This is a genomic window from Streptomyces sp. NPDC001781 (genome assembly GCF_053596035.1).
Map to the genome: position 1 here is coordinate 1 of NZ_JBSFFI010000006.1, position 55704 is coordinate 55704.

The 55704-nt window shown below is 72.5% G+C and carries 53 protein-coding genes and 1 pseudogene (1 of these 54 only partly in view); 21 read left to right on the forward strand and 33 right to left on the reverse strand.

Annotated elements, in window-relative coordinates; all coding sequences use genetic code 11:
* Window positions 1–422: 422 nt before the first annotated feature.
* The 6 genes from proC to ACWCV3_RS07290 all read right to left on the reverse strand — a co-directional run bounded on the left by proC (window position 423) and on the right by ACWCV3_RS07290 (window position 4715).
* Window positions 423–1235, reverse strand: a complete 813-nt coding sequence (gene proC, locus ACWCV3_RS07265) for a pyrroline-5-carboxylate reductase (protein WP_451219696.1) — start codon at window positions 1233–1235, stop codon at window positions 423–425.
* Between the two features lie 63 nt (window positions 1236–1298).
* Window positions 1299–2072, reverse strand: coding sequence for an ABC transporter permease (locus ACWCV3_RS07270; protein ID WP_451219699.1), 774 nt, complete (start codon window positions 2070–2072; stop codon window positions 1299–1301).
* The gene (locus tag ACWCV3_RS07275) at window positions 2069–2857 is read right to left on the reverse strand and encodes an ABC transporter ATP-binding protein (RefSeq protein WP_451219702.1); all 789 of its coding nucleotides are present in this window, start codon (window positions 2855–2857) and stop codon (window positions 2069–2071) included. The genes ACWCV3_RS07270 and ACWCV3_RS07275 overlap by 4 nt, the downstream gene beginning before the upstream one ends.
* 115 nt (window positions 2858–2972) lie before the next feature.
* Window positions 2973–3770, reverse strand: a complete 798-nt coding sequence (locus ACWCV3_RS07280; RefSeq protein ID WP_451219705.1) for a class I SAM-dependent methyltransferase — start codon at window positions 3768–3770, stop codon at window positions 2973–2975.
* A 75-nt stretch (window positions 3771–3845) separates the two neighbouring features.
* Window positions 3846–4358, reverse strand: a complete 513-nt coding sequence (locus tag ACWCV3_RS07285; protein WP_451219708.1) for an EamA/RhaT family transporter — start codon at window positions 4356–4358, stop codon at window positions 3846–3848.
* A gap of 45 nt (window positions 4359–4403) precedes the next feature.
* Window positions 4404–4715, reverse strand: coding sequence for an SH3 domain-containing protein (locus tag ACWCV3_RS07290; protein WP_451219711.1), 312 nt, complete (start codon window positions 4713–4715; stop codon window positions 4404–4406).
* 205 nt (window positions 4716–4920) lie between these two features.
* On the opposite strand from ACWCV3_RS07290, the gene ACWCV3_RS07295 reads away from it, so the two are divergent.
* Complete coding sequence (locus ACWCV3_RS07295) at window positions 4921–7035, forward strand: serine/threonine-protein kinase (RefSeq protein ID WP_451219714.1); 2115 nt, start codon at window positions 4921–4923, stop codon at window positions 7033–7035.
* Between the two features lie 37 nt (window positions 7036–7072).
* On the opposite strand, the gene ilvD is transcribed toward ACWCV3_RS07295, so the two are convergent.
* The 4 genes from ilvD to ACWCV3_RS07315 all read right to left on the reverse strand — a co-directional run bounded on the left by ilvD (window position 7073) and on the right by ACWCV3_RS07315 (window position 11535).
* Window positions 7073–8926, reverse strand: coding sequence for a dihydroxy-acid dehydratase (gene ilvD / locus ACWCV3_RS07300; protein ID WP_451219717.1), 1854 nt, complete (start codon window positions 8924–8926; stop codon window positions 7073–7075).
* Between the two features lie 176 nt (window positions 8927–9102).
* Window positions 9103–9708: a TetR/AcrR family transcriptional regulator gene (locus tag ACWCV3_RS07305; protein WP_451219720.1), complete on the reverse strand. Its 606-nt coding sequence runs from the start codon at window positions 9706–9708 to the stop codon at window positions 9103–9105.
* Window positions 9705–10517 (reverse strand): sugar phosphate isomerase/epimerase family protein, encoded by an 813-nt coding sequence (locus ACWCV3_RS07310; RefSeq protein WP_451219723.1) that lies wholly within the window; start codon window positions 10515–10517, stop codon window positions 9705–9707. The genes ACWCV3_RS07305 and ACWCV3_RS07310 overlap by 4 nt, the downstream gene beginning before the upstream one ends.
* Window positions 10518–10602: 85 nt before the next feature.
* The gene (locus ACWCV3_RS07315) at window positions 10603–11535 is read right to left on the reverse strand and encodes a Ppx/GppA phosphatase family protein (RefSeq protein WP_451219726.1); all 933 of its coding nucleotides are present in this window, start codon (window positions 11533–11535) and stop codon (window positions 10603–10605) included.
* Between the two features lie 71 nt (window positions 11536–11606).
* Between ACWCV3_RS07315 and ACWCV3_RS07320 the strand changes: the two genes are divergently transcribed.
* Window positions 11607–12431, forward strand: coding sequence for a hypothetical protein (locus ACWCV3_RS07320; protein WP_451219729.1), 825 nt, complete (start codon window positions 11607–11609; stop codon window positions 12429–12431).
* A gap of 46 nt (window positions 12432–12477) precedes the next feature.
* On the opposite strand, the gene ACWCV3_RS07325 is transcribed toward ACWCV3_RS07320, so the two are convergent.
* Window positions 12478–14181, reverse strand: a complete 1704-nt coding sequence (locus ACWCV3_RS07325; protein WP_451219732.1) for a BACON domain-containing protein — start codon at window positions 14179–14181, stop codon at window positions 12478–12480.
* A gap of 241 nt (window positions 14182–14422) precedes the next feature.
* Between ACWCV3_RS07325 and radA the strand changes: the two genes are divergently transcribed.
* Window positions 14423–15832 carry a DNA repair protein RadA gene (radA, locus tag ACWCV3_RS07330; protein WP_451219735.1) on the forward strand — a complete coding sequence of 470 codons (1410 nt, stop codon included), beginning with the start codon at window positions 14423–14425 and terminating at the stop codon, window positions 15830–15832.
* A gap of 80 nt (window positions 15833–15912) precedes the next feature.
* Window positions 15913–17037 (forward strand): DNA integrity scanning diadenylate cyclase DisA, encoded by a 1125-nt coding sequence (gene disA, locus ACWCV3_RS07335; protein WP_451219737.1) that lies wholly within the window; start codon window positions 15913–15915, stop codon window positions 17035–17037.
* Window positions 17038–17230: 193 nt separating this feature from the next.
* Here the strand turns inward: disA and ACWCV3_RS07340 are convergent, their stop codons facing one another.
* Window positions 17231–18070, reverse strand: a complete 840-nt coding sequence (locus tag ACWCV3_RS07340) for a hypothetical protein (RefSeq protein ID WP_451219740.1) — start codon at window positions 18068–18070, stop codon at window positions 17231–17233.
* A gap of 181 nt (window positions 18071–18251) precedes the next feature.
* Between ACWCV3_RS07340 and ACWCV3_RS07345 the strand changes: the two genes are divergently transcribed.
* From ACWCV3_RS07345 to cseC, 5 genes are all read left to right on the forward strand, one after another.
* Window positions 18252–19127 (forward strand): HhH-GPD family protein, encoded by an 876-nt coding sequence (locus ACWCV3_RS07345; protein WP_030811197.1) that lies wholly within the window; start codon window positions 18252–18254, stop codon window positions 19125–19127.
* Window positions 19128–19397: 270 nt separating this feature from the next.
* The gene (locus tag ACWCV3_RS07350) at window positions 19398–19937 is read left to right on the forward strand and encodes a SigE family RNA polymerase sigma factor (RefSeq protein WP_451219743.1); all 540 of its coding nucleotides are present in this window, start codon (window positions 19398–19400) and stop codon (window positions 19935–19937) included.
* Complete coding sequence (locus ACWCV3_RS07355) at window positions 19925–20575, forward strand: hypothetical protein (protein WP_451219746.1); 651 nt, start codon at window positions 19925–19927, stop codon at window positions 20573–20575. Before ACWCV3_RS07350 ends, ACWCV3_RS07355 begins: the two co-directional genes overlap by 13 nt.
* Window positions 20576–20620: 45 nt before the next feature.
* Window positions 20621–21325, forward strand: coding sequence for a two-component system response regulator CseB (gene cseB / locus ACWCV3_RS07360; protein ID WP_451219749.1), 705 nt, complete (start codon window positions 20621–20623; stop codon window positions 21323–21325).
* A gap of 8 nt (window positions 21326–21333) precedes the next feature.
* On the forward strand, window positions 21334–22665 hold the full coding sequence (gene cseC / locus ACWCV3_RS07365) for a two-component system sensor histidine kinase CseC (protein WP_451219752.1): 1332 nt from the start codon (window positions 21334–21336) through the stop codon (window positions 22663–22665).
* Window positions 22666–22714: 49 nt separating this feature from the next.
* Here cseC and ACWCV3_RS07370 read toward each other — a convergent pair whose 3' ends face one another.
* The gene (locus ACWCV3_RS07370) at window positions 22715–24319 is read right to left on the reverse strand and encodes an MDR family MFS transporter (protein ID WP_451219754.1); all 1605 of its coding nucleotides are present in this window, start codon (window positions 24317–24319) and stop codon (window positions 22715–22717) included.
* A 122-nt stretch (window positions 24320–24441) separates the two neighbouring features.
* On the opposite strand from ACWCV3_RS07370, the gene ACWCV3_RS07375 reads away from it, so the two are divergent.
* A complete protein-coding gene (locus ACWCV3_RS07375; protein WP_451219757.1) occupies window positions 24442–25041 on the forward strand; it encodes a TetR/AcrR family transcriptional regulator in 600 nt (199 codons plus the stop codon).
* 65 nt (window positions 25042–25106) lie between these two features.
* On the opposite strand, the gene ACWCV3_RS07380 is transcribed toward ACWCV3_RS07375, so the two are convergent.
* Window positions 25107–25652, reverse strand: coding sequence for a M23 family metallopeptidase (locus tag ACWCV3_RS07380; protein WP_451219760.1), 546 nt, complete (start codon window positions 25650–25652; stop codon window positions 25107–25109).
* Window positions 25653–26092: 440 nt separating this feature from the next.
* Here ACWCV3_RS07380 and ACWCV3_RS07385 point away from each other — a divergent pair, with 440 nt between their 5' ends.
* Window positions 26093–26689 carry an HAD family acid phosphatase gene (locus ACWCV3_RS07385; protein WP_451219763.1) on the forward strand — a complete coding sequence of 199 codons (597 nt, stop codon included), beginning with the start codon at window positions 26093–26095 and terminating at the stop codon, window positions 26687–26689.
* A gap of 327 nt (window positions 26690–27016) precedes the next feature.
* On the opposite strand, the gene ACWCV3_RS07390 is transcribed toward ACWCV3_RS07385, so the two are convergent.
* Window positions 27017–29539 (reverse strand): ATP-dependent Clp protease ATP-binding subunit, encoded by a 2523-nt coding sequence (locus ACWCV3_RS07390; RefSeq protein WP_451219766.1) that lies wholly within the window; start codon window positions 29537–29539, stop codon window positions 27017–27019.
* A 430-nt stretch (window positions 29540–29969) separates the two neighbouring features.
* Between ACWCV3_RS07390 and ACWCV3_RS07395 the strand changes: the two genes are divergently transcribed.
* Window positions 29970–30626, forward strand: a complete 657-nt coding sequence (locus tag ACWCV3_RS07395; protein WP_451219769.1) for an SCO3374 family protein — start codon at window positions 29970–29972, stop codon at window positions 30624–30626.
* Here ACWCV3_RS07395 and ACWCV3_RS07400 read toward each other — a convergent pair.
* The 10 genes from ACWCV3_RS07400 to ACWCV3_RS07445 form a co-directional block, all read right to left on the reverse strand.
* A complete protein-coding gene (locus ACWCV3_RS07400) occupies window positions 30605–30940 on the reverse strand; it encodes a histone-like nucleoid-structuring protein Lsr2 (protein ID WP_451219772.1) in 336 nt (111 codons plus the stop codon). The two genes, ACWCV3_RS07395 and ACWCV3_RS07400, sit on opposite strands and share 22 nt — an antisense overlap.
* Before the next feature lie 204 nt (window positions 30941–31144).
* Complete coding sequence (locus ACWCV3_RS07405) at window positions 31145–31678, reverse strand: amino-acid N-acetyltransferase (RefSeq protein ID WP_451219775.1); 534 nt, start codon at window positions 31676–31678, stop codon at window positions 31145–31147.
* 9 nt (window positions 31679–31687) lie between these two features.
* Window positions 31688–32083, reverse strand: coding sequence for a BlaI/MecI/CopY family transcriptional regulator (locus ACWCV3_RS07410; protein WP_451219778.1), 396 nt, complete (start codon window positions 32081–32083; stop codon window positions 31688–31690).
* Between the two features lie 65 nt (window positions 32084–32148).
* The gene (locus tag ACWCV3_RS07415) at window positions 32149–32325 is read right to left on the reverse strand and encodes a hypothetical protein (protein WP_451219781.1); all 177 of its coding nucleotides are present in this window, start codon (window positions 32323–32325) and stop codon (window positions 32149–32151) included.
* Between the two features lie 77 nt (window positions 32326–32402).
* Window positions 32403–33062 (reverse strand): hypothetical protein, encoded by a 660-nt coding sequence (locus tag ACWCV3_RS07420; protein WP_451220331.1) that lies wholly within the window; start codon window positions 33060–33062, stop codon window positions 32403–32405.
* A 136-nt stretch (window positions 33063–33198) separates the two neighbouring features.
* The gene (locus tag ACWCV3_RS07425) at window positions 33199–33996 is read right to left on the reverse strand and encodes a type III pantothenate kinase (RefSeq protein WP_451219783.1); all 798 of its coding nucleotides are present in this window, start codon (window positions 33994–33996) and stop codon (window positions 33199–33201) included.
* 5 nt (window positions 33997–34001) lie between these two features.
* Entirely contained in the window at window positions 34002–34982 is a 981-nt protein-coding gene (nadC, locus tag ACWCV3_RS07430) for a carboxylating nicotinate-nucleotide diphosphorylase (RefSeq protein WP_451219786.1), read from the reverse strand.
* Window positions 34983–35030: 48 nt separating this feature from the next.
* The gene (locus ACWCV3_RS07435) at window positions 35031–36728 is read right to left on the reverse strand and encodes an L-aspartate oxidase (RefSeq protein WP_451219789.1); all 1698 of its coding nucleotides are present in this window, start codon (window positions 36726–36728) and stop codon (window positions 35031–35033) included.
* Window positions 36725–37726, reverse strand: coding sequence for a pantoate--beta-alanine ligase (gene panC, locus ACWCV3_RS07440; RefSeq protein WP_451219792.1), 1002 nt, complete (start codon window positions 37724–37726; stop codon window positions 36725–36727). The genes ACWCV3_RS07435 and panC overlap by 4 nt, the downstream gene beginning before the upstream one ends.
* Window positions 37723–38721, reverse strand: coding sequence for a Rossmann-like and DUF2520 domain-containing protein (locus ACWCV3_RS07445; protein ID WP_451219795.1), 999 nt, complete (start codon window positions 38719–38721; stop codon window positions 37723–37725). The genes panC and ACWCV3_RS07445 overlap by 4 nt, the downstream gene beginning before the upstream one ends.
* Before the next feature lie 168 nt (window positions 38722–38889).
* Between ACWCV3_RS07445 and ACWCV3_RS07450 the strand changes: the two genes are divergently transcribed.
* Window positions 38890–40041, forward strand: a complete 1152-nt coding sequence (locus tag ACWCV3_RS07450; protein WP_451219798.1) for a threonine aldolase family protein — start codon at window positions 38890–38892, stop codon at window positions 40039–40041.
* Window positions 40042–40157: 116 nt separating this feature from the next.
* Window positions 40158–40339, forward strand: a pseudogene (locus tag ACWCV3_RS07455) (transcriptional regulator); the annotation flags it as partial.
* A 3-nt stretch (window positions 40340–40342) separates the two neighbouring features.
* On the opposite strand, the gene ACWCV3_RS07460 reads toward ACWCV3_RS07455, so the two are convergent.
* The gene (locus ACWCV3_RS07460; protein WP_130338334.1) at window positions 40343–41014 is read right to left on the reverse strand and encodes a response regulator; all 672 of its coding nucleotides are present in this window, start codon (window positions 41012–41014) and stop codon (window positions 40343–40345) included.
* A gap of 54 nt (window positions 41015–41068) precedes the next feature.
* Complete coding sequence (locus tag ACWCV3_RS07465) at window positions 41069–42274, reverse strand: sensor histidine kinase (RefSeq protein ID WP_451219802.1); 1206 nt, start codon at window positions 42272–42274, stop codon at window positions 41069–41071.
* Window positions 42275–42532: 258 nt separating this feature from the next.
* Here ACWCV3_RS07465 and ACWCV3_RS07470 point away from each other — a divergent pair, with 258 nt between their 5' ends.
* On the forward strand, window positions 42533–43528 hold the full coding sequence (locus ACWCV3_RS07470) for an SAM-dependent methyltransferase (protein WP_451219805.1): 996 nt from the start codon (window positions 42533–42535) through the stop codon (window positions 43526–43528).
* Between the two features lie 2 nt (window positions 43529–43530).
* On the opposite strand, the gene ACWCV3_RS07475 is transcribed toward ACWCV3_RS07470, so the two are convergent.
* From ACWCV3_RS07475 to ACWCV3_RS07485, 3 genes are all read right to left on the reverse strand, one after another.
* Window positions 43531–44679 (reverse strand): NADH-quinone oxidoreductase subunit D, encoded by a 1149-nt coding sequence (locus tag ACWCV3_RS07475; protein WP_451219808.1) that lies wholly within the window; start codon window positions 44677–44679, stop codon window positions 43531–43533.
* A gap of 36 nt (window positions 44680–44715) precedes the next feature.
* Window positions 44716–45837, reverse strand: a complete 1122-nt coding sequence (locus tag ACWCV3_RS07480) for a hypothetical protein (protein ID WP_451219810.1) — start codon at window positions 45835–45837, stop codon at window positions 44716–44718.
* 93 nt (window positions 45838–45930) lie between these two features.
* Window positions 45931–47061, reverse strand: coding sequence for an alpha/beta hydrolase (locus ACWCV3_RS07485; RefSeq protein WP_451219813.1), 1131 nt, complete (start codon window positions 47059–47061; stop codon window positions 45931–45933).
* 197 nt (window positions 47062–47258) lie between these two features.
* Here ACWCV3_RS07485 and ACWCV3_RS07490 point away from each other — a divergent pair, with 197 nt between their 5' ends.
* The 6 genes from ACWCV3_RS07490 to ACWCV3_RS07515 all read left to right on the forward strand — a co-directional run bounded on the left by ACWCV3_RS07490 (window position 47259) and on the right by ACWCV3_RS07515 (window position 52377).
* The gene (locus tag ACWCV3_RS07490; protein ID WP_451219816.1) at window positions 47259–49097 is read left to right on the forward strand and encodes a phosphatidylglycerol lysyltransferase domain-containing protein; all 1839 of its coding nucleotides are present in this window, start codon (window positions 47259–47261) and stop codon (window positions 49095–49097) included.
* A 138-nt stretch (window positions 49098–49235) separates the two neighbouring features.
* Window positions 49236–50096, forward strand: a complete 861-nt coding sequence (folP, locus tag ACWCV3_RS07495; protein WP_451219818.1) for a dihydropteroate synthase — start codon at window positions 49236–49238, stop codon at window positions 50094–50096.
* Window positions 50093–50641, forward strand: a complete 549-nt coding sequence (locus tag ACWCV3_RS07500) for a nuclear transport factor 2 family protein (protein WP_451219821.1) — start codon at window positions 50093–50095, stop codon at window positions 50639–50641. Before folP ends, ACWCV3_RS07500 begins: the two co-directional genes overlap by 4 nt.
* 220 nt (window positions 50642–50861) lie before the next feature.
* A complete protein-coding gene (folB, locus tag ACWCV3_RS07505; RefSeq protein ID WP_451219824.1) occupies window positions 50862–51221 on the forward strand; it encodes a dihydroneopterin aldolase in 360 nt (119 codons plus the stop codon).
* A complete protein-coding gene (gene folK / locus ACWCV3_RS07510; protein ID WP_451219827.1) occupies window positions 51218–51829 on the forward strand; it encodes a 2-amino-4-hydroxy-6-hydroxymethyldihydropteridine diphosphokinase in 612 nt (203 codons plus the stop codon). Before folB ends, folK begins: the two co-directional genes overlap by 4 nt.
* A gap of 59 nt (window positions 51830–51888) precedes the next feature.
* Window positions 51889–52377, forward strand: coding sequence for a DUF3180 domain-containing protein (locus ACWCV3_RS07515; RefSeq protein WP_451219830.1), 489 nt, complete (start codon window positions 51889–51891; stop codon window positions 52375–52377).
* A gap of 46 nt (window positions 52378–52423) precedes the next feature.
* On the opposite strand, the gene folE is transcribed toward ACWCV3_RS07515, so the two are convergent.
* The 3 genes from folE to hpt all read right to left on the reverse strand — a co-directional run.
* Window positions 52424–53029: a GTP cyclohydrolase I FolE gene (gene folE / locus ACWCV3_RS07520; RefSeq protein WP_451219833.1), complete on the reverse strand. Its 606-nt coding sequence runs from the start codon at window positions 53027–53029 to the stop codon at window positions 52424–52426.
* Between the two features lie 111 nt (window positions 53030–53140).
* On the reverse strand, window positions 53141–55180 hold the full coding sequence (ftsH, locus tag ACWCV3_RS07525; protein ID WP_451219836.1) for an ATP-dependent zinc metalloprotease FtsH: 2040 nt from the start codon (window positions 55178–55180) through the stop codon (window positions 53141–53143).
* Window positions 55181–55374: 194 nt separating this feature from the next.
* Window positions 55375–55704: the 3' portion of a hypoxanthine phosphoribosyltransferase gene (gene hpt / locus ACWCV3_RS07530; protein ID WP_031182761.1), read on the reverse strand. The gene runs 231 nt beyond the window's last position; the window shows 330 of its 561 coding nt (coding positions 232–561); its start codon lies off the right edge, out of view; it ends in the stop codon at window positions 55375–55377.

Consider the following 55704-nt stretch of genomic DNA (forward strand, 5'->3'; position numbering starts at 1 on the left):
CGGTGTTTCCGACTCTATCAGATCTTTCCGATCCGATTTCCTCGGTGCTTTCCAGTTCCTCACTTCCGCGTTTCCGCTTCCGTGTTTCCCTTTCCGGCGGTTCCGACTCTATCAGATCCTTTCGGCGTCTGATTCCCAGTCAGAGGGGGTTGTCTTCCCGGCCCGCTGGGCCGTTCCGACGAGTGAGACTTTAGCGGATTCCCGGCTCCCGAGCTAATCGGGGGCCGCGTCCTTTCGAACACGGATTCCTCATTTCGCAAATGCGCGCACGGGCATGCGACAGCAAGTGTCGATGAGTAGTGGGCCTTGCGAGATGGCTGTCCGGGGACCGACCGGAGTCGGCTCTCACGTCGGACAGCTCGGAGTACATTACGCATCCAGGCAGAGGGTGTCAACCTTCTGCCTGGATGGTCGTGCCGGGGTCAGTCCTTCTTGCCGGAGGCCAGCTCGCGGCTGCGGTCGCGGGCCGCTTCCAGTGCCGCGATGAGGGCGGCCCGTACGCCGTGGTTCTCCAGCTCGCGGATGGCATTGATGGTCGTACCGGCCGGCGAGGTGACGTTCTCGCGGAGCTTGACCGGGTGCTCGCCGCTGTCGCGGAGCATCGTGGCGGCGCCGATCGCCGACTGCACGATCAGCTCGTGGGCCTTGTCGCGGGGCAGACCGAGCAGGATGCCGGCGTCCGTCATGGCCTCGACCAGGTAGAAGAAGTACGCCGGGCCGGAACCGGAGAGCGCGGTGCAGGCGTCCTGCTGGCCCTCGGGGACACGCAGGGTGTGGCCCACCGCGCCGAAGATCTCCTCGGCGGTGGCGACGTGCTCCTCAGTTGCGTGGCTGCCCGGCGAGATGACGGACATGGCCTCGTCCACCAGGGCCGGGGTGTTCGTCATGACGCGGACGACCGGGGTGCCCTCGGCGAGCCGCTCCTCGAAGAACGAGGTGGGGATGCCCGCGGCGCCGCTGATGATCAGGCGGTCGGCGGGGACATGCGGGGCGAGCTCGTCCAGGAGGGCGCCCATGTCCTGCGGCTTGACCGTGAGGATCAGCGTGTCGGCGCTCTTCGCGGCCTCGGTGTTGCTGACCGGGGTCACGCCATGGCGGGCGCTGAGTTCCTCGGCGCGTTCCGGGCGGCGGGCGGTGACCAGGAGGTCGGCCGGTGCCCAGCCGCCCCGGATCATCCCGCTGAGCAGGGCTTCGCCGATCTTTCCGGTGCCGAGGACTGCGACTTTCTGGCTCATGCCGTTCATCCTCGCACCGGGGACACGGCTGGTGGGGCGTTTGTCCGCTGGGCGGACGGGTCCTCAGTCGGTGCGGCGGCGCAGGGTGGCCGCACCGAGGACGAGGACCAGGAGCGCGCATCCGGCGACGATCAGTGCGTCCCGGACGAAGGCCGAGGTCAGGTCGGTTTGGTGGAGGACCTCGTTCATGCCGTCGACGGCGTAGGACATGGGCAGGACGTCGGAGACGGCCTCCAGCGCCGGGTGCATGTCCGCGCGGGGCGTGAACAGGCCGCACAGGAGGAGCTGGGGGAAGATCACCGCCGGCATGAACTGGACCGCCTGGAACTCCGAGGCGGCGAAGGCCGAGACGAAGAGGCCGAGGGCGGTGCCGAGCAGGGCGTCCAGGAGGGCGACCAGCAGGAGTAGCCAGGGTGATCCGGTGACGTCGAGACCGAGGAGCCAGACGGCCAGGCCGGTGGCGAGGGCGGACTGGACGACGGCCACGGTGCCGAAGGCGAGTGCGTAGCCGGCGATGAGGTCCGCCTTGCCGAGCGGCATCGCGAGGAGGCGTTCCAGGGTGCCGGAGGTGCGCTCGCGCAGGGTGGCGATGGAGGTCACCAGGAACATCGTGATCAGCGGGAAGATGCCGAGCAGTGAGGCACCGATGCCGTCGAAGGTGCGCGGGCTGGCGTCGAAGACGTAGCGCAGCAGGACCAGCATGAGGCACGGCACGAGGAGCATCAGCGCGATGGTCCTGGGGTCATGGCGGAGCTGACGCAGGACGCGTGCCGCGGTGGCGGTGGTGCGGGCGGTGCTGAAGACGGCGGTGCGGGCGGCCGGGATCGTCGTGCTCATCGGGTCGGCTCCTTGGTGTGGTCGTCGGCCTCGTCGACGAGGCGCAGGAAGGCGTCCTCCACGGTGTCGGTGGCGGTGCGGGCGCGCAGGTTCTCGGGGGTGTCCTCGGCGAGGACGTGTCCTTCGCGCATGAGGAGGAGGCGGTGGCAGCGCTCTGCCTCGTCCATGACGTGGGAGGAGACGAGGAGGGTGGTCCCGCGGTCGGCGAGTTCGTGGAAGAGGTTCCAGAGGTCGCGGCGGAGTACGGGGTCGAGGCCGACGGTCGGTTCGTCCAGGACGAGCAGATCGGGGGTGCCGAGGAGCGCGACGGCGAGGGAGACGCGGCTGCGCTGGCCGCCGGAGAGGTTGCCGGCCAGGGCGCCGGTGTGGGTGGTGAGGTCGACGTCGGCGATGGCGCGGGTGACGTGTTCGCGGCGGCGGTCGGCGGCGGACCGGCCGGGGTCGAGGATCGCGGCGAAGTAGTCGAGGTTCTGCTCGACGGTGAGGTCGTCGTACACCGAGGGGGCCTGGGTGACGTAGCCGACGCGGCTGCGCAGGGTGGCGTGGCCGGCGGGGCGGCCGAGGACGTCGAGGGTGCCGGTGACCTTGGCCTGGGTGCCGGTGATGGCGCGGATCAGCGTGGACTTGCCGCAGCCGGAGGGGCCGAGCAGGCCGGTGATCCGGCCTCGGGGGACGGTGAAGTGGAGGCCGTTCAGGACGGTGCGGGCGCCGCGTACGACGGTGAGGCCGGCGGCGCGGACGGCATCGGGTGCCGCCGGCTGGGATGGCCCGGGAACATTATTCATCACGTGATGAATAATGTTCCCGGGCCGGGATGCCGTCAAGGGGCGCCGTCAAGGAGCCGTGTCAGGGTCGGGCGGTTTCGGTTCAGGGGCGCCTCCGGGTCGGCTCCGGGTCCGGTCAGGGCCGGGTAGGGGGTTCCGGGGTGGTGGCGACGAGCAGAACCACCTCGTACGTCTCCTCGACCAGGCCGTCGGGGAAGACCTTGATCAGGTGGGCGCGCTCGGCGGCGAAGAACTCGGTGCGGGCGGGCTCGGGGGCGAGGAGGAAAGCGGAATGACTGCCGATGTTGGCCAGGTGGGTGTCGAGCGGCACGTGACGGCTCCAGCGGACCGAGCGCCGGCTGAAGTCGAGCCGGCCGCTGGGATCGGCGGCGGCGACGCGGTCGGTGGCCTTGCGCTGCTCGGTCTGTACGGGCAGACCGAGGAAGCGGGCGGCGCGCGCGGCGGCCGCGGCGATCCAGTCGACGTCCGTGGCGTCGGTGTTCCACCACAGTGCCAGCGTGCCGCCCGGCCGCAGCACGCGCAGCGCTTCCGGCACCGAGCGGGCCGGATCGGTCCAGTGCCAGGCCTGGGCGTACGTGACGAGGTCGGCCCGGGCACCGGCCACGGGAAGGGCGTCGCCGCTGCCCCGGACCAGAGAAAGGTGCGGGTTCCGGCGACGGAACTCGGCGGCCATGCCCGCGCCCGGCTCGACGGCGAGCACTTCGGCGCCCCGCTGGTGCAGCAGCTCGCTGGCGATGCCGGTCCCCGCGCCCACGTCGACGGCCCGGGTTCCGGTCAGGGGGCGTCCGGTGAGTTCCTCGATGGTGTCGAAGAGCGCGGGCGGATAGGAGGGGCGGTTCTCGGCGTACTGCGCGGCGGCCGCGTTGAAGGAGTGGGCGCGGGCGCCGGCGGTGGGGGCCTCTGGTGCGGTCATGCCGCCCATGCTGTCGGCGTGGGGCGGGTCGGGACAGGGGTTTTGTGGCCGGGCGCCCCGGTGCCGCCGCCGGGGTCAGGCGCGGCGCTTCTTGCGGGCCTTCGCGGGGTTGCCCGTGCGCCGGGACCGGGTCCGCTGGTACTCGGCGCGGGCCGTGTCGTACTCGGCGCGGTGCAGTTTCTCGCCGGGCGCCTCGGTGAGGGAGCGGGCGGACCAGGCGAGGAGGGTGCCGACGAAGCCCACGGCGAGCAGTCCGCGCAGCCGGGCCTGGCGCTCGGGGTCGGGGCGGCGGCCGAAGTTGTCCCAGGTGGTGCGGAAGGCGAGCGCGCTGCACACCGCGAACATGGCGATGACCAGGACGGTCACGAACGAACCGGTACCGGCGATCTGGAGGCCCTGGTAGGCCAGGCGCAGGATCACGCAGGAGACGGCGGCCGCGGCGAGGGCTCCGATGGCGACGGCGGCGCGGCGGGCAGCGTAGCCGCCGGTGTGGTCCACCCAGGTCGTGCCGAAGAAGCGGAGGGGTTCGGGGCGGGGGCCGCCCGTGGAGCCCGCCGGGGTGGTGTCGGTGCCGGTCTCGTCGCTCACGCGTCGATTATGGCTCCGCCGCCCCGCGGGCGCCGGGGCGGGGCGTCAGCCGCAGCGGCCGGTGACGTAGCCGTCGCTGCCGGTGTGCACATAGGTGTCGGACACGTACTCGCCGGAGCCGATGTTGTCCCAGATCTTCGAGGTGCCGTACGGGCCGGTCACCGTGGTGCCGGGCGTCTGGCAGTAGATGGTGACGCTGGAGCCGGCGGGCAGCGTACGGACGACGCCGTAGCCGGTGCCGGGGCCGCTGCGCACGTTGAGCGGGGCGCCCGGTGCGATCGGGAAGCGGGGCGCGGTGGCCGTGGCGGTGGCCGTCGCCGGCTCGGCCAGGATCGTGGGCGCGTGGTCGTCGGACATGAGATACCTCCCCCGTGACACCCCGTGACGACCACGGGGTGGTGACACCGCTCGCCGGGCATCGCGTACGGGTGCCGGACGGGCGGGCGGGCCCCGGCCGCGCCGCGACTCGCAGGCGGAGGTTAGCAAGCCGCCTCGGCGTCGTACGGGCAATCGAATAGGCTCCTTTCGTCGCGCGCGCGGCCGATGAGCACGGGGGTGGTCCATGGCGCCACGGCACAGCACCGGAACCGGCGCGGAAGCGGAACTTCCGGAGTACGCCGGCCACTTCCGGCTGGAGTCGCAGCTCGGTTCCGGCGGGATGGGTGTGGTGCATCTGGCCCGCAGCGCCTCCGGGATGCGGGTGGCGGTGAAGGTGGTGCACGCCGAGTTCGCGCGGGACCCCGAGTTCCGGGGGCGGTTCCGGCAGGAGGTGGCGGCCGCGCGGCGGGTGAGCGGTGCGTTCACCGCGCCGGTGGTGGACGCGGACCCGGAGGCGGCGCGGCCGTGGATGGCGACGCTGTTCATCCCCGGGCCGACACTGTCCCAGCAGGTGAAGCGGAACGGCCCGCTGGAGCCCGCGCAGGTACGGCGGCTGATGGCCGGGCTCGCCGAGGCGCTCAGGGACATCCACCGGGTCGGTGTGGTGCACCGGGATCTCAAGCCGGGGAACGTGCTGCTGGCCGAGGACGGGCCGAAGGTGATCGACTTCGGGATCTCCCGGCCGAAGGACAGCGAACTGCGCACGGAGACAGGGAAGTTGATCGGCACGCCGCCGTTCATGGCTCCGGAGCAGTTCCGGCGGCCTCGGGAGGTGGGGCCGGCGGCGGACGTGTTCGCGCTCGGGTCGGTGATCGTGCACGCGGCGACCGGGCGGGGGCCGTTCGACTCGGACAGTCCGTATGTCGTGGCCTACCAGGTGGTGCACGACGAGCCGGAACTGGCCGGGGTTCCGGAGGGGCTCGCGCCGCTGGTGCGGCGGTGCCTGGCGAAGGAGCCGGAGGACCGGCCGACGCCGGACGAGCTGATGCTGGCGCTGCGTTCGGTCGCGGCCTCGTACGACACGCAGGCGTTCATACCGGCACAGCGGGAGGGAACGGCGGACGGGGACGCCTTGCGGGAGGAGGAGCCCGCTGTCCCGCCCGAGCCGGCTCCGCCGAAGCGGCGCCGGTGGCGCGGGCGGGCCGTGCTTGCGGCCACCGCCGCGGTGCTGGCCGTCGGCGGGGTGGTGGCCTCGGTGCAGTGGGCGGGGGCAGGGCAGAGGCACGGCGCCCGCCCGCAGGCGGCTCCGGCGGTGACGGCGGCCGGGTTCGCGGGGTGGCGGTCCGCGGTGGTGGCCGGGGTACCCGGGGCGCCCCGGTGTGTGCTGGGTGCGGGCAAGTTGCTGTGCACGGCGGACGGGGCGGTCTTCGCGCTGGACCCGGTGAAGGGTTCCGTGGTGTGGCGGCGGACGTTCGCTGGGGCGATGTGGAGTGATCCGCCTGTGGTGTCGGGCGGGGCGCTGCGGCTGCGGAACCAGAGCGGGCGGCTGACGGCGCTCGATCCGGGCACGGGGCGTACGCGTGGGGAGCGGGAGCTGACCGGGGACACCGGAACGCGGTACATCGGCGACACGCTGGTGACGACCAGGGCGGACGGGGTGGTCTTCGGGGCGGGGAGCCGTTCGGGGAAGGAGGAGTGGCGGCTGCCGCTGCCGGACGGGACCCGGCCGCGGATCGACGCCTTCGGCGCCGGTTCGGACGGGTACGCGACGGCGACCTCGGCGGACGGGAGGAGTAGCCGGGTCACGGCGTTCGACCCGGCGTCCGGGGCCGTGCGGTGGAGCCGGCGGATGCCGGGGATGGTCGAACCGGTGGGCGCCGGGGGCGGGTTCGTCTACTTCCTCGACGACGACCCCGTGTACGGGGACACCAGGGGGCTGGTGCGCTACGAGGTGAAGTCGGGCGCCACGCGCAGGGTTTCGCTGCTGGGGCCGCGGCCGGACGCCCAGGCCACCGTGCGCCACGGGGTGGTGTACCTGCTCGCGGCGAACGGGGGCCTGGACGCGGTGGACATGGCGGCGGGCAAGCCGTCGTGGCACCTGGAGACGACGGTGAGCCGGGGCTCGGCACCGGTGACGGACGGGCGGCGGGTGTACTTCTCGGCCGCCGACGGGCGGCTGCTCGCGGTGGACGCCCGCCGGGGCACCCTCGCCGGTCAGACCCGCCCCCGGCTCGGTGCGCGGGCGGACCGGGTGACGGCGGGGCTGCCGACGCCGGTGCTCGCGCGGGGACATGTGTACGCGGGGGCGCCGGACGGGTCGGTGTTCGCGGTGAACACGGCTGATCCGGCGGCCTGGTGAGCAAGAAGCGCACCGGCCGCCGGATCGGCCGAGGGGTTCAGCCCAGGAGGGAGACGTCGCGGACGGCGCCCTTGTCGGCGCTGGTGGCCATGGCCGCGTAGGCGCGCAGGGCGGCGGACACCTTGCGGGTGCGGTCGGCGGGGGCGTAGACGCCGTTCAGACCGGCTTCGCGGCGGGCGAGTTCGGCGTCGTCGACGAGGAGTTCGATGGTGCGGTTCGGGATGTCGATGCGGATGCGGTCGCCGTCCTGGACCAGGGCGATGGTGCCGCCGGAGGCCGCTTCGGGGGAGGCGTGGCCGATGGAGAGGCCGGAGGTGCCGCCGGAGAAGCGGCCGTCGGTGATCAGGGCGCAGGTCTTCCCGAGGCCGCGGCCCTTGAGGTACGAGGTCGGGTAGAGCATCTCCTGCATGCCGGGGCCGCCCTTGGGGCCCTCGTAGCGGATGACGACCACGTCGCCGTCCTTGACCTCCTGGGTGAGGATGCGCTGGACGGCCTCCTCCTGGGACTCGCAGACGACGGCGGGCCCCTCGAAGGTCCACACCGACTCGTCGACGCCCGCGGTCTTCACCACACAGCCGTCGACGGCCAGGTTGCCCTTGAGGACGGCGAGGCCGCCGTCCTTGGAGTAGGCGTGCTCGGCGGAGCGGATGCAGCCGCCCTCGGCGTCGTCGTCCAGGGAGTCCCAGCGCTCGGACTGGGAGAAGGCCTCGGCGGAGCGGACGCAGCCGGGGGCCGCGTGCCACAGCTCGACCGCCTCGGCGGACGGGGAGCCGCCGCGCACGTCCCAGGTCTTCAGCCAGTCGGCCAGCGAGGGACTGTGGACGGAGGTCACGTCCTCGTTGAGCAGACCGGCGCGGTGCAGTTCGCCGAGGAGGGCGGGGATGCCGCCGGCGCGGTGCACGTCCTCCATGTAGTACGTGCGGTTCTTCGCGACGTTGGGCGCGACCTTGGCCAGGCACGGGACGCGGCGGGAGACGGCGTCGATCTCCGGGAGGCCGAAGGGGACGCCCGCCTCCTGGGCGGCGGCCAGCAGGTGCAGGATCGTGTTGGTGGAGCCGCCCATGGCGATGTCCAGCGCCATGGCGTTCTCGAAGGCCGCGAAGGTGGCGACGGAGCGGGGGAGGACGGTCTCGTCGTCCTGCTCGTAGTAGCGGCGGGTGATCTCCATGACCGTGCGGGCGGCGTCCTCGTAGAGGGCGCGGCGGGCGGTGTGGGTGGCGAGGACCGAGCCGTTGCCGGGCAGGGAGAGGCCGATGGCCTCGGTGAGGCAGTTCATCGAGTTGGCGGTGAACATGCCGGAACAGCTGCCGCAGGTCGGGCAGGCGTTCTCCTCGATGCGGAGGATGTCCTCGTCGGAGATCTTGTCGTTGACCGCGTCGGAGATCGCGTCGACCAGGTCCAGCGTGCGCACGGTGCCGTCGACCAGGGTGGCGCGGCCGGACTCCATGGGCCCGCCGGAGACGAAGACGGTCGGGATGTTCAGGCGCAGCGCGGCCATCAGCATGCCCGGCGTGATCTTGTCGCAGTTGGAGATGCAGACCAGGGCGTCGGCGCAGTGGGCCTCGACCATGTACTCCACCGAGTCCGCGATCAGGTCGCGGGAGGGCAGGGAGTAGAGCATGCCGCCGTGGCCCATGGCGATGCCGTCGTCCACGGCGATGGTGTTGAACTCGCGCGGGATGCCGCCCGCGGCCGTGATCGCCTCGCTGACGATGCGGCCGACCGGCTGGAGGTGGGTGTGGCCGGGGACGAACTCGGTGAAGGAGTTGGCGACCGCGATGACGGGCTTGCGGCCGATGTCCGCACCGGGTACACCCGAGGCGCGCATAAGGGCGCGGGCGCCCGCCATGTTGCGGCCGTGGGTGACTGTGCGGGACCTCAGCTCGGGCATCGTCGCTCGCTCCTTCGTGAGAAGTCGGGTCAGAGAGACTTCTGACTGCTCCGAGCGTACGCCGGTCATCCACGAGGCGGGACGAAGTGTCCGGAATACGGGACGGACGTCTTGGCGCCCGGGCTCCGCAACGCCCCGTCGACCCGCCCCCGCGGCACCTCGTGCCGCACCCCGGCTCACCGCTCCGTGAGATGCCCCTGCACCACCGGTGCCAGGCGGGCCACGATCCGCTCCAGATCGGCCGAGGCCAGCGGCTCCACCTTGATCACGTAGCGCAGCATGGCCGTGCCGACCAGTTGGGCGGCGGCCAGCTCGACGCGCAGCTCGGCGTCCGGCACCTCCAGGCGCCCGGCGATGCGGCTCAGGAGCTGGGCGGCGATCAGGCGGCGGAAGACGGCGGCGGCGGTGTCGTTGTTGACGGCGGAGCGGACGATGGCGAGCAGCGGGGTGCGGGTGGCGGGGTTCTCCCACACGCCCAGCACGAACCGGGTCAGCCGCTCCCCCACGGAGTCCAGCGGGCCCTCGGCGATCGCGTCCGGAGCCGCGAGGGCGGGTGCGAAGGCGACCGCGACGGCGGCCTCGAAGACCTGCTCCTTGGTGCCGAAGTAGTGGTGGACCAGCGCGGAGTCGACCCCGGCGGCCTTGGCGATGCCGCGTACGGAGGTCTTCTCGTAACCGCGCTCGGAGAACTCCGCGCGGGCGGCGTCGAGGATGCGGTCGCGGGTGTCGCCGGACTCGGCGCGCGGGGGCCGTCCCCGGCGCCGGGCGGTGGGCTCGCTCACGGCCGGGGCACCCCGGCGCCCGCCGCGAGGTGGTGGCGGGTGAAGGCGAGGGCCTCGGCGAGGTCGGCCTCGCGTTCGGCGCCGGACATGGCCCGGCGGGTGTTGACCTCGATGACGACATGGCCGTCGAAACCGGTGCGGGTGAGGCGGTCCAGCAGTTCGGCGCACGGCTGGGTGCCGCGGCCGGGCACCAGGTGCTCGTCCTTGGCGGAGCCCCGGCCGTCGGCGAGATGGACGTGGCCGAGCCGGTCGCCCATGCGGTCGATCATGCCGAGGGCGTCGGTGCGGGCGGTCGCCGTGTGGCTGAGGTCGATCGTGTAGTGCCGGTAGTCGTCCTTGGTGACGTCCCACTCGGGGGCGTAGGCGAGCAGTTCGCGGTCGCGGTAGCGCCAGGGGTACATGTTCTCGACGGCGAACCGCACGTCGGTCTCGTCGGCCATGCGCCAGATGCCGTCGACGAACTCGCGCGCGTACTGCCGCTGCCAGCGGAAGGGCGGGTGGACGACGACGGTGGAGGCGCCCAGCCTCTCGGCGGCGGACCGGGCGCGGCGCAGCTTGGTCCAGGGGTCGGTGGACCAGACCCGCTGGGTGATCAGCAGGCAGGGCGCGTGCACGGCGAGGATCGGCACGCCGTGGTGGTCGGACAGGCGGCGCAGCGCCTCGACGTCCTGGCTGACGGGGTCGGTCCACACCATGACCTCGACGCCGTCGTAGCCGAGGCGCGCGGCGATCTCGAAGGCCGTCGCCGTCGACTCCGGGTAGACCGAGGCCGTCGACAGGGCGACCTTTACGTCCCTTGGTTCAGCCACGGAGACACCTTACGGGGTGGGGTACCGGGGACGAGGGGTGTCTCCGGGCCGGTGTGAGCTTCGCCATCGCCGGCCGGGCCGCGGGTCACGCCGAGCCCATGTGGTCCAGGCGCCGCAGGATGACGCCCTCGCGCAGGGCCCACGGGCAGATCTCCAGGCTCTCCACGCCGAACAGGTCCATCGCGCCCTCGGCCACCAGCGCGCCGGCGAGGATCTGCCCGGCCCGCCCCTCGGAGACACCGGGGAGCTCGGCGCGCTGCGCCGCGGACATCGCGGCGAGCCGGGGCACCCACGCCTCCAGCGACTCCCGCTTCAGCTCTCGCTGTACGTAGAGGCCCTCTGCGTCCCGCGCGGCACCCGCGATCCGGGCGAGCTGCTTGAAGGTCTTGGAGGTGGCGACGACATGATCGGGGGCGCCGAAGCGGCTGAACTCGCCGACGGTCCGGGCGATCTCGGCGCGCGCGTGGCGGCGCAGCGCGCGCACCTCGTCCGGCGTCGGCGGGTCCTGGCGCAGCCAGCCCGCGGTGAGGCGGCCGGCACCGAGCGGGAGGGAGGCGGCCGCGTCGGGCTGCTCGTCGATGCCGTAGGCGATCTCCAGCGAGCCGCCGCCGATGTCCAGCACGAGCAGCTTCCCGGCGGACCAGCCGAACCAGCGGCGGACGGCGAGGAAGGTGAGCCGGGCCTCCTCGGCGCCGCTCAGTACCTGGAGGCGGACGCCGGTCGCGTCGGCGACGCGCGTGAGGACGTCGTCGGCGTTGCGGGCGTCGCGCACGGCGGAGGTGGCGAAGGGCAGCAGGTCCTCGACGCCCTTGTCCTCGGCGGCCTGGAGGGCGTCCCGTACGACGGCGACGAGGCTTTCGATGCCCTCCTCGCCGATCGCGCCGCTGTCGTCGAGGAGTTGGGCGAGCCGCAGATCGGCCTTGTGGGAGTGGGCGGGCAGCGGGCGGGCGCCGGGGTGGGCGTCCACCACCAGCAGATGCACCGTGTTCGAGCCCACGTCCAGGACACCGAGTCTCATGGACGAAACGCTACTGCCAGAAGCCCCGTCCGCGGTGCCCGTACGGCCCTCGTGCGACTTACCCTGGACGGGTGCCAAAGACGAAAAAGGCCAAGGTCGACAAGACCGACAAGCCGACCAGGTCACGCAAAGCCGCCAAGGCCCCCAAGGGTGACGAGAAGGGCCTGGACTTCGCGCGCGCGTGGGTGGAGTTCCCCGACCCCGCCGACGACGAGCAGGTCTTCCGCTGCGACCTGACCTGGCTGACCTCCCGCTGGACGTGCATCTTCGGCCAGGGCTGCCAGGGCATCCAGGCGGGCCGCGCGGCCGACGGCTGCTGCACCCTGGGCGCGCACTTCTCCGACGAGGACGACGAGAAGCGGGTCGCGGATCACGTGGCCCGGCTCACCCCGGACATCTGGCAGCACCATGCCGAGGGGCTGGCGGGCGGCTGGGTCTCGAAGGACGACGAGGGCTCGCGGCAGACTCGGCCCTTCGAGGGCTCCTGCATCTTCCAGAACCGGCCCGGCTTCGAGGGCGGCGCGGGCTGCTCGCTGCACATCCTGGCGCTCAAGGAGGGCCGGGAGCCGCTGGAGACCAAGCCGGACGTGTGCTGGCAGCTGCCGATCCGGCGCACCTACGACTGGATCGACCGCCCCGACGACACCCGCGTCCTCCAGGTGTCCATCGGTGAGTACGACCGGCGAGGCTGGGGTCCCGGCGGCCACGACCTGCACTGGTGGTGCACCTCGGCCACCTCGGCGCACGGCGCGGGCGAGCCGGTCTACGTCTCCTACCGGGCCGAGCTGACCGAACTGATGGGCAAGGCGGGCTACGACCGCCTGGTCGAGCTGTGCGAGCAGCGGCTGGCGTCCCGGTTGCCGCTGGTCGCTCCGCACCCGGCGGACCCCGCCTGAGGACGCTGCCGCTGTCCTCAGGCGGGCGCGGATCACCGCAGGGACCTCAGCCGTCGACCGGACTCGGGGTGTCCTCGTCGTCGCCCGGCGGCGGGGACGACTCCGGCGGGTCGGACGGGAACGGGTCGGACGGGACGGGGTCCGGGCTCGGGGAGGCACTGGACGGCGGCGGGGACTGGCTGGGCGGGGTGGCGGAGGGCGGCGCGGTCGGTGTCGTGGGGCCCGGGCGCGGTGTGCCGGGCCGGGGGCGCGGGGGCACCGGGGCCGGACCGCGGCCGGCGATGGTGACGACGGCGCCGGCCGGGGCGACGGCCACCCGGGCCCGCCAGCGGCCGGCGGGCTCGCGCAGGTGGTCGACGTGCACCTTGACCGTGACCGAATCGCCGGGGTCGAGGGTGCCGGCGGACCGGCTGAGGTAGAGCCAGGGCGCCGAGGTGGTCGCGGACCAGCGCACCGGCGCGTCGCCGGACGCGCTGAGGGTGATCAGCGTGGTGTCGCCGTGGTGGGCGGCGGCGACCGCGAGCCGGCCGGCGCTCCTGTCCCCGGTGCCGTTGACGCTGACGACCTCCACGGAGACGTCCGGCTCCCCCTTCCCGGCGGGCCGGCTGCCCGGTTTCACGCTGGCGTTGCCCGCGTTCTGGTAGCCGCCGGCCGGGTCGCCGCCGAGCACGCCGGGGCCGGCCGCCTCGCGGGCGGCGCCGGGGCTGTCGTCGCCGCCGAGCGCGGGGGCTCCCCGGTAGGCGGCCCACAGTGCGAGCACCGGGGCGGCGACCACCGTGGCGACGACGGTCGTGGTGACGGCACGCGAGCGGAGCTTGTCGCGGCGGGCCGCGCGGTCCTTGGGGTCCATCGGGAAGCCGCGCCGGTCGAAGCGCGGCACGGCGGCGGACCGGGCGCGCGGCGGCTGCGCGAGCGCGCTGCGCAGTGCGGCGCGGGGTGCTGGCAGCAGGGGCAGCTCGGCGGGGGTGACGGCGGCGCCGGGCCAGCGGCCGGGTACGGCGCGTTCGGCGGTGCGGCGACAGCGCGGGCAGTCGTCGACGTGCCGGACCAGTTCGCGGCGCAGGGCCGCGCTCAGCATCAACTGGCTGTCGCCGGTGAGGTGGGCAACGCTCGGGCAGCCCCCGGTCTCCACCACGGCGAGGGCGGCGCGGGTGCGCTCGACCTCGCAGGCGGCGGAGGCCAGCAGTTCACGGGCCGCGGCGGGCTCCAGGCCGAGCACGGCGGCGACCTCGGGAGCGGCGAGCTTGTGCCGGACGGCCAGTTCCAGCGCCTCACGTTGCTCGGGCGTGGTTCCGGCCGCCTCCGGCCAGGCCAGCAGGGCGAGTTCGCGGCGGCGCAGCTCCAGCACCTCGGCGGGCGGAGCGGGTTCGGCCGCCGGGGCGCCGTGGCCGGGGCGGGCGGCGGCGTGGGGGGCCTGGCGGGTGCGACGGGCCTGGGCGAGGCCGCGCAGACAGGCCCAGCGGGCCAGCGCGTACAGCCAGGCCCGGTGGTCGCCGGGGATGTGCGGGTCGCGGCGGCCGCGTCGTTCCGCGATGACGAGGACCTCGCTCAGGGCGGCGGTGGCCGCTTCGTGGTCGCACAGCACGGACAGGCAGTAGGTGAACAGGCCGTCCAGGTAAGCCTCATGGCGCGACGACGCCCGCTGGGCGATGTTCCGCGCCGCGGATCGGTCGCGCGCCTCCCGGTGCGCCCGTTGCGCCCGGTGTGCGCCGGTGGTGCGGGTCGTGGTCTCCGGAGTGCTGCTCGTCACCTGTGCGACCGTAGGCGTCGGCGGAGTGCCCCTTCTCGCACCTTGAGCACTTTTAATCCGTACGGGTGAAACGATCCCTCATAAGGGGACACCGGCCTCGGCGAAGCGGGCGCGAAACCGGCGGACACCGTCCGGAACCGTTCGCTCCGCGTGCGCCCCGACGCCCCGGCGTGCGCCCGGCTCGCGCGCCCTTGGGGGACGGGCTGCGGGCGTTGTCGGTGGTGGGGGCTACGGTTTCCGCATGGCCACCCGTACCAAGTCCGCCAAGGAGCGTCCGTCCTACCGCTGCACCGAGTGCGGCTGGCAGACGGCCAAGTGGCTCGGCCGCTGCCCCGAGTGCCAGGCGTGGGGCACGGTCGAGGAGTACGGCGCGCCCGCGGTCCGTACGACGGCGCCGGGCCGCGTCACCAGCTCCGCCCTGCCCATCGGCCAGGTCGACGGCCGCCAGGCCACCGCCCGCACCACCGGTGTCCCCGAGCTGGACCGGGTGCTCGGCGGCGGACTCGTGCCCGGCGCGGTGGTGCTGCTCGCGGGCGAGCCGGGCGTCGGCAAGTCCACACTGCTGCTCGACGTGGCGGCCAAGTCGGCGAGCGAGGAGCACAGGACCCTCTATGTGACCGGCGAGGAGTCCGCGAGCCAGGTACGGATGCGCGCCGACCGCATCGGCGCCCTGCACGACCACCTCTATCTCGCCGCCGAGACCGATCTGGCCGCCGTGCTCGGCCACTTGGACGCGGTCAAGCCCTCGCTGCTGATCCTGGACTCGGTGCAGACGGTCGCCTCCCCCGAGATCGACGGCGCCCCCGGTGGCATGGCCCAGGTCCGCGAGGTGGCCGGCGCCCTGATCCGCGCCTCCAAGGAGCGCGGCATGTCCACCCTGCTGGTGGGCCATGTCACCAAGGACGGCGCCATCGCGGGCCCCCGCCTGCTGGAGCACCTGGTCGACGTCGTCCTGAGCTTCGAGGGCGACCGGCACGCACGCCTCCGCCTGGTCCGCGGCGTGAAGAACCGGTACGGGGCGACGGACGAGGTCGGCTGCTTCGAGCTGCACGACGAGGGCATCACCGGCCTCGCCGACCCCAGCGGCCTCTTCCTCACCCGGCGCGCCGAGCCGGTGCCCGGCACCTGTCTGACCGTGACCCTGGAAGGGCGCCGCCCGCTGGTGGCCGAGGTGCAGGCGCTCACCGTGGACTCCCAGATCCCCTCGCCCCGCCGCACCACCTCCGGCCTGGAGACCTCGCGCGTCTCGATGATGCTGGCGGTGCTGGAGCAGCGCGGCCGGATCAGCGCGCTCGGCAAGCGGGACATCTACTCCGCGACCGTCGGCGGGGTGAAGCTGTCCGAGCCCGCCGCCGACCTGGCCGTCGCGCTGGCGCTCGCCTCGGCGGCGAGCGACACCCCGCTGCCGAAGAACCTGGTCGCCATCGGTGAGGTGGGTCTCGCCGGCGAGGTCAGACGCGTCACAGGCGTGCAGCGCCGGCTCGCGGAGGCGGCCCGGCTGGGCTTCACGCACGCGCTCGTACCGGGCGATCCGGGCAAGGTCCCGGCCGGGATGAAGGTCGTGGAGGTGGCCGACATCGGCGACGCGCTGCGGGTGCTGCCCCGCTCCCGTCGCCGAGAGGCCCCGCGGGAGACGGAGGACCGCCGGTAGACTTTGCGCAGGTCTCGCCCGTCCGTGCGAAACGCGTGCCGTGACGGAAGCGCGTCAGAACCTGCGACCGGAGGAGTGCAGTGGCAGCCAACGACCGGGCAGCAGCTCCCGGAAAGTCCGGTGGGAGTGCCGGTGCCGATGGCCTGATGCGCGCCTCGCTGAGCGCCGTCGCCCCGGGCACCGCCCTGCGCGACGGTCTGGAGCGGGTCCTGCGCGGCAACACCGGCGGCCTGATCCTGCTGGGCTGGGACAAGACGGTCGAGGCGATGTGCACCGGCGGTTTCGTGCTGGACGTGGAGTTCACCGCGACCCGGCTGCGTGAGCTGTGCAAGCTGGACGGCGGCATCGTCCTCTCCTCGGACCTGTCCAAGATCCTGCGCGCCGGGGTCCAGCTCGTACCGGACCCCACGATCCCCACCGAGGAGACGGGCACCAGGCACCGCACGGCCGACCGGGTGTCCAAGCAGGTCGGCTTCCCCGTGGTCTCGGTGTCCCAGTCGATGCGGCTGATCGCGCTGTACGTCGACGGACAGCGCCGGGTCCTGGAGGACTCGGCGGCGATCCTCTCCCGCGCCAACCAGGCCCTGGCCACCCTGGAGCGGTACAAGCTGCGCCTGGACGAGGTCGCGGGCACGCTGTCCGCGCTGGAGATCGAGGACCTGGTGACGGTCCGGGACGTCTCCGCGGTCGCCCAGCGCCTGGAGATGGTCCGGCGTATCGCCACCGAGATCGCGGAGTACGTGGTCGAGCTCGGCACGGACGGACGTCTGCTGGCGCTGCAGCTGGAGGAGCTGATCGCCGGGGTCGAGCCGGACCGTGAGCTGGTCGTCCGGGACTACGTGCCCGAGCCCACGGCGAAGCGGTCGCGCACGGTGGAGGAGGCGTTGTCCGAGCTGGACGCGCTGAGCCATGCGGAGTTGCTCGAACTGGGCACGGTGGCGCGGGGGATGGGGTACACCGCGTCTCCCGAGTCGCTGGACTCGGCGGTCTCGCCCCGCGGGTTCCGGTTGCTGGCGAAGGTTCCGCGGTTGCCGGGGGCGATCATCGACCGGCTGGTGGAGCACTTCGGAGGCCTGCAGAAGTTGCTCGCTGCCAGCGTGGACGATCTGCAGGCGGTCGACGGTGTGGGAGAGGCGCGGGCTCGCAGCGTGCGGGAAGGTCTCTCGCGGCTGGCCGAGTCCTCCATCCTGGAGCGGTACGTCTAAGGGCTGTGCAGCCGTGTCCGGTCGCGCGGTTTCCCGCGGCCCTGACGGCACGGCCCTCAAGCCCTGCGAAGCACCGGTTGCCTCGGATCAGGCCGGACCCCGCGAGCCCGGCATGATCCGTACGAGAGGCCCCGGGGTCTTTCGTTTGGATCATGCCGGGTCAGGGAGCGGGGTCTGATCCGGACGAGAGACCCTAGTCCGCCGACAGGACGAACGACGTCTGCGTCTTGGCGAAGCCCGACGCCTTCGCCTCCAGCAGGTACGTGCCCGGCTTGGCCTTGCCCGCCGGCGGGGTGGCGCACTTGGCGGCGCTGGGGTGGCGGTCCCACTTGACCGTGTAGGTGATGCTCTCGTCGGCCGGGACGCGGAAGACGAGGCTCCTGGCGCCCTCGGGGCAGTCGTCGGAGGCCCAGTAGGGGTCGTCGCCGTCGGCCGGGCTGATCTCCAGAACCGTGCGCTCGGGACCGAGGTCGACCTTGCAGTCGCCGGACGCGCCGTTGCGCACGGTGAGTTCGAAGGTGGGGGTCTCGTCGGGCGAGAAGGAGTTGTGCTTGCTGCGCAGGCTGACCGTGACCTTGCCGGGGGCGCAGACCGGGAGCGGGGAGGACGCGGCCAGCGCGTCGACCGCGCCGACACTGCCGCCGCCCGTGCCGGAGGCCGAGCCCGAACCGCCCGTGCCCGAGCCGGAGTCGCCACCGGAACCACCGCCGTCACCGGAGCCGGCCGACCCGGACCCGTCGCCCGAGCCGGAGCCGCCCGACCCGCCGTCACCGGAGCCGCCGCCGCCCGACTCGTCGCGTCCGCCGGGGTGTTGGCTGATCGCGGGGCCGGAGGACGTGGGACCCGGCGTGATCGTGGACGCGGGATTCTTGCCGTCGGGGCCGCCCGCGCCGTTCTTGCCTCCCCCGCCGCCGGACACGACGATCCAGGTGACCACGAGCGCCAGCAGGGCGATCACGGACACGATGACGACCCTCCGTCGCCAGTAGATGGAGGAGGGAAGCGGCCCGACCGGATTGCGCAGAGATCCCACGCGGAAACTGTACGAGAGATCATGCCCACGACTCGCGTCCCCCGCCGCCCTCTCATCAACTTTTCCGGATCATCATCCCGGTAACTTCCCTCGCGCACCGGCATCTTGTGCCGAGCGCGACGCTCCGTGCGCGGGCGGTGACCCACATGGTCCGCGTGCGGCGTGGCAGGATCGGAAGGCCATGACTGAGAAGCTTCACGCCCCCGTGATCGACTGGTTCGACTCTCACGCCCGCGACCTCCCCTGGCGCCGCCCGGAAGCGGGGCCGTGGGGCGTGATGGTCAGTGAGTTCATGCTCCAGCAGACCCCGGTCAGCCGAGTGCTGCCGGTCTACGAGCAGTGGCTCGCCCGCTGGCCCCGCCCGGCCGACCTGGCCAAGGAGCCGCCCGGCGAGGCGGTGCGCGCCTGGGGCCGGCTCGGCTACCCGCGCCGCGCGCTCCGGCTGCACGGCGCGGCCGTCGCCATAACGGAGCGGCACGGCGGGGACGTGCCCACCGACCACGCCCAACTGCTGGCCCTGCCCGGCATCGGCGAGTACACGGCCGCCGCCGTGGCCTCCTTCGCCTACGGGCAGCGGCACCCGGTGCTGGACACCAATGTGCGCCGGGTCTTCGCGCGCGCGGTGACCGGTGTGCGCTACCCGCCGAACGCCACCACGGCGGCCGAGCGCAGGCTCGCCCGCGAACTGCTGCCCGACGAGGACGACACGGCCGCGCGCTGGGCCGCCGCCTCCATGGAACTGGGCGCGCTGGTGTGCACGGCGAAGAACGAGGAGTGCCACCGCTGCCCGATCGCCGCGCAGTGCGCCTGGCGGCTCGCGGGCAAGCCGGAGCACGAGGGCCCGCCCCGGCGTGGGCAGACGTACGCCGGCACCGACCGCCAGGTGCGCGGGAAGCTGCTCGCGGTGCTGCGGGACGCGCATGTCCCGGTGCCGCAGACGGCGCTGGACCGGGTGTGGCACGAGCCGGTGCAACGGGCCCGCGCGCTCGACGGCCTCGTCACGGACGGCCTGGTGGAGCCGCTGCCCGGCGGGATGTACCGGCTGCCGCTCGGCTGACCCACAGGAAGGTCACAGCCGCTGGCCGTCCGTCACGACCCGCCCCGGCCAACAAAGCATTTCATAAAGGGGCATGACGGCCACTGTCTTTACCCCCGGCTCACGGCTGTTACACAACCGACGGACAGCCGAGTGCCGGCCGCGGGCTTCCTCGGACAACCCCGTGACAACCGCTCCGTAGCTTCGTTCCGTGCCCGGCGGACCACCGGGCCTGTGAGACAAGGCCCCGGCGCGGACCGGGGCGACGGGGAACACGGAAGGCGGTCGGTCATGGCGCAGGGCGAGGTGCTCGAGTTCGAGGAGTACGTACGGACCCGGCAGGACGCGCTGCTGCGCAGTGCCCGCCGCCTGGTGCCGGACCCGGTGGACGCGCAGGACCTGCTGCAGACCGCGCTGGCCCGCACCTACGGGCGCTGGGACGGCATCGCGGACAAGCGGCTGGCCGACGCCTACCTGCGCCGCGTCATGATCAACACCCGTACGGAGTGGTGGCGGGCGCGCAAGCTGGAGGAGGTGCCGACCGAGCAGCTCCCCGAGAGCCCGGTCGCGGACTCCACCGAGCAGTACGCCGACCGCGCGCTGCTGATGGACATCCTGAAGGTGCTGGCTCCCAAGCAGCGCAGTGTCGTGGTCCTGCGACACTGGGAGCAGATGTCCACGGAAGAGACGGCCGCGGCCCTCGGCATGTCCGCGGGCACGGTCAAGAGCACGCTGCACCGGGCGCTCGCCCGGCTCCGCGAGGAGCTGGAGGCCCGTGATCTGGATGCACGTGCGCTGGAGCATGAGGAGCGGGAGCGTTGCGCGGCCTGACTGAGGGGCCCAGACGTGTCCGAGGCGTACGCGCGGTGGTCCTGGCGGTGGCCGGGATCGCCGCTGTCGGCCTGTCCGCGACCGCCTGTGGCGCGGGAGGCACCGGCGCGCGGGACGAGGGCCCGGCGCACGCCTCCGCCGTGGCCGGCGCGGCGCCCCCCTCCACCGGTCCGGCGGCGGGCTACCACCGCGTGGACGCGGTGAGCCTGCTCAAGCGGGACCCGGCTGTCTCCGCGGCCGTCAAGCACGAGCTGAAGCCGTGCGGCAGCGGCGACGACTACCCCGTGGACGTCTCCTACGGGGACCTCACCGACTCGGACCGCTCCGACGTCGTGGTCAACGTGCTGACCTGCGCCGACGCGGTCGGGATCGGCGCGTATGTGTACCGGGAGAGCGGGGGCTCGTACCGGAACGTGTTCAGGACCGAGGAGTCGCCGGTCTACGCGGAGATCGACCAGGGCGCGCTGACCGTGACCAAGCAGGTCTACAGCCGGGGGGATCCCATCTCCAACCCTTCGGGCGAGGACGTCGTCCCCTATACGTGGAAGGCGGGCCGGTTCGTGCCGGGCAAGCCCGTGCACACGGACTACAGCGGGGCGGTGGGCCACGACCAGCCCACCGCCGTGCCCGGCGACTGACGTGCCGGCACGAACACGAGGACCCACGAGGACTGAGAGCACCGGATGCCAGAGCACACGCACGTCCTGTTCGTCGAGGACGACGACGTCATCCGTGAGGCCACCCAGCTCGCCCTGGAGCGGCACGGCTTCGCGGTGACCGCGATGCCCGACGGGCTGTCGGGCCTGGAGGCGTTCCGCGCGGACCGGCCCGACATCGCGCTGCTGGACGTGATGGTGCCGGGGCTGGACGGGGTCAGTCTGTGCCGCCGCATCCGGGACGAGTCGACGGTGCCGGTGATCATGCTGTCGGCGCGGGCGGACTCCATCGACGTGGTGCTGGGTCTGGAGGCGGGTGCCGACGACTACGTGACCAAGCCGTTCGACGGCGCGGTGCTGGTCGCCCGCATCCGGGCGGTGCTGCGCCGCTTCGGGCACGCCGGGCGCTCGTCCGGAGCCGGGGCGGACGGCCCGGCGGACGGTGACGGGGTGCTGACCTTCGGCGAGCTGGAGGTGGACACCGAGGGCATGGAGGTGCGGCGGGCCGGAGAGCCGGTGGCGCTCACCCCGACCGAGATGCGGCTGCTGCTGGAGTTCTCCGGCGCGCCGGGCACCGTGCTCTCCCGCGACAAGCTGCTGGAGCGGGTCTGGGACTACGGCTGGGGCGGGGACACCCGCGTGGTCGACGTCCACGTGCAGCGGCTGCGGCAGAAGATCGGTCAGGACCGGATCGAGACGGTCCGCGGCTTCGGCTACAAGCTGCGGGGCTGATGGCGGTCATGCGGAGTCTCTTCAGACGTCCGGTGCGGCGGGTGGCGAGCGTGGGCCTGCGCACCAATCTGCGGTGGAAGCTGAGCGCGGCCATCGCCCTGGTCGCGGGACTGGTGGCCATCGCGCTGAGCCTGGTGGTGCACAACGCGGCCCGGGTGTCCATGCTGGACAACGCCCGTGACCTGGCCAACCAGCGGGTGCAGCTCGCCCAGCGCAACTACGAGCTCGCCGGCCGGCCCAACTTCCCCAGCATCAAGATCGACGACCCGGCTCTCCCCCGCGAGCTGCGGGCCAAGGTGGAGGAGGGGCGCCGGGCCAGCTACGTCAGCGACACGGGCAGCGGCGAGCCGGACATCTGGGCCGCGGTGCCGGTCAAGAACGGGCACGTGCTCTCGCTGCACGGCGCCTTCCCGGACAAGTCCGCGGACGTACTGGCCGACCTCGACCAGGCGCTGCTCATCGGCTCCATCGCGGTGGTGCTCGGCGGCAGCGCGCTCGGCGTGGTGATCGGCGGCCAGCTCAGCCGTCGCCTGCGCAAGGCCGCCGTCGCCGCGAACCAGCTGGCGACCGGCGAGACCGACGTACGGGTGCGGGAGGCCATCGGCGGGGTCGTGCGGGACGAGGCCGACGACCTCGCCCGCGCGGTGGACGCCATGGCGGAGGCGCTGCGCCAGCGGCTGGAGGCGGAGCGGCGGGTCACGGCCGACATCGCGCACGAGCTGCGTACCCCGGTGACGGGACTGCTCACGGCCGCCGAGCTGCTCCCGCCGGGCCGGCCGACCGAGCTGGTGCTGGACCGGGCCAAGGCGATGCGCACGCTGGTGGAGGACGTGCTGGAGGTGGCCCGGCTGGACGGGGCCTCCGAGCGGGCCGAGCTGCAGGACATCCTGCTGGGCGAGTTCGTCTCCCGGCGCGTGGCTGCTAAGGACCCGGACATCGCCGTACGGGTGGTCCACGAGTCCGAGGTCACCACCGATCCGCGCCGGCTGGAGCGGGTGCTGTTCAACCTGCTGACCAACGCCGCACGGCACGGCGAGCCGCCCATCGAGGTGACCGTCGAGGGCCGGGTGATCCGGATACGCGACCACGGCCCCGGCTTCCCCGAGGCGCTGCTCGCCGAGGGCCCGCTGCGTTTCCGTACCGGCAGCGAGGACCGCGCCGGGCAGGGCCACGGCCTCGGCCTCACCATCGCCGCCGGGCAGGCCCGCGTCCTCGGCGCCCGCCTCACCTTCCGCAACATCCAGCCCCGCGGCGAGGGCGCGGTGGCCGTCCTGTGGCTCCCCGAGCACGCGCCCACGGCGACGGGCAGCTACACGGTCCCGCCCACCCTGCGGGGCTGACCACGTAAAGGCCCCCCCGGCCGGGGGGCCTTTACGTGGTCGGAGCGGGTCAGACCGCCTCGATCACCGGGGCCGGGATCGCGTCCGTGGACTCGGCGGACGGCTTCTGGGGGCCGCCGCGCAGCGGGACCTCCTTGACGAAGACGGCCGCGACGAGGACCACGACGGCGATGACGGAGCCGAGGAGGAAGGCGGAGTGCGTGCCCGCGGACACCGCGTGCTGGTACGCCTCCCGCGCCGCGGCCGGCAGCTTCGCCAGGCTGGCGGCGTCGAGCTGGGCGGACTTCTCGGTGATGCCCTTGCCCAGCGCACCGGCGCGCTCGGTCATCACGTCCTGGACCCGGTTGTTGAACAGGGCGCCCATGACGGCCACACCGAACGAGGAGCCGAGGGTGCGGAACAGGGTGGCGGAGGAGGACGCGACGCCCATGTCCTTCATCTCCACGCTGTTCTGCGCGACCAGCATGGTCACCTGCATCAGGCAGCCCATGCCCGCGCCGACCACGGCCATGTAGACCCCGGAGGTCAGCCGGGTGGTGTCTGTGTCCATCGTGGACATCAGGTACAGGCCGATGATCATCAGCACTCCGCCGGTGACCGGGAAGACCTTGTAGCGGCCACTGTTCGTGGTGACGCGGCCCGCGATCATCGAGGTGACCAGCATCGCGCCGAGCATCGGCAGGAGCAGCAGCCCGGAGTTGGTGGCGGAGGCGCCCTGCACGGCCTGCTGGTACAGCGGCAGGAAGAGCGTCGCGCCGAACATCACGAAGCCGGTGACGAAGCCGATGACGGACATCAGGATGAAGTTCAGGCTCTGGAAGATGTGCAGCGGCAGCACCGGCTCGGCGGCCTTGGTCTGCCAGAACACGAACCCGACCAGCGAGACCACGCCGAGAGCGGTCAGCTCCATGATCCGCGCGGAGGTCCAGGCGTACTCGGTCCCGCCCCACGTGGTGACCAGCACGATCGCGGTGATGCCGACGGTCAGCAGGACCACGCCGAGGTAGTCGATACCCGCCTTGGCCCGCTTCTTCGGCAGGTGCAGCACGGCCGAGACCAGCGCCAGCGCGACCGCGCCGAGCGGCAGGTTGATGTAGAAGGTCCAGCGCCAGCCCCAGTTGTCGGTGATGGTGCCACCGACCAGCGGGCCGCCGATCATGGCCAGCGCCATGACGCCGGCCATCATGCCCTGGTACTTGCCCCGCTCACGCGGCGGGATCAGGTCGCCGATGATCGCCATGACGCCGACCATCAGACCGCCCGCGCCCAGGCCCTGGACGGCCCGGAAGGCGATCAGCTCACCCATGCCCTGGGCCATGCCGCTCAGCGCGGAGCCGATCAGGAAGATCACGATCGAGCCGAGGAAGGCGCCCTTGCGCCCGTACATGTCACCGATCTTGCCCCAGACCGGGGTCGAGGCCGCGGTGGCGAGGGTGTACCCCGTCACGACCCAGGACAGGTGCTCGAGCCCGCCCAGGTCGCCCACGATGGTGGGCATCGCGGTGCCCACGATCATGTTGTCCAGCATCGCCAGCATCATGGCGATCATGAGCGCGAGCAGGACCACCCGTACGCTCTTCGGCTGCTTCTCCGGCTTCTTCTCCGGCTGCTCGGGCCCCGCCTGGCCCGCCTTGGCCGTCTGCGTGTCCGCCATCTCTCCCACTCCCCCTGGCGGCTACTACTTACTTGCCGCCCGGCTAGTTCACTACGCTGGAAGGTAGCCTGCTACTAGCCGGGCGTCAAGTAAGTTTCCGCGTGAGCGGGAGGAGTACGAGGATGGGCGACACCATGGACGGCACCAAGCAGCAGCGCCGCGGGAACACCCGCCAGCGCATCCAGGACGTCGCGCTCGAGCTCTTCGCGGAACAGGGCTACGAGAAGACCTCTCTACGCGAGATCGCGGAGCACCTAGATGTCACCAAGGCGGCTCTCTACTACCACTTCAAGACCAAGGAGGAGATCATCGTCAGCCTCTTCGAGGATCTGACGCAGCCGATCGAGGACCTGATCGAGTGGGGCCGCAGCCAGCCGCACACGCTGGAGACCAAGCAGGAGATCGTACGGCGCTACAGCGCGGCGCTGGCCGGGGCGCAGCCGCTCTTCCGGTTCATGCAGGAGAACCAGGCGACGGTGCGGGAGCTGCGCATCGGGGACACGTTCAAGGAACGCATGAAGGGCCTCAGGGAGATCATCATCGATCCGGAGGCCGAGCTGGTGGACCAGGTCCGCTCGATCAGCGCGCTGTTCACCCTGCACGCCGGCATGTTCGTGATGGCGGACCTGGAAGGCGACCCCGAGAAGAAGCGCGAAGCGGTTCTCGAAGTCGCCGTGGATCTGGTGACGCAGGCGCACGAGGGCGCCCGCGGCGATCAGTAGTCCGGACATCCGCGGTCCGGACTACCGGCGGTGGCCGGTGAGGGCCGGGGGCGGTGGCCCAGGGCTCAGACGTGGACGCCGTGGGACCGCAGGAAGTTGAGCGGGTTGACGGCCGAGCCGTAGTTCGGCGTCTTGCGGATCTCGAAGTGCAGGTGCGGGCCGGTGGAGTTACCGGTGCTGCCCGACTTGGCTATGTGCTGACCGGTCTTGACGACCTGACCGATCTTGACGTCGACCCGGGACAGGTGGGCGTACTGCGAGTACAGGCCGTTGCCGTGCTTGATGACGACGGCGTTGCCGTACGCGGGGCCGTCGCCGGCGCCGTTCGGACCGGCCTTGACCACGGTGCCGCCGTGGGCCGCGAGGACCTCGGTACCGGTGGGCACCGCGAAGTCCTGACCGCTGTGCTTGTGCGCCCAGTGGCTGCCGCCCTGGTCGAAGCTGGCGGAGAGGGTGTACTTCTTCACCGGGTCGACCCAGGAGGTCGCGGAGGCGGAGGCGGCGCTGGCAACCCCGCCACCCAGTACGGCCGCGGCGCCGGCACCGGCGGCAAGGACAGCCACGCGGGTGCGGAGCGCGGACGTACGGACGGACGTGGAACGCTTGAACATCGATACCTCGTGAACTCGGAGACAGAGCGCCACCCGGCGTACGGATGTTTCGCCGTGTGCCGGGCGGGACTCCACATTGGTAACCCCTCGCCCCATCCGGGTTCAAAGGGCCCATCTACGGCACGAGTTAGTAGAAGCGTCCCAAATCGGTCATCTCTTGACAGGCCGGGCGCTCCGGCGGGACCAGGCGCTACGGCCTGCCGATATCACTGAGGGTTTCAACGCGTACGTCCAGGTTTGCCGTGTTTTGGAATACCACTATCCCGGCTAGTACCGGACATATCGCCTGTGCGGCATGTCACCGGCGGACCGACTCGGGGACCCGATAAATGTGATGCGCGCCTCTAGCAACCTACCGTCCGGTAACCCTACGGTTCCCCTCGCGCCACCCGCTCCGCAGACCATGCACTGCACCGTACGGACGCGAGAGGACCCCCTTCATGACCAGACGCCCCCTGGCTCGCCGGATCGCCGCCATCGCCGTCTCCACCGCAGCGCTCGCCGCCCTCGCCGCCCCCGCCGAGGCCGCCACCGCCACCGCCACCGCCGTGGACTACGGCACCTGGCAGCAGGACTGCGGACGGGTGATGAGCGAGGCCCTCCCCTACATCCAGAGCCGCGCGGCCTCCGGCGCCGGTGAGAAGCAGGCCATCGTCCTGGACGTGGACAACACCACCCTGGAGACGGACTTCGGCTTCCAGTTCCCCCAGCCGGCCAACCGCCCGGTACTGAAGGTCGCCCAGTACGCCCAGGACCACGGTGTCGCCCTGATCTTCGTCACCGCCCGCCCCGGACTGCTGCACTGGCCCACGTCCTACAACCTCGAACACGACGGCTACCGCGTCACCGACCTCCGGGTCCGCGGCCTCTTCGACCTCTTCAAGGACATCGCCGCCTACAAGACCGCCCAGCGGGCCGACATCGAGCGCCAGGGCTACACGATCATCGCGAACATCGGCAACAGCGCGTCCGACCTGAGCGGCGGGCACGCGGAAAGGACATTCAAACTCCCGGACTACGACGGGCAGTTGTCCTGAACTGACCCGAGTTCCCCGGAGCCGCAGGCCATCGGCGGGAAGACGACCTCGGGGGAATCCGCGAAGCCCGGAGGTATTTCGATTCGTCCGTACGCCGGCGAAGTGCCGGCCCGTGTGGAATCCGAGTACTTCCGCGCCCCCGTTTTCCTCTCAAGACCTCGGACGCGCTGCCACAGGGCCTGCGAAAGGGTCGATTCGCCGAGCGCCGAAGACCGGTCCGCACGGCCCGACCCGTGATCCGTCCGCCCAAGGGTGCTCCGGAGAAACGCCGAAGGGGCCGGTGCCCACAGGCACCGGCCCCTTCGGGCCACGCGAACCCCCGGAGGGTTACGCGTCCTTGTTCAGGTTCGGACCGCCGCCCGCCGCCTGCTCGATCGGCGGGGCGTCCGGAAGAGCGGCCTTTTCCTCGCCCCGGAAGGTGAAGGTCTGGTTGTCGCCCTCGCCCTCCGTGTCGACGACCACGATGTGGCCGGGGCGCAGCTCGCCGAACAGGATCTTCTCCGAGAGGGTGTCCTCGACCTCGCGCTGGATCGTGCGACGCAGCGGACGCGCGCCCAGCACCGGGTCGTAGCCCTTCTTGGAGAGCAGCTCCTTCGCGGACTGGGAGAGCTCGATGCCCATGTCCCGGTCCTTCAGGCGCTCGTCCACCTTGCTGATCATCAGGTCGACGATCCGGAGGATGTCCGCCTGAGTGAGCTGCGGGAAGACGACCACGTCGTCGACGCGGTTGAGGAACTCGGGACGGAAGTGCTGCTTCAGCTCGTCCGACACCTTGTTCTTCATGCGCTCGTAGTTGGTCTTCGTGTCGCCGGAGGCGGCGAAGCCCAGGTTGAAGCCCTTGGAGATGTCCCGCGTGCCGAGGTTGGTCGTCATGATGATGACCGTGTTCTTGAAGTCCACGACCCGGCCCTGGGAGTCGGTCAGACGACCGTCCTCCAGGATCTGCAGCAGCGAGTTGAAGATGTCCGGGTGGGCCTTCTCGACCTCGTCGAAGAGGACCACGGAGAACGGCTTGCGGCGCACCTTCTCGGTGAGCTGGCCGCCCTCCTCGTAGCCCACGTAACCGGGGGGCGAACCGAAGAGCCGGGAGACCGTGTGCTTCTCGCTGAACTCCGACATGTCGAGGGAGATCAGCGCGTCCTCGTCACCGAAGAGGAACTCGGCGAGCGCCTTGGACAGCTCGGTCTTACCGACACCGGACGGACCGGCGAAGATGAACGAGCCACCGGGACGCTTCGGGTCCTTCAGACCGGCACGGGTGCGGCGGATCGCCTTGGACAGCGCCTTGACGGCGTCGACCTGGCCGATGACCCGCTTGTGCAGCTCCTCCTCCATGCGGAGCAGGCGGCTGGACTCCTCCTCGGTCAGCTTGAAGACCGGGATGCCCGTGGCGGTGGCGAGGACCTCGGCGATCAGCTCGCCGTCGACCTCGGCGACGACGTCCATGTCGCCGGCCTTCCACTCCTTCTCCCGCTTGGCCTTGGCAGCCAGGAGCTGCTTCTCCTTGTCGCGCAGGGAGGCGGCCTTCTCGAAGTCCTGCGAGTCGATCGCGGACTCCTTGTCCCGGCGGACACCGGCGATCTTCTCGTCGAACTCGCGGAGGTCCGGCGGCGCGGTCATCCGGCGGATGCGCATCCGGGAGCCGGCCTCGTCGATCAGGTCGATCGCCTTGTCCGGCAGGAAGCGGTCCGAGATGTACCGGTCGGCCAGGGTGGCGGCCTGGACCAGCGCCTCGTCGGTGATGGAGACGCGGTGGTGCGCCTCGTACCGGTCGCGCAGGCCCTTGAGGATCTCGATCGTGTGCGGCAGCGACGGCTCCGCGACCTGGATGGGCTGGAAGCGGCGCTCGAGGGCGGCGTCCTTCTCCAGGTGCTTGCGGTACTCGTCCAGCGTGGTAGCACCGATGGTCTGGAGCTCACCGCGGGCCAGCATCGGCTTGAGGATGGAGGCGGCGTCGATCGCGCCCTCGGCGGCGCCCGCACCGACCAGCGTGTGCAGCTCGTCGATGAACAGGATGATGTCGCCGCGGGTGCGGATCTCCTTGAGCACCTTCTTCAGGCGCTCCTCGAAGTCACCGCGGTAGCGGGAGCCGGCCACCAGGGCACCGAGGTCCAGGGTGTAGAGGTGCTTGTCCTTGAGGGTCTCGGGCACCTCGCCCTTGACGATGGCCTGGGCGAGACCCTCGACGACGGCGGTCTTGCCGACGCCGGGCTCACCGATCAGCACCGGGTTGTTCTTCGTGCGGCGGGACAGCACCTGCATGACCCGCTCGATCTCCTTCTCGCGCCCGATGACCGGGTCGAGCTTGGTCTCACGAGCGGCCTGGGTGAGGTTCCGGCCGAACTGGTCGAGGACCAGGGAGGTCGAGGGGGTGCCCTCGGCCGGGCCGCCGGCGGCCGCCGTCTCCTTGCCCTGGTAACCGGAGAGCAACTGGATGACCTGCTGGCGCACCCGGTTGAGGTCTGCGCCCAGCTTGACCAGGACCTGGGCGGCGACGCCCTCGCCCTCACGGATCAGGCCGAGCAGGATGTGCTCGGTGCCGATGTAGTTGTGGCCGAGCTGAAGGGCCTCGCGGAGCGACAGCTCCAGGACCTTCTTGGCACGGGGGGTGAAGGGGATGTGGCCGGACGGGGCCTGCTGGCCCTGACCGATGATCTCCTCCACCTGCTGACGGACCGCCTCAAGCGAAATGCCGAGGCTCTCCAGGGCCTTAGCGGCGACACCTTCACCCTCGTGGATGAGACCCAGGAGGATGTGCTCGGTGCCGATGTAGTTGTGGTTGAGCATCCGGGCTTCTTCCTGAGCCAGGACGACAACCCGCCGCGCGCGGTCGGTGAACCTCTCGAACATCGTTAATCGCTCCTCAGAGCGGTCAGGCAGTGGGGGGAACTTCCCCTCCCTGTCCTTCCGCAGCTTAGTCCCGCAAGCGGGGACCGCTCATTCCAACTGCCGACACCGTCGATGGCCTCCTGACCCCGAACGCCGACATCTGCTCCAACTCGATGGTGCGAGACGATGTTCCCGCAGGCCAGGCAGTTACCCCACTCGCCGTTCCGCCGATGGCGAACGTGAGACGGCCTTTCCTGCGTGTCGTCCCCTCCCACTAGGCATGTCTTACCCGCGGTGACGGGCGGTCCATGCCGCGCGCACCGTTTCCCTCCGCTACGGGCGAACAACCTCACGACCCCGGTTGCGCCTGTGCGCGCCCCTCGCTCGCACACAGCGTGACCAGGTGGAGGCCCAGCGTGACTCCCGGGCGCCTTCGCCTGTTGCACCTGGCATGGCTGGCTCAACGCGCCCGGCGTCCCCGGAGCCCTTCCCCCCGTCGTCGGCGCCGCCCTTCCCACGCCCGAGGTGCCCGTTCGGCCCGGCCCCCGAGGAGGCGGGCCGGCACTGGTACGAACACGTGCTGGGCTGGGCGACGGCGCCGGGGGCGCCACTGCGGCTCGTGACGGGGGTGCGCTTCGACGTGCTGGACGTGCCGGCCGAGGCGGGGGCTCCGGCCCTGCGGCATCTGGCGCCCGGCTCCCCGGTGGCCCTCGTGGGCGGCCGGATGCGGCTGCTGGTGGCCGCGGGCAGCGCGGAGGAGCTGCCGGGGCTGCTCGACTGGCTGGAGTGGGGGGCGCTGACGCTGGACCTGCGGGCGCTGGGCGCCGGGGGCGTGACGGAGGCGCCGGCGCCGCCCGCGGGTGGCACGACGGTGCCCCGGCCGGGCGCCCGTGCCGTTCAGGGGGCCGCCGTGTGGCTGCGGCCCCCCGGGCCGGGGCGCGATCTGGAGGCGGCGCTGCCCGCGCTGCCGTCCTTCGAGGGCGTCACGGGCGCCCCCGATCTCGTACGGCTGGTGGACACCGTTGCGGCGCAGTGCCACCGGGTCCGGCTGCGGCGGGGCGCCGGGCCCCGTTCGCGGGGGCGTGATCAGCCGTTGGCCTTCTCGTAGGCCTCGCGGATGGACGCGGGAACGCGGCCGCGGTCGTTCACGTCGTAGCCGTTCTCCTTGGCCCAGGCGCGGATGGCCGCGGTGTCCTGGCTGCCGCCGGAAGCGGCGCGGGCCTTGCCGCGGCCACCGGAGGAACGGCCACCGGTACGACGGCCGCCCTTCACATAGGCGTCGAGAAGGCCGCGCAGCTTGTCCGCATTGGCGGTCGTGAGGTCGATCTCGTAGGTCTTGCCGTCCAACGCGAACGTCACGGTCTCGTCAGCCTCGCCGCCGTCGAGGTCGTCGACAAGAAGGACCTGAACCTTCTGTGCCACCGGATTTCCTTTCATCGAAAACGTGAGGGCGGGGAGGTCCCGCGGCGTACGCCGTTTAGCCGCCCCTGTTATATGCAGTGCAGCAGTACGCCGGAAAGCAAACCGCTTTTGCCGGAAAAACACAAACCCTCGGGGAGAGACCCCGGGCCCTCTCACGTCCGGAAACGTGCGCGTTTCGGACATAGGGAACCGGGGCATTGGCGATCACAGATGCAGAAGCATCCGGCTGTTGCCCAAGGTGTTGGGTTTCACTCGTTCGAGACCGAGGAACTCCGCGACGCCCTCGTCATAGGAGCGCAAGAGCTCCGCGTACACATCGGTGTCGACCGGTGTCTCGCCGATCTCCACGAAGCCGTGCTTGCTGAAGAAGTCGACTTCGAAGGTCAGGCAGAAAACGCGGCGAACGCCGAGCCGGCGCGCGGTGTCGAGCAACTTCCCCAGCAGCCGGTGGCCCACTCCGGCGCCCTTGAGGGCCGGGTTCACGGCGAGAGTGCGGACTTCCGCGAGGTCTTCCCACATGACGTGCAAGGCGCCGCAGCCGACGACCTCGGCGTTGTCGTCGCGTTCCGCGACCCAGAACTCCTGGATGTCCTCGTAAAGGGTGACCGTGGCTTTGTCGAGCAGGATGCGGTCACGCGAGTAGGCGTCGAGGAGTCGGCGTACAGCGGGAACATCGCTGGTCCGGGCGCGCCGGACGGTGATGGCATTCGCGGGGACTTCGGGGCTCTTCGCTGACATGGGCGGACGCTATCGCCCGCCGGTCTCCTCCGCCGAACCGGGGTTCTCGCGCGTTTGCGGCCCCTGGACGATACGGATGGCGTCGCTGAGGGCCTGGCGCTGTTCCTCGCTCATCATCCCGAAGAACGCGACGAGTGCGGCGGCCGGGTTGTCGCTCTGCGACCAGGCGTCGTTCATGAGCGCGGCCGCGTAGGCGGCTCTGGTGGAGACGGCCTCATATCGATAGGCGCGCCCTTCCGCCTCACGGCGGACCCAGCCCTTCTGATGGAGGTTGTCCAAAACCGTCATGACGGTGGTGTACGCGATCGAGCGTTCCCGCTGGATGTCCTCCAGGACTTCCCGGACGGTCACCGGGCGGTTCCACTTCCACACCCGTGACATGACGGCGTCTTCGAGATCTCCCAAGGGGCGAGGCACAAAGCAGATATTAGTGGGAGATCCGGTCGAACCGGCGCCGACGTGCGGGGCGCTCAGGCGTCGCCGCGGGCCGCCTGGCGGGCGCTCTCCGCGCGCGCGAGGGCGGCGTCGACGGCCGCGTCCTCCTTGCCCTTGGCCGCGCCGCCCTGGGTCTTCACGATCACCCGGACCACGCCGATGAAGAGGGCGGCCATGACGAAGGGGGGCACCAGCGCGGAGACGTAGTCCATGGCTCCAGGGTAGCCACGCGGGGCGCCCGGGCAGGGGCGGGGTGGGCGTTGTGTCCTCCCCGCCCCGAAGGGCCAGGTCAGCCCGCGGCGAGATGGTGGGCGCGGTCGTGCCCGGCGGGCGGCGACTGCGGTTTGCGGCGCGGGAAGACCTCGCCCGGGGTGGGGACGGGGCGCTTCGGGGCCGGCGGCGCGGCGGGGCGCTCGCCGGGGCGCGGCGAAGAGGGCCGGGAGGGCTCCTCCGCCGGCTTCCGGGCGGCTTCCCCGGGCTCGTCGGCCCCGGTGGGCCCGGAGTCCTCGGCACCGCCCGGCAGGGCGAGCAGGCGGGCACGCGAGGGCGGTGCGGCGGGAGCGGGGACGGTGGGCGCGCCGGTGGCGAAGCGGGTGCGCACGCTCCGCTGGACGACGCCCTGGCAGTGGGCCAGCAGGGCGGCCGCCACCGGGTTGCCGCGCAGCGCGCGCAGTGCGGTGAGGTCGTCCGGGGCCGGCCGGTGCCCGGCGCCGAGCGCCTCTTGGAGCAGGGCGAGGTAGCCGGCCGCGGTGCCGGGCAGGGCGGCTCGGTAGCGGCCCAGGTCGGCCAGGAGGAAGGCGTGCAGGCGAGCCGCTTCGTCCAGTGCCTCGTCGACCGACTCGGCGAGGCGGAAGCAGTCCTGCACGTCCTCGGCGGAGGCCGTGCCGGGGTGGAGGGCGAGGGCGAGGGCGCGGCGGAGCACACGCAGCTCCTCCGCACCGAACGCCATGGCGCCGCGAGTTCCGTAGGGCGTGGGCATGCGGCGACGCTACCGCTAATCGGACAAAAGTTACGGAATGGGACGCATTGTCACGCGTGTCGGACCCAGGGTTCCCCCGCCCGGCCCTGGGTCCCGCGCGGGCCGGCTACCTGCGCGGCACGTTGCGCTCGTAGACCAGGCGCAGGCCGATCAGGGTCAGCCAGGGCTGGTGCTCGTCGATCACGGAGGACTCACCCAGCACCATGGGCGCCAGCCCACCGGTGGCGATCACGGTGACGTCGTCGGGGTCGTCCGCCAGCTCGCGCGCCATCCGGCCGACCACCCCGTCCACCTGGCCGGCGAAGCCGTAGACGATGCCGGACTGCATGGCCTCGACGGTGCTCTTGCCGATCACGTTGCGCGGGCGGGCCACCTCGATCTTGCGGAGCTGCGCGGCCTTGACGCCGAGCGCCTCCACCGAGATCTCGATGCCGGGGGCGATCACCCCGCCGACGTACTCCCCGCGCGCGGAGATCGCGTCGAAGGTGGTCGCGGTGCCGAAGTCGACCACGATCGCCGGGCCGCCGTACAGCTCGTTGGCGGCGACCGTGTTGATGATGCGGTCGGCGCCGACCTCCTTGGGGTTGTCGAACTGGACCGGCACCCCCGTCTTGACGCCGGGCTCGACCAGCACGGCCGGCACGTCGCCGTAGTAGCGGCGGGTGACCTCGCGCAGCTCGTGGAGCACCGAGGGCACCGTGGCGCAGACGGCGATGCCGTGGATGCCGTCGCCCAGTTCCTCGCCGAGCAGCGGGTGCGTGCCCATCAGGCCCTGGAGCAGCACCGCCAGCTCGTCGGCCGTGCGGCGCGGGTCGGTGGACACGCGCCAGTGCTCGACGATGTCCTCGCCGTCGAAGAGACCGAGGACGGTGTGGGTGTTGCCGACGTCGATCGTGAGCAGCATCCGTCTCACTCCGCCGGGCGCAGGTCCAGGCCGATGTCGAGCACCGGCGAGGAGTGGGTGAGGGCGCCGACGGCCAGGAAGTCCACGCCGGTGTCGGCGTAGGCGCGGGCGTTCTCCAGGGTGAGCCGCCCGGACGCCTCCAGCTCGGCGCGGCCTGCCGTGAGGGTGACGGCCTCGGCGCACTCGCCGGGGGTGAAGTTGTCCAGCAGGATCAGGTCGGCGCCCGCCTCGACGGCCTCGTGGAGCTGGTGCAGGGTGTCGACCTCGACCTCGACGGGGAGGTCCGGGAAGGCCTCCCGTACGGCCTTGAACGCCTCGGCCACGCCGCCTGCGGCGAGCACGTGGTTGTCCTTGACCAGGGCGGCGTCGGACAGGGACATGCGGTGGTTGACACCGCCGCCGCAGCGCACCGCGTACTTCTCCAGCGAGCGCAGGCCGGGGGTGGTCTTGCGGGTGTCGCGCACGCGCGTGCGGCTGCCCTCCAGGACGTCGGCCCACGCGCGCGTGGCGGACGCGATGCCGGACATGCGGCCCAGGATGTTCAGGGCGCTGCGCTCGGCGGTGAGCAGGTCGCGGGTGCGGGTGGTGACCGACAGCAGGCACTGGCCGGCCTCGACCAGGTCGCCGTCCTCGACGTGCCGCTCGACCTCGAACTCGTCCTCGCAGACGACGGAGAGCACGGCCTCGGCGACCCGGAGGCCCGCCACCACGCCGGCCTCGCGGGCGACGAAGTCGGCGGTGGCCACCGCGTCCTCGGGGATGGTCGCCACGGTGGTCACGTCGACGCCACCGGCCAGGTCCTCCTGGACGGCGACGTTGGCGATGTCCTCGATCTCGACGGGGTCGAGCCCGGAATCGGCCAGCAGCGCGGCCAGCGCGGGGTCGAGGCCGCACTCCAGTTGCTCTTCGCCCTCCTCGTCCGCGCCGCAGGCGCAGCCGTCGCCGCAGCCGCCGGTCGGGGCGAGGGGAAGGTCGTCGGTGCTCACGTTCGTCACTGCTCCTGGGGACGCGGGTTCACCCGGTGGACCGAGATGTCACCGGGTAGGGGGGAAGTCTGCGCTCTCGGTGGTGCGTACGGCCAGCGAACGGTCCGCGCGGAGGGTCACCACGAGGTGGCGGCGCCAGTGCGGGTCGTCGCGGTCGGCGTGGTCCTCGCGCCAGTGGCAGCCGCGGGTCTCCTCGCGCAGCGCGGCGGCGGCGACCAGGACGCGGGCCACGTCCAGGAGGTTGGTGGCCTCCCAGGTGTCGACGCCGGGCTCGGCGGTCTTGCCCTCGCCGTCCAGGGTGTCGCTGGCGCGGGAGTGCAGCTCAGCGAGGCGCTGCGCGGCGCGTTCGAGGGAGGCGGCCGAGCGCAGCACGCCCGCGCCCTCGGTCATGATCCGCTGCACCGCGAGCCGGTCCTCGGGGGCCAGCAGGGGATGCGCGGGTGTGCCGTGGCGCGGGACGGGGGCCGGCACGCGCGTGTGCGGGCCGTTCGCGGCGTGCTCGGCCGCGATGTCTGCGGCCAGGCGCTCGGCGTAGACGAGTCCTTCGAGCAGGGAGTTGGAGGCGAGCCGGTTGGCGCCGTGCACGCCGGTGCAGGCGACCTCCCCGCACGCGTACAGGCCGGGCACGGTCGTACGGCCGCGGTCGTCGGTGCGGACGCCGCCGGAGGCGTAGTGGGCGGCCGGGGCGACCGGGATCGGCTCGGTGACGGGGTCGACGCCGTGGGCGCGGCAGGCGGCCAGGATGGTCGGGAAGCGGTGCTCCCACATGTCGGCGCCGAAGTGCCGGCCGTCGAGGTACATGTGCTCGGCGCCCGTCTCCTGCATCCGCCGCGTGATGCCCTTGGCGACGATGTCGCGCGGGGCCAGCTCGGCCAGCTCGTGCCGGCCGACCATGAAGCGCGTGCCGTCGGCGTCCACCAGGTGGGCGCCCTCCCCGCGCACCGCCTCGGAGACCAGCGGCTGCTGGCCCTCGGCGTCGGGGCCGAGGAACAGCACGGTCGGATGGAACTGCACGAACTCCAGGTCGCTGACCTCGGCGCCCGCGCGCAGCGCCAGCGCCACGCCGTCGCCGGTGGAGACCGGCGGGTTGGTGGTCGCGGAGAACACCTGGCCCATGCCGCCGGTGGCGAGCACCACGGCGGGCGCGTGCACTGCGCCCACTCCGTCGTGCTGGCCCTCGCCCATGACGTGCAGCGTGACCCCGGCGGTGCGGCCCTCGGCGTCCGTGAGCAGGTCGAGGACGAGCGCGTTCTCGATGGTGCGCAGGCCCCGCGCACGGACGGCGTCGACCAGCGCGCGGGAGATCTCCGCCCCGGTGGCGTCCCCGCCCGCGTGCGCGATGCGGCGCCGGTGGTGGCCGCCCTCGCGGGTGAGCTGGATCGAGCCCGTGTCGTCGGTGTCGAACCGCGCGCCGGTGTCGATCAGCCGCCGCACGGCGTCGGGGCCCTCGTTGACCAGGAGGCGTACGGCGTCCTCGTCGCACAGGCCGGCGCCCGCGACCAGGGTGTCGTCCAGGTGCTGTGCGGGGGTGTCGCCCTCGCCCAGGGCGGCCGCGATGCCGCCCTGGGCCCAGCGGGTGGAACCGTCGTCCAGGCGGGCCTTGGTGACGACGACCGTCGTCAGGCCGGCCGCCTCGCAGCGCAGCGCGGCGGTCAGGCCGGCCACGCCGGAGCCCACCACCACCACGTCGGCCGGGATGGACCACCCGGGGGCGGGCGCGTGCAGTCGTATGCCGGTGCTGGTCACAGGGCGGCTCCAGGGCTGCCGAAGGTGAGCGGGATGTTGTCGATCAGCCGGGTGGAGCCGACCCGCGCGGCGACGGCGAGGACCGCCTCGCCGGTGAAGTCGTCGGCGACCTCGGTGAAGTCGGCCGGGTCGACCAGGGCGAGGTAGTCCAGGTCGAGCGGCGGGTCGAAGCGGGCGGCCTCGTCCAGGGCCTGGCGGGCCGCCGCGCGGACGGCCGCCGGGCCGCCGGGCGCGGCGGTGGCCACGGCGTGCGCGTCGGCCGCCGCCCGCGACTCGCCTATGGCGCTCAGCGCCTCCGCACGCGCGTGCGTGGAGGGCACTTCCAGGGCCCGCGCGCGCAGGGCCTCCTGGGCCGCGTGCCGGTCACGGCCGGCGAACAGGGCGCGGGACAGGGTGAGGGCGGTGGCCCGCTCCTCGGGGGCGAGGTAGCGGTTGCGGCTGGACAGGGCGAGCCCGTCCTCCTCGCGGACCGTGGGCACACCGACGATCTCCACGCCGAAGTCGAGGTCCCGCACCATGCGCCGGATGAGCGCGAGCTGCTGGGCGTCCTTCTGCCCGTACAGCGCCACGTCGGGCCGGGTGAGGTGCAGCAGCTTGGCGACGACGGTGAGCATGCCGTCGAAGTGGCCGGGGCGGGTGGCGCCCTCCAGCCGGCCGCCCATGGGGCCTGCGGTGATCCGCACCTGGGGCTCACCGCCGGGGTAGACCTCCTCCACGGACGGCGCGAACACCGCGTCGGCGCCCGCGCGTCCGGCGAGCGCGAGGTCGGCGTCCAGGGTGCGCGGGTAGCGGTCGAGGTCCTCGCCGGCGCCGAACTGGAGCGGGTTGACGAAGACGGTGACGACGACCTCGCCGTCCGGCCCGGCGATCTCGCGGGCGGTGCGGATCAGCGTGGCGTGGCCCTCGTGCAGGGCGCCCATGGTCATCACGACGGCACGGCGGCCGTGGCGCACGCGCGCGTGCAGCTCGTCGGCGGTGCTCAGCAGGGCGGTGGTCATCGGTCGTTCCCCTCGGGGCCGTTCTCGTCGTCGTCCGCGTCGGTGCCGCTGCCCGGGGCGCTGCCGGTGCCGGTCTCCTGGTCGGCGAGCACGCCGAGCAGGTCCTCGGCCAGCTCGGCCTTGAGCAGGCCGTGGGCGAGGGCGCGGTCGGCGGTCGCGCGGGCCATCGCCACGTACCCGGCGACGGTCTGCGGGGAGTGCTCGCGCAGCTCGGCGATGTGCGCGGCGACCGTGCCCGCGTCCCCGCGCGCGACGGGACCGGTCAGGGCCGCGTCGCCGGAGCGCAGGGCGTTGTCCAGGGCGGCGCCGAGCAGTGGGCCCAGCATCCGGTCGGGGGCGCCGACCCCGGCCGTGCGCAGCAGCTCCATGGACTGGGCGACCAGGGTGATCAGGTGGTTGGAACCCAGGGCGAGGGCGGCGTGGTAGAGCGGGCGGCTCTCCTCGCTGATCCACTCCGGCTCGCCGCCCATCTCGATGACCAGGGCCTCGGCCGCGAGCCGCAGCTGCTCGGGCGCGGTGACGCCGAAGGAGCAGCCCGCGAGGCGCTGGACGTCGACGGGGCTGCCGGTGAAGGTCATGGCCGGGTGCAGCGCCAGCGGCAGCGCGCCCGCGCGCAGGGCCGGGTCCAGCACCGAGACGCCGTACCGGCCGGAGGTGTGCACGAGGAGCTGGCCGGGGCGGACGGCGCCGGTCTCGGCGAGGCCGGTGACCAGGCCCGGCAGGGCGTCGTCGGGGACGGTGAGCAGCACCAGGTCGGCGCGCTGGAGCACCTCGGCGGGCGGCACCAGCGGTACGCCGGGCAGCATCCTCTCCGCGCGCCTGCGGGAGGTGTCGGAGACGCCCGAGACGGCCACCGGGCGGTGTCCGGCGAGCTGGAGGGACGCGGCCAGGGCGGGGCCCACGCGTCCGGCGCCGACGACGCCGACGGCGAGCCGCGCGGGGCGGTCCTTGGTGCCTGTGCTGTCTGTGCTCTCAGGGGGATGGACTGTACTCACGCGACCGTGACCTTCCCGTTCCAGTCCGCTCTGGGTACCGGACGATTTCTCGTCATGTTAACGCTATCCGGTGACCGGCCCCGGTTGTCCACAGGCTGTGGGCCCACCGCACCCACCCGCCCGGAAATCAGGTACCCGCGCGGTGAGCGGCGCGGCATGATCGCCCGCATGAGCGACACGAGCGAGGACGAACAGCGACCTTCGATACGGGAGCGGCGCCGCGCCGCGCTGCGCACCGCCCCGCGCGCGCTGTCGCGCGACGGCTGGCGCGGCACCCTCCGCGAGCGCCTCGCCGAGCTGACGCAGGCGGCATCCGAGGTGTACGACCTGGACGAACCCGCCGACGTCTACGGCGACGGCGTGGTGGCCGCCCTGGAGCACCGGGTCGCCGGACTGCTCGGCACCGAGGCCGCCGTGTTCTTCCCCACCGGCACCATGGCCCAGCAGGTCGCCCTGCGCTGCTGGGCCGCCCGCACCGGCGGCCCGGCGGTGGCCCTGCACGCCCTGTCCCACCCCGAGATGCACGAACGCCATGCGTTCAGCCAGGTCAGCGGGTTGCGTCCGGTCACCGTCAGCCATGAGCCGCGGCCGGTGACGGCGGCCGACGTGCACGCCCTGGACGAGCCGGTCGGCGCCCTCATGCTGGAACTGCCGCTGCGCGAGGCCGGGTTCCTGCTGCCCTCCTGGGAGGAGCTGACCGGGGCGGTCGACGCCGCGCGGGAGCGGGAGGCGGTGGTGCACTTCGACGGCGCCCGCCTCTGGGAGGCCACCGAGCACTTCGGCCGCCCTCTGGACGAGATCGCGGCCCTGGCCGACAGCGTCTACGTGTCGTTCTACAAGTCCCTCGGCGGTCTGGGCGGCGCCGCTCTGGCCGGTCCCGCGAGCCTCGTCGAGGAGGCGCGCACGTGGCGGCACCGGTACGGGGGGACGGTCTTCCAGCAGTTCCCCACCGCGCTGTCGGCCCTCGCCGGCCTGGAGCGGGAGCTGCCGAGGCTTCCCGAGTACGTCCGGCACGCGCGCGTGGTCGCCGCCGCGCTGCGCGAGGGGTTCGCCGAGGCCGGGCTGCCCTGGGCGCGGGTCCACCCCGAGGTGCCGCACACCCACGACTTCCAGGTCTGGCTGCCGTTCGATCCCGAGGTGCTCGCGGAGGCGTCCGTGAGCCAGGCCGAGGAGACCGGCACCCTGCTGTTCGCCGGTGCCTGGGGCTCCCGCGGCCCCGGCCTTTCCGTCACGGAGACCGGGGTGCGCGCGGCGGGCCTGGAGTGGACGGCCCGTGACGTACGGGACGCGGTCGTCGACTTCGCCGGACGCCTGGCCTGAGACACCCGCCCCCGCAGGTCCCGTCGACGGACGGTGGCCGTCGGTCCGGGGGCGTTGTCACCGGCGGGGGGGGCACCATGGGCCGGCGCGGGCTGCCGGGCGGCACCCTCGCCGGCACCGCCGGCGAACCGGCCGGCGCGCACGGCATGTCCGCGCCCGAGGTGTCCCGCCACCTTGCCCTGCTCAGGAAGGCCGCCTGATCCCCAGCTGCCGCCGGGGCCGGCAGGTGCGGCACCAGTTGGACCTGGCCGCCGTGTCCCGGCTGGGCAGCGACGCCGTCGGGGGCGTGCTGCGCTGAGCCTCAGGGCTGCCCGCCCGCGCGTACCAGCCCGGTCTCGTAGGCGAGGACGACCACCTGGACGCGGTCGCGCAGCCCCAGCTTGGTGAGGATGCGGCCCACATGGGTCTTCACGGTGGCCTCGGAGAGGACCAGCCGGGCGGCGATCTCTCCGTTGGAGAGCCCCTGGGCGACCAGCACCATGACCTCCCGCTCGCGCTCGGTGAGCCGGGACAGCTCCGCGTGCCGGGGTTCCTCGACGGCCGAGGGCAGCATCGGGGCGAACCGGTCGAGCAGCCGGCGCGTGGTGGAGGGCGCCACGACCGCGTCCCCGCTGTGCACCGCGCGGATCGCGCTGAGCAGCTCGCCCGGCGGCACGTCCTTCAGCATGAAGCCGGAGGCGCCCGCCTTCAGCCCGGAGAACGCGTACTCGTCCAGGTCGAACGTGGTGAGGATGAGCACCTTGGGCGGCTCGGGCTCGGAGCAGATGCGGCGGGTGGTCTCCACCCCGTCCAGCTTGGGCATGCGCACGTCCATCAGGACCACGTCGACGGGGGTGGTGCGCAGTACCTGGAGCGCCTCCACCCCGTCGCCCGCCTCCGCGACGACCTCCATGTCCGGCTGGGCGGCCAGCACCATCCGGAAACCGGTGCGCAGCAGCACCTGGTCGTCGACGAGCATCACGCGGATCGCCATCGGGGTCCTCTTCCGTGTCCTTCTCGGGTGTGCGGGGCGCGTTCGTGACAGGTGTCAGTGCGCCGGTTTCAGCGGGAGCAGCGCGCTGATGCGGAAGCCTCCGCCGGGGCGCGGCCCGGCGTCCAGGGTGCCGCCGACCATGCCGACCCGCTCCCGCATGCCGATCAGGCCGTGCCCCTGGCCGTCCACGCCGCCCTCCTCGTACAGCTCGTGCGGGGCGCCCTTGCCGTCGTCCTCGACCAGCAGGCCGAGCCCGTCGTCGAAGTACACCAGCCGGACGCTGGCGCCCGCCTCGGGCCCGCCGTGCTTGCGGGTGTTGGTGAGCGCCTCCTGCACGATCCGGTAGGCGGTCAGCTCCACCCCGCTGGGCAGCGGGCGCGGGGTGCCCTCGACCTTGAAGTCCACCGGCAGCCCGGAGTCGCGGCACTGCTCGATCAGGTCGTCGATCTGATCCACGTCGGGCTGCGGGACGTACTCCCCGCTCTCCTGGTGCTCGCCGGTGCGCAGCACGCCCAGCAGGCGGCGCATCTCGGCCAGCGCCTGGCGGCCGGTGGAGGAGATCGTCTCCAGCGCCTGGCGGGCCTGGTCGGGGGCGGCGTCCAGGACGTAGGCGGCGCCGTCCGCCTGCACCACCATCACCGAGACGTTGTGCGCGACCACGTCGTGCAGCTCGCGGGCGATCCGGGCGCGCTCGGCGGCGACGGCGACCTTCGCCTGCGCCTCGCGCTCCTTCTCCAGCCGGGCGGCGCGCTCCTCGAGCTGGGCGAAGTAGGCGCGACGGGTGCGCATGGAGTCGCCGAGCACCCAGGCCAGTGCGAACGGCACCGTCTGGAACACCGCCAGTGCGATCTGCCCGAGCCCGCTGACCTGCTCGTTCGGCCAGCGCAGTTGCGTCAGCGAGGCCGCGACCAGGCCGGTGGCGAGCGCCAGCCGGGAGGCCCACAGGGCTCCGCCCGCGGCGACCGTGTAGACGACCACGAGCATGGTGAAGTCGGCGGCGACCGGCTCGACGTCCAGGATGAGCTGCGCCAGCCCGGTGACCAGCACCGCGACCAGCATCAGCTCCGGCAGGCGGCGGCGCAGGGCCAGGATCGCGCACAGCAGGGTGGAGATCGTCCAGGCGGCGGCGAGGGAACCGTGGTGGTGCGGGGCGCCGTCCATGCTCACCACGCCCACGCCGGAGAGCCCGAGCAGGACGACGGCCCAGAAGCAGTCGACCCCCGTGGGGTGGCGGCGGAGGAAGTCGTAGAGGCGCTGCACGTCTTCAGCGTAAGGAAACGCGGTGCGCGCGGGGGTCAGCCGGAGGGGCGATCCGTGTCCGGCACACGTACGCCGCTGGGTGGATACCCCGGTCCTCCGTACGCCTCGGGCCCTCTCGTCCGGGGCGTGCCGGGCTCGTGGGGCCCGATACGGGCGGAGGACCCTGAGGGCTGTCCAGTGATGCCCGACCACGCGGCGCGGCGCCGGGCCGGGTCGCGCGCCCGCCGGGGACCACGGGACAGCCCTTAGGCTGACCCGGTGCGGGAGACACCGGAGCAGGGCTGGCGGGAGGCCACCGAGCGGGCGCTGTACGGCCCTCGGGGCTTCTACCGGCGCCCCGAGGGGCCCGCGGGTCACTTCCGCACCTCCGTGCACGCCTCGCCGCTGTTCGCCGCCGCCGTGGCCCGACTGCTGTGCCGGGTGGACGCGGCGCTGGGGCGGCCCGAGGTGCTGGACTTCGTCGATCTGGGCGCGGGGCGCGGGGAACTCACCCAGGGGGTGCTGGCCGCGCTGCCGGGCGAGGTGGCGGCGCGCACGCGGGCGTACGCCGTGGAGGTCGCGGACCGGCCCGAGGGGCTGGACGGGCGGATCGAGTGGCGGGCCGAGACGCCTGCGGAGGTCACCGGGCTGCTGTTCGCCAACGAGTGGCTGGACAACGTGCCCGTGGACGTGGCCGAGACCGACCGCGCGGGTGTGCCCCGGATGGTGCTGGTCGCCCCGGACGGCACCGAGCGGCTCGGGGACCCGGTGGCGGGCGAGGGGGCGGAGTGGCTGGCCCGATGGTGGCCGACGGCCGCCGAGGAGGGGCTGCGGGCGGAGATCGGACTGCCGAGGGACCGGGCCTGGGCGGCAGCCGTCGGCCGGGTGCGGCAAGGGCTCGCGGTGGCCGTCGACTACGCCCACACCCTCGGCACCCGCCCGCCCTTCGGCACGCTCACCGGGTTCCGGGCCGGCCGGGAGACGGCCCCGGTGCCGGACGGGACCTGCGACATCACCGCGCACGTCGCCCTGGACGCCTGTGCGGCGGCCGGGAACGCCCGCGGCACCCCTCGCCTGCTCACCCAGCGCGAGGCCCTGCGCGCGCTGGACGTCACCGGCGCACGCCCCCCGCTCACCCTGGCCGGCACCGACCCCGCCGCCTACGTACGCGCCCTCGCGGGCGCCGGAGCCGCCGCCGAACTCACCGCACCGGGCGGCCTCGGCGACTTCGGCTGGCTCCTCCAGCCGGCCGGGCTGCCCGAACCGCCCCTGTAGACCTACTTGTCGATGTCGCCCACGACGAAGAAGAGCGACCCCAGGATCGCCACCATGTCGGAGACCAGCGTCCCCGGCAGCAGCTCGCCCAGCACCTGGATGTTGTTGTACGACGCCGACCGCAGCTTCAGCCGGTACGGCGTCTTCTCACCCTTGCTGACGAGGTAGTAGCCGTTGATGCCGAGCGGGTTCTCGGTCCAGGCGTAGGTGTGCCCCTCGGGCGCCTTCAGCACCTTGGGCAGCCGCTGGTTGACCGGGCCGGGCGGCAGCTCCGCGAGCCGGTCCAGACAGGCGTCGGCGAGGTCGAGCGCGTTGTGGGTCTGCTCCAGCAGCACCTCGAAGCGGGCCAGGCAGTCGCCCTCGGTCCGGGTGACGACCCTCAGGGTGTCCTGGAGGTCCCCGTAGGCGAGGTACGGCTCGTCGCGGCGCAGGTCGAAGTCGACACCCGAGGCCCGCGCGATGGGCCCGCTCACTCCGTAAGCGTGCACGGCCTGAGGGGTGAGCGCCCCGACGCCACGGGTGCGCCCCCGGAAGATCTCGTTGCCGAGGACCAGGTCGTCGAAGACGTCCATGCGGGAGCGGACGGCGGCCACCGCGTCCCGCGCGCGCCCGGTCCAGCCGTCGGTGAGGTCCTCCTTGAGGCCGCCGACCCGGTTGAACATGTAGTGCATGCGCCCGCCGGAGACCTCCTCCATCACGTTCTGGAGCACCTCGCGCTCGCGGAACGCGTAGAAGACCGGGGTGATGCCGCCCAGCTCCAGCGGATAGGAGCCGAGGAACATCAGGTGGTTGAGCACCCGGTTCAGCTCGGCGAGCAGGGTGCGGGTCCACACCGCGCGCTCGGGCACCTCCATGCCGAGCATCCGCTCGACGGCGATCACCACGCCCAGCTCGTTGGAGAACGCCGACAGCCAGTCGTGGCGGTTGGCCAGCATGATGATCTGCCGGTAGTCACGGGCCTCGAACAGCTTCTCCGCGCCCCGGTGCATGTAGCCGATCACCGGCTCGGCGCGCTGGACGCGCTCGCCGTCCAGCACCAGCCGCAGCCGGAGCACGCCGTGCGTGGAGGGGTGCTGCGGGCCGATGTTGAGCACCATGTCGGTGCTCTCGGCGGCACCGCCGATCCCGACCGTGGTCTCCGTGGCAGTCATGCGTCCCAGTCTCCCCCACGTCCGGGGGATACGGAGTCAGGAGGCCGCGCTGCGCAGCCCCTCCACGTCGATGTGCTCGGTCTCGTCGTGCGCGGTCAGGTCGATGACCTGGCCCACCTCGTAGACGCCGGCGGCCTTGTACGCGGACCCGGCGTCCGCCTTGTGCAGCGCGAGGGCCTCGTGCCCGACCACGTCGGCCAGGTCCTCGTTGCGCACGTCCAGCTCCGCCGAGGTGTCCTTGTGCGTCCCGAAGAAGTCGAACCCGCCCTCGATCCGCGGATGCCTGGAGGGCGCGGGCTGGACGACGGCGGCGGCGGTCGGCACGGCGAAGTGCCCGGCGGGGCGCTGCGCGGTGGACCGGGCGGGCACCACGGCCGTCTCGGCGGTGTGAGCCTGCGCTTCCTCCGGCGACTCCGCGGAGACGGCGTGCGCGTCGGTCACCTCGCCTTCGGCGTCCACGGGTCCCAGCCCCGCGGTGCCGCCGGCCCCGGTGCCCGCACCGTCCGGTTCTCCTTTGGCGACGGCTTCCACCTCGGACTCCGCCCCGGCCTCGGGCTCCTCGGCCGACCGCTCCAGGCGCGCCAGCGCGGTCGCGGCCTTCAGGTACAGCTCCTTGGCGGAGACGGCCGGGGGCGCCTCGCCGGCGGCCACCGGGGTCTTCGCACTCGGCCCGGCCGGCAGCGCGAGCGCGCCGGACACCGGCACCGTCTCGATCTCCAGCAGCCGCCGCCCCTCCAGGGCGCTGGCGCGCTCGGTCTCCGCGGTGGCGTACCGGCGCAGCAGGGACGCGTGCTCGTTGCGCAGCCCGGCCAGTTCGGCGCGCTTGGCCCGCAGGCGCCGCTCCAGCTTGGCGCGCAGCTCGCGGGACTCCTCCAGGTCGGTCTCCAGTTCGGCGACCCGTTCGTCGTACCGCCATTCGTCGCTCGCCCGGGCACGGGTCAGCTCGGCGACCTGCTTGCCCGCCTGTGCGTCCCACTGGCGCATCACGACCGCGCCGCCGACCGCCGTGAGCGCGGCGATGCCGGCCAGGGCGCGCACCACCCCGAGGGAGGAGAACACCCAGGGCGCCAGCGCGCAGGCGACGGCGACACCGGCGATCGCGGAGGGAGGCAACAGCCGGTGCAGAGGCGGTGAATGGCGGTGGCGTCCACGTGGCATGGCCAGAAACTTACCGCGCGTAGGCGCCCCGTGGGCCCCCGAGACCCAAAAATCCGGCCACGGCAAGGGCTTCACGGGGTTTCAGGCCTCCGCTCAGCGGTCGCTGAGCTGCCCGCTGAGCCACTGGAGGGCGGGCGGGACCTCGCGCCGCCAGGTGTTGAAGTTGTGACCGCCGCTCTCGAGGATGATGGAGGAGATCCTGGTCCGGCCGGTGGCGCGTACCTCGTTCACGAACCTCAGCGTGTCCCGGTAGTTGTGCTCGCCGATCTTGCTGCTGGTGACGAGCAGCGAGGTGTCGGGGGCCGGTTCGTGCGCGAGCAGCCAGTGCAGATCGGCGTGGTCACGCAGGCTGCGGTCACCGTGGAAGAGGTCGCCGGTGGTGGGGTCGACGGGCGCGGTGTAGTACGCCGAGAGGCCGGCGCCGGCCGCGTAGACGCCCGGGTGGCGCATGGCGAGCTTCAGCGAGCAGTAGCCGCCGGTGGAGTCGCCGATGATGCCCCAGCTTCCGGGGCGGGCACCGGCCCGGTAGTGCGCGAGGACGGCCTCGGGGAGGTCCTTGGCGAAGAAGGTCTCGGTCTGCGGACCCTGCGGGATGTCCACGCACTCGGTGTCGCGCGGGGGCGCGACGGTGGGCCGCATCATCACCAGGATCATCGGCTGCGCCCGCCCGTCCTTGGCCAGCCCCCGCGCGACACCCGGGTACTTGAGCTTGGTGACGAGGGCCTGCGCGGTACCGGGGTAGCCGGTCAGCACCACCGCGACCGGGAACGTCCGGGTCCGGAACCGGGGCTGGAAGTACTCCGGGGGCAGATAGACGTAGGCCGGGGTGGCGATGCGGGAGACCCGGCCGACGATGTCGACCTTCTGGACCTGACCCACCGCCGAGGCACGCGACCCGCCGTCACCCGGCGGGGACTTGATGCTGACCACCCTGAGCGGGCCACCCGCGCCGGCGGTCGTCGCCGACTGGTCGACCAGGACACCCTGTGCGGTCTCCCGGCCGAGCAGGTCGTCCCAGCCCGCGTAGAAACCGAAGCTCTGGTTGGCGGCCACCCCGAGGGAGCAGATGAGCGCCAGCTGGGTGGCCATCAGCAGGCCGATCCGGCCGCCGAGGGCCGCCCAGCTCCGCCGGGCCAGGCGCGGCCAGAGCCACAGCGTGGCCCCGAACAGCACCACGGCGACCGCCACCGCCAGCACAAGAAGTGAGTTGCTCGTGAGACCCATGGCTGTTCCTGCCTGCGCTTTCCGCCCGGACACCCGTGCCTTGGCACGGACTTGCCCCAGGCTTTCCTTGACCTTTGACCCGACTTTCCGGAGCGGGAGGAACCTGTCTCCCCAAGACACCGTCCTAGAGGGCGCAATGTCACCGGATGCCCGATCGGCACCGGGTTTCAAGGTCTCTCGCAGAGCTACGGGATGCGATGTCTGTCAGGATAGATGGGGAATTGTCAGGCGGGGTTCCGCGGGGTTCGAACCGGGCGCGGCGCATACTGCGCGGCCCTCGTGCCGAAACCGTTCCCACCCTGATCGGCCGGGCGTGCGCCCTCGTCGGCCTGCTCGACATCGCCGCGGGCGTGTTCCCGCGCTTCCGTCACAGCCGTATGCACGCGATCGCGGAGGCGCTGCCCGGCTCCTTCGGACCGTTCGCCGCGGCCCTCTCGCTCAGCGCGGGCGTGTTGCTGCTCCTGCTCGCGCACGGGCTCCGGCGCCGCAAACGGCGTGCCTGGCGGGCCGCCGTCGTACTGCTGCCGGCCGGCGCGGTCGCCGAGTTCGTGTACCGGCACTCGCTGCTGGGCGTGCTCATCTCGGTCGCGCTGCTCGTGCCGCTGCTGCGCCACCGCGCCGAGTTCGCCGCACTGCCCGACCCGCGCAGCCGCTGGCGGGCCCTGGCCAACTTCGTCCTCATGAGCGCCGGTTCCCTCGTCCTCGGACTGGTCATCGTCAGCGTCCACCCCGACCGGACACTCGGCGACCCGAGCCTGGCCGATCGGCTGACCCACGTCGTCTACGGCCTGTTCGGCTTCGAGGGCCCCGTCGACTACCAGGGCAGCACCTCCTGGACGGTCGCCTGCTCCCTCGGCGCCCTCGGCTGGCTCACCGCCGTCACCACCAGCTACCTCGCCTTCCGGCCCGAACACCCCGCCGCCCGCCTCACCGAGGAGGACGAGGCGCGCCTGCGGGACCTGCTGGACCGGCACGGCCGGCGCGACTCCCTCGGCCACTTCGCGCTGCGCCGGGACAAGGCCGTCGTCTTCTCCCCCAGCGGCAAGGCCGCCGTCACCTACCGGGTCGTCTCCGGCGTGATGCTGGCCAGCGGCGACCCCATCGGGGACGTGGAGGCGTGGCCCGGCGCCATCGAGCGCTTCATGGACGAGGCCAAGGCCCACTCCTGGACCCCCGCCGTCATGGGCTGCTCGGAGACGGGCGGCGAGGTGTGGACCCGGGAGACCGGCCTCGACGCCCTGGAGCTGGGCGACGAGGCGGTGGTCGACGTGGCGGATTTCTCGCTCGCCGGACGTGCGATGCGGAACGTGCGCCAGATGGTCAAGCGCATCGAGCGGGCCGGCTACGAGACCCGCGTCCGGCGCGTCCGTGACCTCTCCGACGGCGAGCTGGAGCGCGTACGGCTGGCCGCCGAGGACTGGCGGGGCACCGACAACGAGCGCGGCTTCTCCATGGCCCTCGGCCGCATCGGCGACCCCGCCGACGGCGACTGCCTGATCGCCACCGCCCACAAGCAGGACGACACGCCCGGCCCGCACGGCGACCTGAAGGCGATCCTGCACTTCGTGCCGTGGGGCCGGGACGGCGTCTCGCTGGACCTGATGCGCCGGGACCGGGCGGCCGATCCCGGCATGAACGAGCTGCTCATCGTCGCCGCCCTCCAGGCCGCGCCCAAGCTCGGCATCGCCCGCGTCTCGCTCAACTTCGCCATGTTCCGCTCCGCCCTCGCCCGCGGCGAGAAGATCGGCGCCGGACCGGTGCTGCGGGCCTGGCGAGGGCTGCTGGTCTTCCTCTCCCGCTGGTTCCAGATCGAGTCCCTGTACAAGTTCAACGCCAAGTTCCAGCCCCGCTGGGAACCCCGCTTCGTCGTCTACCGGGCCTCGGCCGACCTGCCCCGCATCGGCTTCGCCGCGATGCAGGCCGAGGGGTTCGTCGACCTCGCGCTGCCGCTGCCCCGCTTCCTGCGGCGCCGCCGCAACGCCGCCGCGCGGCCCTGCGCGCACCGCTCCCACGAGCACGGCGTACGGCCCGCCTGACCCGGCCGGACCAATCCCGCGCAGCTCGCGCAGAGGGCCGTGAAGGCCCCGGACCGCCTTGCCGAGGCGGTCCGGAAGGGGCCGTTCCGTACCGACCCGCACACCTTCGCCGTGCACCTCGGGGCCTACGCTGAACGTATGAAGAACCTCAGCGGGCGCGGCGAAGTGGCGGGGCTTCCGGCCTGGGACCGCTGCGCGGTCATGGGCGTCGTCAACGTCACCCCCGACTCCTTCTCCGACGGCGGCCGCTGGTTCGACACCACGGCCGCCGTCAAGCACGGCCTCGACCTCGCGGCCGAGGGAGCCGATCTGGTCGACGTCGGCGGCGAGTCCACCCGGCCCGGCGCGACCCGCGTCGACGAGGCCGAGGAGCTGCGCCGCGTGGTCCCCGTGGTGCGGGGACTGGCCGCCGAGGGCGTGACCGTCTCCGTGGACACCATGCGCGCGGCCGTCGCCGAGCAGGCGCTCGCGGCGGGCGCCGCCCTCGTCAACGACGTCAGCGGCGGTCTCGCCGACCCCGCGATGCTGCCCGTGGTCGCCGCCGCCGGCGCCCCCTTCGTGGTCATGCACTGGCGCGGCCTCCTGGAGGGCGGCAACGTCCGAGGCGCCTACGAGGACGTCGTCACCGAGGTCTGCGACGAGCTCCACGCGCGCGTGGAGGCCGTCCTCGCGGCGGGCGTCGCCCCGGAGCGCGTCGTCGTCGACCCCGGCCTCGGCTTCTCCAAGGAGGCCGGGCACGACCTCGCCCTCCTCGCCCACCTGGACCGGATCCGCGCGCTGGGCCACCCTCTCCTGGTGGCCGCCTCCCGTAAACGCTTCCTCGGCCACGTCCTGGCGGGACCCGGGGGCCCCACCCCGCCGGCCCGCGAACGCGACGCCGCCACCGCCGCCGTCTCCGCCCTCGCCGCCCACGCCGGCGCCTGGGCCGTCCGGGTCCACGAGGTGCGCGCCACGGCGGACGCGGTCCGCGTGGCCCGCGCCATGGAGGGCGCCCGGTGAGCGCCGCGGACGTCGACGTCGAAGCGGTGTCCGCCGCTAACACCTCCTACTACGAGGCGATGGAGCGCGGCGACTTCGAGGAGGTGGCCGGGCTCTGGCTGTCCCCCGCCGACCTGGGCGTGGACGAGGAGTACCACGACCCCGCCGACACCGGGGTCGTCTCCTGCGTCCACCCCGGCTGGCCGGTGCTCACCGGGCGCGGCGAGGTGCTGAGGTCGTACGCGCTGATCATGGCGAACACCGACTACATCCAGTTCTTCCTCACCGACGTGCACGTCTCCGTCACCGGGAACACCGCGATCGTGAGCTGCACCGAGAACATCCTCAGCGGCGGCCCCGCGCCCGAGGAGGGCGAGGAGCTGGGGCCGCTGGTCGGGCAGCTCGTCGTCGCCACCAACGTGTTCCGGCGCACCCCCGAGGGCTGGAAGATGTGGTCCCACCACGCCTCCCCGGTGCTCGCCACCTCCGAGGACGACGAGGAGGACGACGAGGACGGGCCGGGCGGGGACCAGGGCGTCGGACCGGACGACGGCACGCTCGCCTGAGCGTGGTGGGAATCACCTTGGCCGGGGCGAGCGCGGCTACGGCCGACGGCCGGACCGGCTCCCCCGGGCGAACGCCCGGTGAACTCTTCCGGTGACGGCGCCGGGCCGCACCCCCGTGGCCCGGCCCTGTCCGTGCGCGCGGGTAGATTCGTCCAGGGCCGGTGTGCCGACCGAGCGTGGCAGCGACCGGCCGTTCCCGACGATTGCAGGAGTGATTCGCGTGGATCGTGTCGCGCTGCGGGGCCTGAAGGCCCGTGGGCACCACGGGGTGTTCCCCAAGGAACGCGAGGAGGGCCAGACCTTCATCGTGGATCTCGTCCTGGGCCTGGACACCCGCGCGGCCGCGGCCGACGACGACCTCACCAGGACCGTGCACTACGGCATCGTGGCCGAGGAGGCCGTCGCCGTGGTCGAGGGCGAGCCGGTCAACCTGATCGAGACCCTCGCCGAGCGGATCGCGCAGACCTGTCTGAAGCACGAGGGGGTGCAGGAGATCGAGGTCTGCGTCCACAAGCCGGACGCCCCGATCACCGTCCCCTTCGACGACGTGACCGTCACCATCCTCCGGAGCCGAGCATGACCCGCCCCTTCACCAAGGGTCACAGCGACCCGACCGTCCAGCCGGTGCCCGCGTCCGTCGTCCAGCAGGTCGACGACGCCGACTCCACCCTGCACAACCCCCAGCGGGCCGTGCTCTCCCTCGGATCCAACCTCGGCAACCGCCTGGAGACCCTCCAGGGGGCCGTGGACGCGCTGGAGGACACCCCCGGCGTCCGCGTCAAGGCCGTCTCCCCGGTGTACGAGACCGAGCCGTGGGGCGTGGAGCCCGGCAGCCAGCCCTCCTACCTGAACGCGGTCGTGGTGCTGAAGACGACCTTGCCGCCGTCCTCGCTGCTGGAGCGGGCGCAGGCCGTCGAGGAGGCGTTCCACCGGGTCCGTGACGAGCAGTGGGGCCCGCGCACCCTGGACGTCGACATCGTGTCCTACGCCGACGTCACCTCGGCCGACCCCCGGCTCACCCTCCCCCACCCGCGCGCCCACCAGCGGGCCTTCGTCCTCGCCCCCTGGCACGACGTCGACCCCGAGGCCGAGCTGCCCGGCCAGGGCCCGGTCGCCGGTCTGCTGTCCGCCGTCACCCGCGAGGGCGTCGCGCCCCGCGCGGATCTGGAACTCCGACTGCCCGAGTAGTCGTTAAGGTCGAGGACGACCACGGGCCCGACAGGTCCGGGGGGACCTGAAGGGACACCGTGAAACAGCTTCGCATCAGGGTGCTGGCAGGCGTGTTCGTCGTCGCCGGAGTCCTGTCCTGGGCCGGCGCCCGCCTCTGGAACTCGCTCGGCGTCCTGCCCGGCGTGCCGGTGGCCGCGCCCATCGTGCTCGCGCTGATCGCCGTGGTCCTGTTCGCCACCGCGCTCTCCCTGCGTGCCCGGCTCAAGGCCCAGCGCGAGCGCCGCCCGGACGCCAAGGGCGTCGACCCGATGATGGCCGCCCGCGCGGTCGTCTTCGCCCACGCCAGCGCGCTGGTCGCCGCCCTGGTCAGCGGCGCCTACGGCGGCACCGGCGTTCTCCTGCTGGAGCTCCTCGACATCCCCGCCCGGCGCGACCAGGCCATCTACGCCGGCTGCTCCGTCCTCGCCGGCTTCGCCGTCATAGCGGCCGCCCTGCTCCTCGAACGCGTCTGCCGCCTCCCCGAGGACGACGACACCCCGCCCACCGGCACGGAACCGGCGGCCTGAGGGGTCCGCCGGCCCGCCGGACCGAGCGGGGTGACCGGGAGCGCGGTCAGCGCGCCATGATGAGGCTCATGGCCTCGTTGCGGGTCGTCGCGTCCCGGAGTTGGCCGCGCACGGCCGAGGTGATGGTCTTCGCACCCGGCTTGCGGATGCCGCGCATGGACATGCACATGTGCTCGCACTCGATCACGACGATCACACCGCGCGGCTCGAGTATCTCCATCAGCGAGTCCGCGATCTGCGTGGTGAGCCGCTCCTGCACCTGGGGGCGACGCGCGTACACGTCCACCAGCCGGGCGAGCTTCGACAGGCCCGTGATCTTCCCCGTGACCGACGGGATGTAGCCCACGTGGGCCACGCCCCGGAAGGGGACCAGATGATGCTCACAGGTGCTGTAGACCTCGATGTCCTTCACCAGGACCATTTCGTCGTGGCCGAGGTCGAACGTCGTCGTGAGCACGTCCTCCGGGCGCTGCCGGAGGCCGGAGAAGATCTCCCGGTACGCCCGCGCCACCCGTGCCGGGGTTTCCTGGAGGCCCTCGCGGTCGGGGTCCTCTCCCACGGCTATCAGGAGCTCGCGGACGGCGTTCTCGGCGCGTTTCTCGTCGAACTCGCCGACGGCGCCGTCTCCGGCCAGCGTCACGGGGTCGGTCATGTGGTGCCTCGTTCCTGTGCGTCCAGCGCGCGGACATGGTGAAATGCCGCGCCCCCCAGGCTAGAGCCCGGGGGGCACGGCATGCATTCCGGCCGGTGGCCGGGGAGAGCGTCAGCTCTCGGGGCGGTCCTCGGGGGACGGCTCCGGGACCGGACCCTGATCGGTCGTCGTGGACTTGACCGTGCTGATAGCGGACGTTGAGCCGTTCGCACCGTTGGTCAGTGCCAGCTCCCGGGGGGAGAGCACCGGCGGGCGGGTGGACGGCGTACGCCGCGAGGAGCCGGTCCAGGCCGGACGCGGCGGGCGCTTGTGGATCGACGCGAAGATCTCGGCGATCTCCTCCTTGCCCAGGGTCTCCTTCTCCAGGAGCGCCAGGACTAGGTTGTCGAGCACGTCCCGGTTCTCGACCAGGATCTCCCACGCCTCGTTGTGCGCGGTCTCGATCAGCTTCTTGACCTCTTCGTCGACCAGCCCGGCGACCTCTTCCGAGTAGTCGCGCTGGTGCGACATCTCACGGCCGAGGAAGGGCTCGGAGTTGTCGCCGCCGAACTTGATGGCGCCGAGCCGCTCGGTCATGCCGTACTGGGTGACCATCGCGCGGGCCACGTTGGTGGCCTTCTCGATGTCGTTCGCGGCGCCGGTGGTCGGGTCGTGGAAGACCAGTTCCTCCGCCGCGCGTCCGCCCAGCATGTAGGCGAGCTGGTCGAGCATCTCGTTGCGCGTGGTCGAGTACTTGTCCTCGTCCGGGAGCACCATCGTGTAGCCCAGGGCGCGGCCCCGCGACAGGATGGTGATCTTGTGGACGGGGTCGGAGTTCGGCGAGGCCGCCGCGACCAGGGCGTGTCCGCCCTCGTGGTACGCGGTGATCTTCTTCTCCTTGTCCGACATGATCCGGGTCCGCTTCTGCGGGCCCGCGACCACACGGTCGATCGCCTCGTCCAGCGCCTTGTTGTCGACCAGCTTCTGGTCGCTGCGCGCGGTGAGCAGCGCGGCCTCGTTGAGCACGTTGGCCAGGTCGGCGCCGGTCATGCCGGGGGTCCGGCGGGCGACGGCGGCCAGGTCGACGTCGGGCGCGACCGGCTTGCCCTTCTGGTGGACCTTGAGGATCTCCAGGCGGCCCTGGAGGTCCGGCGGGTCGACCGCGATCTGCCGGTCGAAACGACCGGGACGCAGCAGGGCCGGGTCCAGGATGTCGGGCCGGTTCGTGGCGGCGATCAGGATGACGCCGCCCTTCACGTCGAAGCCGTCCATCTCGACCAGGAGCTGGTTCAGGGTCTGCTCGCGCTCGTCGTGACCGCCACCGAGCCCGGCACCGCGGTGCCGGCCGACCGCGTCGATCTCGTCGACGAAGACGATCGCCGGGGCGTTCGCCTTGGCCTGCTCGAACAGGTCACGCACCCGGGAGGCACCGACACCGACGAACATCTCGACGAAGTCGGAACCGGAGATCGAGTAGAACGGCACCCCGGCCTCGCCCGCGACGGCGCGGGCCAGCAGGGTCTTGCCGGTACCCGGGCGGCCGTACAGCAGGACGCCCTTGGGGATCTTGGCGCCGACGGCCTGGAACTTGGCCGGCTCCTGGAGGAACTCCTTGATCTCGTGGAGCTCCTCGACGGCCTCGTCGCAGCCGGCGACGTCGGAGAAGGTGGTCTTCGGCGTGTCCTTGGTGATGAGCTTCGCCTTGGACTTGCCGAAGTTCATGACCCGCGAACCACCGCCCTGCATCTGGTTCATCAGGAACAGGAACACGACCACGATCAGGACGAACGGCAGCAGGGTGAGCAGCACGCCGACGAACGGGCTCTGCTTCGAGGGAGAGACGGTGTATCCCTCGGAGATCTGCTTGTCCTGGTACTTGTTCTGCAGGGTCTGCGCCAGTGCCACGCCCTGGTCGCCGATGTAGCTCGCCTGGATCTTCGAGCTGTCCTTGACCTTGACGCCGTCCTTGAGCGTGACCTTGATGGTCTGCTCGTCACCGGTGGTCAGCTTGGCCGACTTGATCTTGTTGTCGTTGATCGCCGCCACGACCTGGCCGGTGTCCACCGTCTTGTAGCCGCCGGAATTGCCGACGACCTGCATCAACACGACCACGGCAAGGACGGCCAGCACGATCCACATGACCGGCCCACGGAAGTATCGCTTCACGTCCATCCACACGGAGCGGTGACGCCCCGTCCCTCCTGCCATAGTGAGTTTGATAAGACAGTTCTTCTGACGGTACCCCAGCCTCGTCGTCCGCAGCCGCACTCGGCGGTCCGGACGGGCCACGGCCCGTCTTCCAATACTCCAACGTCACGGAGCCCGCCGGGGTTCCCGATCTTCCCCGGCGGTCTGCTCCGCTCGGGTCAGCCGCCGTAGACGTGGGGCGCGAGCGTACCGACGAACGGAAGGTTCCGGTACTTCTCGGCGTAGTCCAGGCCGTAGCCGACGACGAACTCGTTCGGGATGTCGAAGCCGGCCCACTCCACGTCGATGGAGACCTTGGCGGCGTCCGGCTTGCGCAGCAGCGTGCACACCTTCAGCGAGGCGGGCTCGCGCGAGCCGAGGTTGTTGATCAGCCAGGACAGGGTCAGCCCGGAGTCGATGATGTCCTCGACGATCAGGACGTGCCGTCCCTTGATGTCGGTGTCGAGGTCCTTGAGGATGCGGACGACACCGGAGGACTGGGTGCCCGC

What these genes read in the sequence shown, in the direction of transcription:
- ACWCV3_RS07350 (WP_451219743.1), top strand. Translation starts at nt 19,398, where the DNA reads ATGGCGCAGGGCGAGGTGCTCGAGTTCGAGGAGTACGTACGGACCCGG.
- ACWCV3_RS07280 (WP_451219705.1), bottom strand. Translation starts at nt 3,770, where the DNA reads ATGACCGCACCAGAGGCCCCCACCGCCGGCGCCCGCGCCCACTCCTTC.
- ACWCV3_RS07295 (WP_451219714.1), top strand. Translation starts at nt 4,921, where the DNA reads ATGGCGCCACGGCACAGCACCGGAACCGGCGCGGAAGCGGAACTTCCG.
- ACWCV3_RS07270 (WP_451219699.1), bottom strand. Translation starts at nt 2,072, where the DNA reads ATGAGCACGACGATCCCGGCCGCCCGCACCGCCGTCTTCAGCACCGCC.
- folK (WP_451219827.1), top strand. Translation starts at nt 51,218, where the DNA reads ATGACCCGCCCCTTCACCAAGGGTCACAGCGACCCGACCGTCCAGCCG.
- ACWCV3_RS07475 (WP_451219808.1), bottom strand. Translation starts at nt 44,679, where the DNA reads ATGACTGCCACGGAGACCACGGTCGGGATCGGCGGTGCCGCCGAGAGC.
- ftsH (WP_451219836.1), bottom strand. Translation starts at nt 55,180, where the DNA reads ATGGACGTGAAGCGATACTTCCGTGGGCCGGTCATGTGGATCGTGCTG.
- cseB (WP_451219749.1), top strand. Translation starts at nt 20,621, where the DNA reads ATGCCAGAGCACACGCACGTCCTGTTCGTCGAGGACGACGACGTCATC.
- ACWCV3_RS07450 (WP_451219798.1), top strand. Translation starts at nt 38,890, where the DNA reads ATGAGCGACACGAGCGAGGACGAACAGCGACCTTCGATACGGGAGCGG.
- ACWCV3_RS07380 (WP_451219760.1), bottom strand. Translation starts at nt 25,652, where the DNA reads ATGTTCAAGCGTTCCACGTCCGTCCGTACGTCCGCGCTCCGCACCCGC.
- ACWCV3_RS07490 (WP_451219816.1), top strand. Translation starts at nt 47,259, where the DNA reads ATGTCTGTCAGGATAGATGGGGAATTGTCAGGCGGGGTTCCGCGGGGT.
- cseC (WP_451219752.1), top strand. Translation starts at nt 21,334, where the DNA reads ATGCGGAGTCTCTTCAGACGTCCGGTGCGGCGGGTGGCGAGCGTGGGC.
- ACWCV3_RS07480 (WP_451219810.1), bottom strand. Translation starts at nt 45,837, where the DNA reads ATGCCACGTGGACGCCACCGCCATTCACCGCCTCTGCACCGGCTGTTG.
- ACWCV3_RS07370 (WP_451219754.1), bottom strand. Translation starts at nt 24,319, where the DNA reads ATGGCGGACACGCAGACGGCCAAGGCGGGCCAGGCGGGGCCCGAGCAG.
- folP (WP_451219818.1), top strand. Translation starts at nt 49,236, where the DNA reads ATGAAGAACCTCAGCGGGCGCGGCGAAGTGGCGGGGCTTCCGGCCTGG.
- ACWCV3_RS07405 (WP_451219775.1), bottom strand. Translation starts at nt 31,678, where the DNA reads ATGTCAGCGAAGAGCCCCGAAGTCCCCGCGAATGCCATCACCGTCCGG.
- ACWCV3_RS07395 (WP_451219769.1), top strand. Translation starts at nt 29,970, where the DNA reads ATGGCTGGCTCAACGCGCCCGGCGTCCCCGGAGCCCTTCCCCCCGTCG.
- panC (WP_451219792.1), bottom strand. Translation starts at nt 37,726, where the DNA reads ATGACCACCGCCCTGCTGAGCACCGCCGACGAGCTGCACGCGCGCGTG.
- ACWCV3_RS07425 (WP_451219783.1), bottom strand. Translation starts at nt 33,996, where the DNA reads ATGCTGCTCACGATCGACGTCGGCAACACCCACACCGTCCTCGGTCTC.
- ACWCV3_RS07275 (WP_451219702.1), bottom strand. Translation starts at nt 2,857, where the DNA reads ATGAATAATGTTCCCGGGCCATCCCAGCCGGCGGCACCCGATGCCGTC.
- ACWCV3_RS07460 (WP_130338334.1), bottom strand. Translation starts at nt 41,014, where the DNA reads ATGGCGATCCGCGTGATGCTCGTCGACGACCAGGTGCTGCTGCGCACC.
- ACWCV3_RS07420 (WP_451220331.1), bottom strand. Translation starts at nt 33,062, where the DNA reads ATGGCGTTCGGTGCGGAGGAGCTGCGTGTGCTCCGCCGCGCCCTCGCC.
- ACWCV3_RS07290 (WP_451219711.1), bottom strand. Translation starts at nt 4,715, where the DNA reads ATGTCCGACGACCACGCGCCCACGATCCTGGCCGAGCCGGCGACGGCC.
- radA (WP_451219735.1), top strand. Translation starts at nt 14,423, where the DNA reads ATGGCCACCCGTACCAAGTCCGCCAAGGAGCGTCCGTCCTACCGCTGC.
- proC (WP_451219696.1), bottom strand. Translation starts at nt 1,235, where the DNA reads ATGAGCCAGAAAGTCGCAGTCCTCGGCACCGGAAAGATCGGCGAAGCC.
- ACWCV3_RS07415 (WP_451219781.1), bottom strand. Translation starts at nt 32,325, where the DNA reads ATGGACTACGTCTCCGCGCTGGTGCCCCCCTTCGTCATGGCCGCCCTC.
- ACWCV3_RS07390 (WP_451219766.1), bottom strand. Translation starts at nt 29,539, where the DNA reads ATGTTCGAGAGGTTCACCGACCGCGCGCGGCGGGTTGTCGTCCTGGCT.
- ilvD (WP_451219717.1), bottom strand. Translation starts at nt 8,926, where the DNA reads ATGCCCGAGCTGAGGTCCCGCACAGTCACCCACGGCCGCAACATGGCG.
- folE (WP_451219833.1), bottom strand. Translation starts at nt 53,029, where the DNA reads ATGACCGACCCCGTGACGCTGGCCGGAGACGGCGCCGTCGGCGAGTTC.
- ACWCV3_RS07315 (WP_451219726.1), bottom strand. Translation starts at nt 11,535, where the DNA reads ATGAGACTCGGTGTCCTGGACGTGGGCTCGAACACGGTGCATCTGCTG.
- ACWCV3_RS07375 (WP_451219757.1), top strand. Translation starts at nt 24,442, where the DNA reads ATGGGCGACACCATGGACGGCACCAAGCAGCAGCGCCGCGGGAACACC.
- ACWCV3_RS07485 (WP_451219813.1), bottom strand. Translation starts at nt 47,061, where the DNA reads ATGGGTCTCACGAGCAACTCACTTCTTGTGCTGGCGGTGGCGGTCGCC.
- ACWCV3_RS07385 (WP_451219763.1), top strand. Translation starts at nt 26,093, where the DNA reads ATGACCAGACGCCCCCTGGCTCGCCGGATCGCCGCCATCGCCGTCTCC.
- ACWCV3_RS07345 (WP_030811197.1), top strand. Translation starts at nt 18,252, where the DNA reads ATGACTGAGAAGCTTCACGCCCCCGTGATCGACTGGTTCGACTCTCAC.